This window comes from Paenibacillus sp. 01T442, assembly GCF_056398345.1.
In genome coordinates, this window is record NZ_JBFTPF010000001.1 from 1 (window position 1) to 57,671 (window position 57,671).

Below are 57,671 nucleotides of genomic sequence, written 5' to 3' on the forward strand. Positions count from 1 at the left end.
AGTTTTTCGATGTTTCCTGGCAGAAGCATCAACGTTTGGTGATGATGGCGGAAGGGATCCACGCGTTCCCATCTCGAACACGACCGTTAAGCCTTCCAGCGTCGATGGTACTTGAACCGCAGGGTTCTGGGAGAGTAGAACGTTGCCAAGCATTGTTCCCTGATAGCTCAGTTGGTAGAGCACTCGACTGTTAATCGAGTTGTCACAGGTTCGAGTCCTGTTCGGGGAGCCATTTATTTTTAAATACCAGGCCTTTTTTATGGAGAGGTGTCCGAGCTGGCCGAAGGAGCACGATTGGAAATCGTGTAGGCGTCACAAGCGTCTCGAGGGTTCGAATCCCTCTCTCTCCGCCATAAGAGCTTTCAAATTAGAAAAGCCTGTATACGAGGCCCGTTGGTCAAGTGGTTAAGACACCTCCCTTTCACGGAGGTAACAGGGGTTCGAGTCCCCTACGGGTCACCACCAAAAATTCCCCACAAAGTGACGTATTGCTGACAAGCATATTCCGAATACTTTGCGTGGGCCCCAATGAACAATCCCATGGAGGCTTAGCTCAGCTGGGAGAGCATCTGCCTTACAAGCAGAGGGTCGGCGGTTCGATCCCGTCAGCCTCCACCATTTTATCTTCTCAGAAGAAAGTTAGGATGTCTTGAATTTTCTCCGGGAATAATAAAATATCATGCTAGTATTGTCGCGGGGTGGAGCAGCCCGGTAGCTCGTCGGGCTCATAACCCGAAGGCCGCAGGTTCAAATCCTGCCCCCGCAACCAACCTCTTACTAAGAGGAGATTTACTTAGTGTGGAGCTGTGGTGTAGTGGCCCAACATGCCTGCCTGTCACGCAGGAGACCGCGGGTTCGAATCCCGTCAGCTCCGCCATTTTTTATGTATACAATATGAGTCATTAGCTCAGTTGGTAGAGCACCTGACTTTTAATCAGGGTGTCGTAGGTTCGAATCCTACATGACTCACCATTTCATTCATAGGGATCTTTAGGCGAAGACTAAAGTCTCTCAGATTTACTAGCATGCGCGTATGGCGGAATTGGCAGACGCACTAGACTTAGGATCTAGCGGGCGACCGTGGGGGTTCAAGTCCCTCTACGCGCATCCAAACAAAAAGAGCTTTCTTTCATCCTTTAACCGGGATAGAAGAAAGCTTTTTTTTTGCGTACATGCTTATCTAAAATATGGTTGACATTGATTATTATTATCACTAATATCAAGAGTAGTGAGTGACGCGAAATGGCGGGAGGAGATCGCATCTTGAAAACGATTAAATACTGCTGCAGAAATGAGAAATTCGGATCGAAACAAATATATAAGTCGTTGAAGCACGAGTACCCAGACTTGAAACAAAAGAAGAAGGAATGCTTAGGCAATTGCCGGCATTGCAAGAAAGAATGTATCGCCATGATCGGGAAGAAGAAGCTGCTTTGCGCGGAGTCACCGGACCATTTATATGCTCAGATTAAAGAAATCATATCGGCGTCGAAGGCCAAAAGTGTGACGGCTTGAACCTAAATCTGCTAAAATTATTACTTCCGTTTGTATTTGCATGCACAATTCTGTTAATCTTGTATGTATGGGGAATACGCAAGAGATAACCTAGAAAGGTGTGTGCACAGATGCTAAACGATACACTAACACAAGCGCTCAATGAGCAGATGAATTATGAGTTTTATTCCGCGCACGTCTACTTAGCTATTGCTGGTTATTGCGCTGCGGAAAGCTTGGATGGATTTTCGAACTTTTTTAAAGTACAAGCAGAAGAAGAGAAGTTCCATGCCATGAAGATTTTTAAATTTATTAATGACCGTGGGAAAAAGGTCAGCTTTGATGGCATGAACACGCCTGTGAATCAGTACGAATCAATTTTGGACGCATTTGAACATGCTTACCTGCATGAGCAAGAAGTAACGAAACGGATTTATCACCTATCCGATTTGGCATTGAATGATAGAGAGCATGCGACTATGYAGTTCTTGAAATGGTTCATTGACGAGCAGGTTGAAGAAGAAGCTATGTTCGATAGCATTATCAACAAGCTGAAACGTATCGATAAAGATAGCAATGCGTTCTACATGTTGGATGCGGAATTTGCACAACGTTCTTTCACGCCGCCAGCTGCGGAATAATTACATATCCTTTTCATGAGACAAAAACTTACTTGTTCGCAATTATGCGAAGGGTAAGTTTTTTCTGTTTGTTGACATAAGGTTGTCAGGGTTTATTTTGTATAGTAATAGAAAAAGAAAGGAAGTGCACCATGGAGAAATTAGATCTAGCCAAGGCCTATAAAGCTTATTACACAGCTTCAACGAAGCCAGAACTCGTTGTTTTTGAACCTATCTCCTATGTAAGTATTGTTGGCAAAGGAGATCCCAACGGTACCATCTTCGCTAACGCTACAGAAGCGCTGTATACGGTCGCCTACGGCGTTAAAGGGCATTACAAGAAGCTGGAGAATGATTTCACAGTAGCGAAGCTGGAAGGGCAATGGTGGGTAGATGGGGATCCCCGAACGGCCTTGGAAGTACCGAGGGAAGAATGGCATTGGAAGTTATTGATTCGCATGCCAACGTATGTGGCGGGTGAGGTTGTGGAAGAAGCACGAACAGCTGCAATGGTAAAGAAAAAGGAACTGAAGCTAATAGCTAATGTAGGCTATGAATCCTTGAACGAGGGAACCTGTGTCCAGATGCTGCACGTTGGACCATATGCGACTGAACCGGAAACACTTTCTCAAATGTATCCATATATAGAGCAGAACCAGCTAAGGATCTGTGGTCTTCATCATGAGATCTACTTATCGGATCCGAGGAAGATAGAGCCTGCCAAAATGAGAACGATTTTGAGATATCCTGTTGAAGCGGTAAAAGTGGTGATGGGGTGAATTTTGCTGTAAAATAGAACATAATGTCGAGCAGCCAACCATGGGGAGGGATAGCGGGTGCGAATACGTAGCATATCTAGGTTTGGACGAGCTATTGGCGTACTTATCATCATCGTCGGGTTCATGTATCGAACACCCGCTGCCCACGCTTCTTGGTTGGATCGGGTAAAAGAAATCTATCAATTGCCAAGCAATGTAGAACAAATCCAGAAGGATTATGAGGCTACGAAGCAGCAATTAGAAGAGCAGAAGGACAAGTTGTCGGAAGCCGTCAGGCAGTCTCAAGAAATCGAGGATCGTCTCCTCAGTCAGAATGAGGCACTTAAGAAGGACAACGAGCAGTTACAAGAACGGCTGAAGGCGATGGAACAAGTTGCGCTAGATAAGGATAAACGAAATCGCAAAATAACCTACATGGTGATTACGGCTGCCGCGTTGGTTGTAGGCTATTTCTTGCTTGGACGTGTGTTTCGCTTCTTCGTTTGGCAGAGAAGGAAGCGTGGAATGCGCTAACAGCATTGGTGAGGAGGTTGTGTGGTTTGGAGATCATCTATGAAAATGCAAGCTCACAAGCTAGGATGGCTACACTGCAGCTTCTAAAGGGAGAGGCTGTGCATGTACTGCATCCCAACCAAATTGTTGCATTTCAGGGAAGGCCTGAGCAGCGTGAAGATGCACTGATGAAGCTTCCTAGCATGTATAGGAAGAAGCGGTTGATCCAATCACGCATACTCGGTCCTGGGCGTGTGTTAATGGGATTGCCAGAAGCGTATAGTTTGGCTGTCGTGCCTTTGGAAGCCGAAGATGATCTATTGTTTGAATTTCGACATGTGCTGTTCTATACGGAAGGTGTGACCTTTACAACGCATCTACAGAGTGTGAAGAACACGTTGATCACGCAAGATTTAGTTAAAATGCAGTTTCACGGTCCCGGCAGTCTAGGTTTGCTAACAGCTGGCCCTATACATCACATGGCCCTGGATGCTGTGGAGCCTTTGTATGTTGATGTGAGTTGCCTTGTTGCCTATCCGCGGCAAGCTAAGCTGCGCCTCTGTGTATACGGCAACACTCTGGCAAGTCAGCATATGAATTATCACTGGGAGATTACGGGGCATGGGCATGTGCTTATGCAGCCTTGTAAGCCAGATCCCAAGTTGGACGAGCATATGAAATCGGATAGCTTACTGCGCCGCATAGCACGGGAAGTGCTGCCATTTGGGGGCGTTTTCATAAAATAATAAAAAATAGTTGCATTTGTTTTGAATACCTGATATATTATTCCTTGTCGCCTCAGAGAATCACTTGATGAGCGAAAGAGAAATTACACCGTGCGGAAGTGGCTCAGCGGTAGAGCATCGCCTTGCCAAGGCGAGGGTCGCGGGTTCGATCCCCGTCTTCCGCTCCAATATTTGCGCCCTTAGCTCAGCTGGATAGAGTATTTGACTACGAATCAAAAGGTCGGGAGTTCGAATCTCTCAGGGCGCGCCATTTACACTTTATATTCACTACGGGACGTAGCTCAGCTTGGTAGAGCACCTGCTTTGGGAGCAGGGGGTCGCATGTTCAAATCGTGTCGTCCCGACCATTTTAGATTTTTTATATGCGGGCGTAGTTTAATGGTAGAACTTCAGCCTTCCAAGCTGATCGCGCGGGTTCGATTCCCGCCGCCCGCTTACAGAAGAAAGAGACCACCTTCGGGTGGTCTTTTTCTTCATTATTAGGGAATTGAACCCTTTAGGGCTCGATGAGTAATAAACCTACTTCCCGCAATTTAACTGGATTTTCTCCATCTATTTGAAGCGTATTTCTCGAATTCGAAAGTTTAACTGTATTCCTGTAGTTAAATTCCTTCGATTTGGTCGATTCTTCAAATTTCATATAAATTAAATGTACTTTCTCCATGTAATCACGAAAATACGTCAGATTCGAGTAAATTAGCTGTAGTTTATACATCTAAACACGAATCGGGAGTCTTCTTGCGTTCGCAGAAGAACCGACAGATTCATCGACATAGAGCATCGATGTTCCGTTTCATATTCATATTTTCCAATAGTCATACACGTGTATCTAGGTTAAAATGGGAAAAACATGCAAAGGGGACTTACCGAAATGAACGCTATTGAAAATCGTATTCAGGGGTTACACCAGTATCAATCGCAGTTAACGGCGCCTGCTGATCTGGCTGCATTCTGGGAGCGTGCATATACGGAAGCTACGCAAGATGCATCCTATACAAGAGAGCCGGTAGCATCACCTTTTATACAAGCGGAAGTGAATAAGATCGTCTTGCAGGGTGCTGCGGAAACACCGATTCATGCTTGGTTGTTACTGCCTAATGCTGAGAGCAAGTCTAAGAAGGTACCTTGTATTGTTACATTCCCAGGCTATACGGGCTCCAAGGGAAGACCCGAGGATCATGCTGCTTGGTTGCTTATGGGGTATGCGGTACTTGCGGTTGATGTACGCGGGCAAGGCGGCGAAAGCGGTAACCTGCTGCCACAGGAGACTGGCATGACGAGGGGCTGGATTACACAGGGGATTCTCGACGCGGAGACGAGCTACTATCGTGCAGTTGCGATCGATTCCTTGCGTGCTGTACACTGCGCGTTAGAGCAACCAGAAATCGACAGTGAGCGGGTATTCGTATACGGCGGAAGCCAGGGCGGAGGGCTTGCCCTACTCGTAACCGCGCTTGAGAAGCGTATTCGGTCAACCGTTGCCCATGTACCGAATCTATGCCACATGGATTTGGGCTTGTTGCAATCGGTCAGCTCACTTAGTGAGGCAGCGGAATTCGTTACCCGGTTCCCAGAATATCTGCCAGATGTACTGCGAACAGTTTCCTATTTCGATATCGTGAATTTGGGCGATCGAATTGAGCAGCCTGTTCACGTTACGGTAGGATTGAAGGATACGTGCTGCTTGCCAGAAGCGATTTTCGCTGCGTATAACCGAATCGAATCAGCACACAAATCGATTGAAGTGTACCCCTTCATGGGGCACGCGACACCTCCTGGCTCTCATGCAGCGGCACATGCCTTTTTCTCAAAATGGTAAGGTCTGAAGTAAGAGGCTTCACACTTGGATAACCTATTACTAACTTGAAGGGAGGTGCTGACAAATGGAAAAAGTGGATTCATTTGAAGAGGTATTCGAGCTGATGGAAGCCGCTTTTCCTGTAACGGAAATAAGGACGTATGAAGGTCAGCGAGCACTGTTATCTCATCCTAATTACAGCATCGATGTCGAGAGAGATGCTCAAGGGCAACTACTTGGCTTCTTGGCCAGTTGGAACTTTAGTACGTTTCGATTTGTGGAACATATCGCCGTCAACGCTGCCATAAGAGGCGGTGGGATTGGCAAGCAAATGCTGACGACGTATATGAGCCGTGCAAGTACCCCTATCGTACTTGAAGTCGAGCCTCCGACTGCCTCAGATGCTACGCGGAGAATTGAATTCTATAAGCGCTGCGGCTTCCATTTGAACCTATTTCCTTATGCACAGCCACCACTCAGAGAAGGTCAACTGAAATTGCCTCTCAACATCATGAGTTATCCTAGTCCGATGACAGAAAATGAATTTAATCCCTGTAAGCATATTCTATTTACCGAGGTGTATAAGCAGCTGCTCTGAAAAGAGTGGCTGTTTTTTTGTACTTTACATAGCAAAGGAAACACTTACCATCTCGCAAAAGTTGTCATCCTAAAACGAACTATGCTAGTCTAATATAGACAAAAAATGCCGAATCTCGGAGCATCGAAAGCTCTGGTACGGGGGACTTCTTTACTTGGGGTGAATGAATGCTCAGTTAGCCATAGGCTAATGGGGTGCGCTAGGGAAAACCTCTTCCCGAACCCGTCAACTAACCTCGGAGGCTTCAAGGAGGCACAACGTTTTGAAACTTTTTACCAAAAGCTTTATTTGTTCATGCGCTCTTGTAGGCGCAGCCTTTTTCCTGTTCGCCGCTCCATCCACGCATGCTGCTGCCCCAGACACCTCTTCGGTGAAGGTTCAAGTCAATGATGACTTGGTGCAGTTCCCGGAAGTACAGCCGTTTATTGATACGGAAGGTACACTTCAGGTGCCACTACGTGTGTTGTCGGAGAAATTAGGTTATCAAGTGGGATGGGCGAAGCAAGGCGATGAAGTCGTCGTCACGCTTAAGAACAAAGAACAGGCGATTCAACTCACAACGGACGAAGAGCAAGCGATCGTGAACAGTAAGTTAGTTGAATTAGAGAGCAGTCCAACTTTGGTTAAAGGGAGTACCTATGTCCCTCTACGCTTTGTTACAGAGACGTTTGGATCTGCGATTGCGTGGAACGATGCGAATAAAATTGCCATCGTGGAAGAGGACGGCAAGACTCATAAGCCAGCCTGGATTGCACCGCCACCAGTAGCTCTAGCAGCCCCAGTGGCCAAGGTCGTTCAGTCATCCATTGCAGCTCAAATTATTCAAGCTGCAACGACGTTCAAAGGGACACCGTACCGATGGGGAGGAACTACACCTAAGGGCTTCGATTGCTCTGGATTCGTTCGTTATGTATACGAGGCCAAAGGTATCGAGCTGCCACGCACCTCCGTGCAAATGTACGATAATGCGGGGGCAAGAGTGACGGATTTGAAAGCGGGAGACCTCGTCTTCTTTGCTTCTGGTATCGTCAACCATGTAGGCATTTACATCGGAAATAATCAATTCATTTCCTCGACAACATCCGTTGGTGTAACGGTTGATAGTCTCGCTAGCTCCTATTGGGGCTCCAGATATGTAGGTGCCAAACGCGTGTTATAAAATAGCTGCAAAATCAAGTATAAGTACTGGTATAAGAGCGTATGTTCGCTATGACTTTCTATATGGAAAGCAAAGCGGCAGATGCTCTTTTTTTTGCGCGAATTTGTGCGATTTTTATCGAATTTTTGAGAATTATAGCCTATAATGAAACAATGGTTGGAAGAAAGTAGGTGGCGCGTGCGGCATGCAAGTCAGTGTCTGGAAAAGCTTGTTTCATAAAATTAAATTGTCGGGTCGAACAGATCGCATGTATAACGTGGAAACAGGTCCTGCCATACCAGAAGACATTCGGGTCGTGATTAAGCAATTTTTTCATTCGTATAACCATTTCAAAGGGGCTAGGCAATTCCAAACAGATACGTTCATTAAAGAAGTATTTTACGCAACAAAACAAGATCCGAGGGATCAGCGCTCCATAGATGAGATGGAAACTTATATTCAGAGCAAGAATGTGAACCGGTTACGACTGAAATCTTATGTGATTGATGAATATTTACGTGTTGGTGAGAAGGTATGTATGATCGGTGTGACGCGGGAGTTTAGCAATGCGCATCGCAATCGTGTGCTTTATTTTATCATTCAGGAAGATGGCATTTGGCGGTTCCATCATATCGTGAGATCACATCATGGCAAAATTCTTGAGAAATTTCAGGTGAAGGAACAGGTTGGATTTGTGGTTGGGGATGATAAGGTAGCGCTGCTCTTTCTTACACATGCCGATTCGGCGGATGCTTCCACGTTCATGCTAGGGGATTATGTTCACTCAGAAGGTTATCTGGAAGTGGAGCAAKAGGTCAGCGATCAGCTCTATTATCGCATCGTTCGAATGAATCGCGTACATTAAGAAGGTTATCTAGTCAGATTTATAAGTGCGTGTTCAAAAAGTCCGGTTTTAAGCACCGAGGAGATTGAAAGAAGATAGGAAATGAGGAGCGGAGCGTAGTGTAAGCTACGTGAGCACCGGAAGTTCCGGCTGAGTTCAATATTCGATGTCGAATACGCTTCATGAACTACTTCGTGATCAAAAGTGGAGTTTTTGAACAACCTCTATAAGCGGCATGAATAGGCTTTGCTCGGTCGTCGAGTAACGCTTATTTGGTGTATGCGAATATGAAAGTATGCAAGTGGACACAGCCCGCCTCCATGTGAAAGAATGGAACTATTATGCATCAGGTGAAAGGTTAGGTGTACATGCCTGAAAGGGAGGCAAAGATGGAGAAAGAACCGATGGGGCTGCAGGAGCAGTTTTGGAAAAAAGTAGATGGCGAGCAGTTAGGGCAGCTTCTGCAAATGATTGCTTTGAGCAAGGGGCTGGAGCCTAGTCGGATTGCTTTTGTATGTATAGGGACAGATCGCTCAACTGGCGATGCACTAGGTCCACTTGTGGGGAGTAGGCTTGCAGAGCTGGGCTATCCGTACGTCATTGGCACGCTTGCAGCACCGTGTGATGCTACTAATTTGGCCATGCGCTTGCAGGAAATCCCACCGAATGTTGTCGTTATTGCGATAGATGCTTGTTTGGGACGGAAATTAAGTGTGGGTTTGTACCAATTGTCGAACCAGCCACTGGCTCCAGGGAAATCAGTAGGTAAAGATTTACCTCCAATTGGTGATTACACTATTGCAGCGATCGTGAATGTGGATGGACCTAGACAGTATAACGTCCTGCAAACGACTTCGTTATTTCGTGTTATGCAGATGGCAGAAGAAGTAATCCGGGCAATTGTTTATGCCATTCCTTTGTAGCTGAGGGGCAGCAAAGAGGAGAAAGATCGGAGTGATGGGTGAGTGATCGGACCAGGTGGAGCAGGTGGGCCAGGGGGAATGGGGCGGCTTTCCGACCGGAATCGTCCAAAGGCCAAGTTAAAGGATGTATCGATACGCAGGATTTTGTTATTGTTCAAAAGATATTGGGGACAGCTCTTGGTTATTATCGGCTTGGCACTGCTTGCGGCAGTGATGGGGTTGATCCCGCCTCTAGTCATGAAGGAAATTATTGATACCGCAATTCCGCAGGGACGTGTTCAGCTATTGTCCGTAATGGCGCTGCTGTTAATCGTGCTGCCTGTGTTGAGCGGAGTAGTGGGCGTATGGCAAAACCATCTCAATACCAAAGTAACCCAAGGGGTTATTAGGGATTTGGGACAGTCGTTGTTTCATAATTTACAGCGGCAATCGATGTCGTTTTTCACGGACGCGCGCTCTGGCGAAATTGTTCAGCGGATCACAGGGGACGTGCAGTCGGTACAGAGTGTGGTTACGTCCATTGTCGTCTCTTCGATCACGCAAATCGTCGTCGTTTTCACGACAATTGGTATCTTGTTTGCGTTAGATTGGAAGCTGGCGATTATATCAGTGCTTATCCTGCCACTTTTCGTCTTGCCTGTGAAAAAGGTATCCAAGCTGCGGAAAGAGCTACGGATCGAAACCCAGAAGGTGCGCTCAGACATCACTTCGCAGCTGAATGAAAATTTCGGCATTTCGGGTGCGTTGTTGACGCGGATTTTTGGCAGAGAGAAGCAGCAAGAACAAGAATTCACAACGATGAATCAAAAGGTGATGGATCTCGAGCTGCGGCTCAATCTGGTCGGCCGCTGGTTCGGAATGGCAACGAGCACGTTAGGACCGTTAGGCACGGCTATTATTTATATCTATGGCGGCTACTCCGTCATTCAGGGTGATATGACTTTAGGCTCGATCGTCGCGTTTACGGCGTATTTGGGACGGTTGTATATGCCAGTAGGGACCTTGCTGAATCTACATGTCGAGGTAGCGACAGCGCTGGGGGTATTCCAGCGGATTTTCGAGTATCAGGACATGGTGCCTGATGTGATGGATGCAGAAGGCGCGCGCCAGTTAGGGCCTGTGGCGGGGCATGTGAGGTATAAGCAGGTGTCTTTTGCTTATAAGGTTGGGGAGCAAAGCAGAGCGAGGGAGAAAGGGAAGCTTGCGGAAGCAGGGCAAAAGGCTACACCGGGGGAACAAAGGGCACGGGAGAAGGTGCAGTATGCGCTGCGCGACATCACCTTCGAGGCGCAGCCTGGTGAGATGGTCGCGCTTGTTGGACCTAGCGGCGCAGGGAAGTCGACGCTGATCGGGATGATCGCGCGGCTGTACGACCCAACAGCCGGTGCTGTTGAGGTCGACGGCGTGAACGTCCGCGACGTGGAGTTAGCGTCGCTGCGCGCGCAGATCGCGTACGTGACGCAGGAGTCCTTTCTGTTCCACGCGACGATTGGCGACAACCTGCGCTTCGCGCGGGAGGACGCTACGCGTGAGGAGATGGAGGCCGCTTGTCGGCAGGCCTACATCCACGATTTCATCGTGTCGCTTCCCGAAGGGTACGACACGATGGTCGGAGAGCGCGGCCACCGGCTCTCCGGTGGCGAGCGCCAGCGGATCGCGATTGCTCGCGCGATCCTGAAGCGCCCGCGCATCCTCATCCTCGATGAGGCGACGTCGCACCTGGACTCGGAATCCGAGTCCTATGTGCAGGCGGCGCTCGAGGAGCTGATGCAAGGGCGCACGACGCTCGTGATCGCGCACCGGCTCTCCACGGTGCTGGCCGCCGATCACATTCTGGTGATCGAAGCGGGCAGCGTCGTGGAGCGGGGCACGCACAGCGAGCTGCTGGCGCTTGAAGGGCTGTACGCACGGCTGTACAGCACGCAGTTCGCGAAGGCTGCCGAGGAGGCAGCGAAGGGCGGATTAGGCTAGCCGCGTCTCCGCGGCGTAGCAAATAACGCCCCCAAAGGGCGTTATTTGTGAGCATTGCCACTGAATGTGCGGCGACAGACAGGTTACTCCACCAACGGGTGATTAAAAGGGATATTCCCCTAGGTCAATTGACCTAGGGGAATATCCCTTTCTTGTAACTACCTAATTTGTTTAAATGATATAGTGTGTGCGTAAGCGTACCAATTAACGTAGGAGTAGAGGGAGAGAAGTTACTATACACCACCAAAAGAGGAAAGTAATTACATACTCATCCCACCACCATTCTGCCCATTGGATAAATCCAATGTAGTGCTCTTACAAGTAGCCAATTGTTTAATTTGATTGGACAAATCCACTCAAATCACAGAAAAGGGTCATTTATTGGCTCGAAAGGAGTTAGTAGACTGGATTAATCCAATGATAAGCCTAATTTCAGCCCCGATCAGGAAGTTACAGTGGATATATCCAATGGATATAGACAGCAGCAGTCGAGTGTCGGAGCAAAACGGAACGTAGATCCGCTATCTCCGAATTTTCAGCCACAAATCGGCATATCACGCTGAAATAGCGTCCTCACGTTCCTCAACTTCACTGGATTTGGTGGAATCCTCCAATTAACGCCTTCACGTTCCGTTACTCCACCCGAACATTCGCCTGCGGGCTAGAAACCCCTGTTCCGGGAGCACCATGGTTCCCGATCACGCCATCATCGCTATCCGCCATTCCTGCCGGATCCAGTTTGGTTCCTTCGCGCAGTAAGTAGCCAAAAAACAAAATGTAGTACGACACGATGATGAAGAAAACGCCAGCGGTGATGGGATCCTTTGTAAATTGTGAGAATTCAGCAGGGTTGAAGGAAGTTGTTGCCCCCGTGGAAATAGCCACGCTAGCGTAGCGATACGCGATGCGACCTAGGAAGAGAACAAGGACGGTGATCTCAATCCAGAGATGTGTTCGATAGTACCAGCCATCACTTCGATGCTCGAAGCGGGTATGGCGAATTGCCGTTCGCCCGAGCAAGGCGCCGCCAGCCAGTCCGATCAAGTAGCCGATGAAATGGATGGGATGAACGAAGCCCAAGAGGAAGATGACCACTCCCAAGAGGCTGAACAGCGACAGACGAAAGGTGAGCCTGCCACGGGAAAGCTTTTGAAAGCCAATGGTGCGCCTCACCCGTCGATAAATAAAAAAGCCAAAGATAAGAAACGGAATTACATAATGCAAAGAGTCCTGCATGGGGAAGTACCTCCAAACCTGTTAGTGTATTTCCTAATTGTAGCAAATTTGGACGGCTCATCGTGAGAAATGTTATTCCGTTTACAAAATTGTGTCATACACTTAATAGTAGTTCGATAAACTTACTATTACACACTCAAAGTGCCGCAAGGAGTTGACGGTAAATGGCTATGATCACTCATATTAATGTATGTAATACAGTTAATGAAATTTACTGTTGTCTTCGTAATAAAGTTGTGAAGCTCGACGCGCAGCAAAAGGAGCAATACTGCAATGGCTGTAAAATGTTCGCAGGTGGTGCAACGGGTTATGACCACGGTGTTTCTTGTACGTGGGAGGATTTGCGAACCGTAAGTAATCCGCATGTGGTCCTAGACCCAGCCCAAGAGTTTAAACATAACCAAATTCGCCAAGTGCCGCCCGAGGGTCCGGCCTTATTTGTATATACACCCAGATGGTAAAACACATCCTATTTGATTTTGACGGGACACTTGTCGATTCCAGGGCGCTCCTGGTAAAGCTTTATAATGAAATGGCCATTCAACATCGTTTCCGTCCCATCAGCGAACAGGATTTGGGTCCGTTGCGCTCGATGTCGATATCTGAACGCGTAGATCGCTTAGGGGTTCCCGTGCTCCAAATTCCTAAGCTGATGGTGGCAGGACGGCAGCTCTACCACGAGAATATCCGATCACTGCAAATCGTGCCTGGTATGAAAGAGGTTATTGCGAAGCTTTCCACACAAGGGGTTAAGAGCTCGATTCTTTCTTCCAATTCAGAAGCAAATATTCGGCTTTTTTTACGAAAAAATAAGTTGGAAGGTGCATTTAAGGAGATCATTTCTGCGAAACATATTTTCGGCAAACATCATTCGATTCGCAAAGTGATGAAGCAATGGGGAACCACGCCTACACGGATGATTTATGTCGGTGATGAATTGCGAGATATTGAATCCTGTAAGAAGTTAGGTGTGCCAATCGTAGCTGTGACGTGGGGATATGATTCACCTCAGCTACTCCATAGTGGAAGTCCTGACTACATGGCAAACACGCCTGGTGAGCTATATCGAACACTAATTAGCCTAAGTTGAGGACTACAGCAGGAATAGTCAAGAGCCGCCACAGGGAGGGACTGAGGGGGCTTTTTATCATGCAAGAAAACCGAGAATCGCAGAATTAACAGGTAACCATCCGTTTCAAGTAAAATAAGAGTGAGGTTAAAGTTTGAGAGTCGATGGGAGTGATAGCATGCTATTTTATTCAATCATTGTTGTGATTACAGCTGTCGATCAGCTGACTAAGTATTGGATACGTTCGGTGATGACGGTTGGCGAATCCATGCCCTTTTATAAAGATTTCATTTCCTTCACGTATTATCAAAATAGTGGGGCAGCTGGCAGTTCGTTGCAAGGCTGGGCTCCTATACTTGGAGTTCTCGCGGTTCTCATTGTCGCAGGGATTTGGTGGTATCGTAAAAAAGGGGGCTTCCCAGGGACGTTAAAACAAAGTGCAGCTGCATTCCTTGTGGGTGGGGCGATTGGCAACGGAATTGAACGGCTTCTTTTCGGGAAGGTCACCGATTTCATCGTCATTAACTCCGGGAATGGGATTATGAATCTAGCGGATATTGCGATTAATTTGGGTGTTGTGCTGTATGTAGTGGACATGCTTCTATCGCAGAGAGGCAGATGGAAAGGAAATGGGAAGAATCCACAAATTTCCTAGGTATTTAAGCCCTCAAATGAAGAGTTGGTATAGATCTAAAGAACTATTTATGGTATCCTTCAAGTAGGAATACGTCATTGGAGGGATGGTCACATGAAAGCGGATCGACAAGATCTTGTTGATGAGTTTTTTGCGATGATTCGAAAGCTGAACCGCACGGGATCGGATATTATGCATGTGAGGGAGTTTTTCTGGCGATCGTCTGAAATTCGCGGATTTATCCCGCCAAATGTTGAGTTTATGACGGTTCTCAAAGCTTATAATGCGGTGCTTTTTCATGAGTTTCGGAAATCACTAGTGCCTCATACAAGTATGCATATCTTAGCCAATGTTCACATGGAGGCAGGAGATGCGCTGGTTAGCTTGGGGATCACAACGCTAGAAGATCTCGAATTAGCAGTTAAAGGCAGGATATTAACCAAAGCATAAAGAGTCGTCATGAATAGTAACAAGCAAGCAGATGCCGGTATAGAAGTTGTTCTCATAGTGTAAAATCAAGCCCAAGCGAAGAAGCAAGTCGCTTGGGCTTTATTCTTGGTATTAGTCTTCTTTTTTCTGCTGAAGGGCTGCAAGCAGCTTGTCTGCGAGTGAGTTCCCTACTCCGGCAGAATCGGAGAATTGCTCGATCAGCTGGCGGTTGACTTTGGCTGTAGCCTTGCGACCGCCACCTTTAGACTCACCGTCGATTTTCTCAACGACATTGCAGGGACGGCATTGAAAATATTTGCCTGCTTTTCCCGTGTGTATTTCCATCTTCTTATGGCACTGTGGGCATCTATGGTTCGTTAATTGCCCGTCAGCTTCACGTTTATACGAGCATTCCCGACTGGAACAAACCAGATAACGTCCTCGTTTGCCCTTGACTTCCTGAAGGAACTCGCCGCAATCGGGGCATTTACTGCCGGTTAAATTGTGCGGTTTATACGCTGCGGAGCTGCGTTTGACTTCATCGACGAGCTCGGCTGCTTTCTTGCGGATTCCACTGAGGAAAGCTTCCATGCTTCCTTTGCCTTTGGAGATGCGTTCAAGCTCCTGCTCCCAGCGTGCTGTAAGCTCGGGTGAACGAAGCTCCTCAGAAGCAAGCTCGATGAGCTGTGTGCCCTTGCCAGTAGGGATGAGCAAGGAGCCTTGACGCTCAATCGTGTCGGAGGACACAAGCTTCTCGATGATATCTGCACGAGTTGCAGGTGTGCCAAGACCGAATTTCTCCATCTGCGACAGTAAGGAAGCTTCATTATGGCGAGAAGGCGGTTTCGTTTGGCGGCTAACTTGCCGAACATTGCGAGCGGTAACTGCGTCCTTCTCAGACGCTTGGGGCAGCAGCTGTCCTGTATCTTCCTCGGATTCATTGTCTTCCCGATCGKGATCGGTGAAATCGGTGGCGCCGTAGACGTCTTTCCAGCCTGCTTGCTTCACGACTTTGCCTGAGGCATAGAGCTTCTCTCCAGCAATTTCAATGGTTAACTTCGTTTCATCATAGCGGCAAGGACCGCTGAATAAAGCTAAGAAACGGCGAAGAATCAGGTCATAGAGTCGACGTTCATCTGCGCTTAGCGTAGCGAGTGAGATGGCTTCACCAGTCGGGATGATGGCATGGTGATCGCTGACTTTGGAATCGTCGACGATTCGCTTCGTAATCGTCAGAGGCTTACGAATAAATGGTGCTGCAAGCGGCGCATAAGGGCCGATAGCAGCTCCTTTCAAACGACCGAGCAAGGTCGGTACCATATCGGAGGTCAAATACCGCGAATCGGTTCGCGGGTAAGTGACCAACTTGTATTGCTCATACAGTCGTTGCAGGACATTCGACGTTTGCTTGGCAGAGAAGCCGAATTTGCGGTTCGCGTCGCGTTGCAGCTCCGTCAAATCATAAGCCAGCGGATGCGGGATTTGCTTCTCGGTCTTATTCACCTGCACGATGCGGCCGCTCTGGCCTTGCAGCTTTGCTTTCAAGCTATCGGCGCGCTCGCGGTCAAATATGCGCGAGTCGCCGGTCTTCGGGTCCCGCCACTGGGCGCGGAAGGACCCGAGCTCGGCTTCGATCAACCAGTAGTCGGCGGACCGGAAATCACGGATTTCCGCCTCACGGTTGATCATCATCGCCAGCGTGGGCGTCTGCACGCGCCCAGCGGATAATGACGCGCCGAACTTGCTGGTCAGCGCGCGGGTTACGTTGAGGCCGATGAGCCAATCGGCCTCGGAACGACAGACGGCTGCTTGATACAGCCGGTTGTAGTCGGTGCCGGGCTTCAGCTGCGCGAAGCCCTCGCGAATGGCCTGATCCGTCTGCGACGAGATCCAAAGCCGTTTGAACGGCTTCTTCCAGCGGATCAGCTCCATAATCCAGCGCGCGACGAGCTCGCCTTCGCGCCCCGCATCAGTTGCGATGACCAGCTCCGACAGGTCGCCACGGCGGCTGAGATGCTCGATCGCACGAAACTGCTGCGAGGTTTCTTTCATGACTTTGAGCTTCATTTTGCCAGGGATAATGGGCAGATCTTCAAGGTTCCAAGTCTTGAACTTGGGATCGTAATCATCGGGCTCAGCGAGCGTGACGAGGTGGCCTAGTGCCCAGGTAACGACGTATTTGGCACCTTCGAAGTGGTGTTTTTGCTTCTGACTACAGCCCAGTACACGAGCAATTTCTTTGGCTACACTTGGTTTTTCAGTCAGTACGAGAATTTTCATGGGGGCAATTACCTCTTTTCTACATACCAATTAGCATAAGCGAAAGGGTCCTACTTTTCAAACGGGTAATATTTCGAAATATTTGTACGTTTATGCCGAAAATCAGCGGAATTTGTCTATTTTCACCCTAATATAAAGTATAATGGTGATATATAGAATAAAAGGGGGGAAACCTCGATGGGGCACATGTTTTCTCTTTTTTCCGATCATACCATTAAAACAAGACTTCAACTCTGGATAAGCGCAATTATAGTGGTACTGGCTTTTTCGATCATCGTTCCTTTTTACTTTATAGAGAAGAGTAATCGGTTAGAAGAGGCTAGAGTTCAACTCAAACAAGTGATTTCGTTACAGAGCTTATATATCGAACGTTGGAATCAGGAAAAGTTGGATGCGATTAAACGTTTTGCACTTTCAGATAATGCCAAGTTCCACCGCATAGGTGATTTGAAACGGGAGTTTCAGGATTATGCCAAGGTGAATTCGGAATTTTTATCGATTACTTTCGTTGAGCCGGATGGTAACATTCGCACAGATACGACTTCGATTTATGTGGGTGATCGTCAGTACTACAGGCTCGGGAAGGAAAAGAAAAGTTTTGTTTCGGGTGTTGTGATGTCCAAAGATAATGGAGCACCTGTTATTACATTTTCTTCTCCCGTACTTGGCGATCACGGTGAATTCAAGGGGATTGTGCTGGGGATTATTACACTTGAAATGTTGAATAAACTGATGGCTCAGCTTAGCTTCGGAGATACGGGTGAAGTCTATGTGCTGGATGCAGAAGGCAATATTGTAACGGCCTCTAACTGCTCCGAGAATGGTGCAATTACCCAAAGTGTGGCATCGGAAATCTATCATCGTGCCGTATCGAGCAGTACGGATCATAGTGCGTATACTGGCTTCCGAGGGGAGAGCGTGTATGGTCAATACCAATGGTCCCAAGGGAAAAACTGGCTTGTTGTTGKGGAAATTACCCAGAAAGAAGTTTTTCGAAAGTTAAATGAATTAAGTATAACGATTATTATCATTTCCTTGATTGCACTGCTTCTCAGTATCGCGGCTGCGGTGATGATTGCCTCCAAGATTGAGCGGCCGATTCGCTATTTGCTGCGAGCCACGAAGATCATTCAGAAGGGGAATTACGATTATCAGATCAATGTGGATAAAATTAGAAAAGCTCCTGTGGAGCTGCGACAATTAGTGGCCACATTCAATCTCATGTCGGATCGTTTGAAGTCCAACATTTCGTTATTGGAGCATTCAGCATGGATGGATCAATTGACAGATGTTCATAATCGACGCTATATGATGCTAGAAGGCAATAAGCAATTGCAGTCGTGTATTTACTCCGGACAGACCTGCTCTGTCTTGATGATGGATATTGATCATTTTAAGAAAATTAATGACACGTATGGTCACTTGGTTGGTGATGGTGTTCTCCATCATGTCGCGAGTATCCTAAGACGGTATGCGGGAGAGGATGCGATTGTGGCGAGGTATKGCGGTGAAGAGTTCATTCTGTTATTACTGCGGAAGGATGCGCAAGAGAGCGCTGCAGTAGCTGAGGAAATACGAAATATTTTAATAGATGAACCTTACAGCAAAGAGTCGTTAACGGTCAAAATAACCGCAAGCATCGGAGTTGCCGAATACTCACCGACGTTGGAATACGGAACGATGGTGCTGGAAGATATGGTTTCTAGGGCAGACCATGCGCTGTATCGCGCGAAATCAGGTGGAAGAAATCGTGTCGAAGTTGACACCAAAAGGTTGTATGATGAAGATGATCATGTATAAATATGACGCGGAGGTGTGCTATGAAAGGGAGAACGGCGATTGTTGCGGGAGGATCGGGCTTAGTCGGCAAGGAACTGATCAAACAGCTAGTGAACGATCCGGATTATGATAAGATCATTGCCTTAGTTCGTAAGAAAATGGATCTCGATCAGCCGAATGGACAGGGGAAACTAGAGCAGCGCGTGATTGATTTCGCTAAGTTGGGCGAGAGTCTGAAGTCCTCGGAATTCGCGCATGCTCATGTCTACTGTACCTTAGGAACAACGATCAAAAAAGCAGGCTCGAAACAGCAATTCCGCAGAGTAGACCGAGACTATCCCCTCATGCTAGCTGAAGTGGCGAGCAAGGGACAAGCAGATAGCTTTGCCATTGTAACAGCCATGGGAGCAGACCGTACATCCTCCTTTTTCTACAATCAGGTAAAGGGTGAAGTGGAAGATAAGCTGCGAGGGATGCGACTTCGCTCACTTCACTTGCTTCGGCCTTCTCTCATTCTGGGTAACCGTGGGGAATTCCGATTAGGTGAGAAACTGGGAGGCATCGTTTCACGGGCCATTGCTCCGCTGATGACGGGTCGTCTTCGCAAGTATCGTCCCATTCATGCACGAACGATTGCTACAGGCTTAATAAGAGCAGCCAAGTCGGGGAAAACGGGCGTTCAGGTGCTAAGCTCCGATCGGATTGCCTCTATTGCTGGTAGATGATCAGCTTGTACAGCCGCGTGTCTGCCTCTTTTCCTCGAAAATGAGAGTGGTACTCGGCTTGCGTTTTTGTTAAGATTAGTGTCGTTCAATATTAATGTCCTAAATGAGTATAGAAAGAAGGTTCACATCATGATTGATCATATCGTCCTTGTTAAATTTGCTGAAACAACTACGCAAGAGCAGCTGCAAGAGGTAGTTGACCGTTTCAAAGCGCTGCGCTCCCATCTGACAGGTATCGTTGATATCCAAGCGGGAATTAACTTCTCCGAGAAAAATCAAGGCTTCCAAGTTGTACTTTCCGTTCGTTTTGAAGATAAAGCGGCATTGGCAGCTTACGGTCCGAACCCGGAGCATCAAGCGGTAGCCGCGTATATTCGTGAAGTTGGCCGTGTAGACAGCTTAATCGTGGATATCGAGATTTAGAGGCATGGGGTTAACGAGGTAAAGGAACGTAGATCCGCTATTTTGGCGAAAATGGAAGGAATCTGGAGGAAAGGGAACCTGGTTCCGCTATTTCACCATTTTGGGCCTCACAGCAGCGAATTTGGAGAGAATAGCGTACTCACGTTCCGCAACTTTGGATATTTGCCCGAAATTCGGGGAATAAGGGATCTACGTTCCCTTCCGAGATGGATAAGCATGAAATCAAGCAGAAGCAGTCCGTCCTCGTCAGAGGGCGGGCTGCTTTTGCTCTTATTCAGTCTAATGGTGGTCAGGTGCCAATACCACGTCCCCCTACATCTTCTTTCGAGCCGTCCTGCCATTTCCTCCATACTGATTCGCTCGCCCAGATGCAGCAGCTCCGCCTTGAAATTCGAAACAAAGTGCTGCATCACGATATATTTGAGTTCCAGCTCCATCACGAGATTAACCATCCAGAATGTTAGGATTTGCTTTTTCAGTGACGGCAGATCGTTACAGAGCTCCCCGATATAAAGGGAAATATCGATACGCATGTATTGATGGAAGGCTTGCTGCGCCTGGCGGAGCGCGGTACGGATTTCCTCGTGCACGTTTCTTTTTAACGTTCTGGGGAAGGGGAACAGCAGGATCGCATGCCGTTCATCCAGAGACAGATTAACGCAGCCCTCGGTAGATATGGACTCATTCAAGGTGTTATCAAGCACGAACTGCACCAAATGAGCTCCACCAAAGCGTGATTCCACATCGACGATTCGCTCGGGTAAGGCTAGGACAGGGAAATAGCAGCTGCCTTCGCCAAGATGAATGCCGAAGGAAGCGGCTTTCTCTGCCCATTCGGACTCATTAAGTACGGGCTGCTGGTGCAGGGACCTTTCATTCCTTCTTGGAAAAAGGCAAACCTGGAACAAGTCGTTGATCAGATTGTCTCCAAAACGAAAACACCTGCCATGGTAGATAAAGAATCCTTACTCTATGTGTTGAAAAACACGGTGGCTGCCAAAGCAGCTACACCGCTGACGTATCAAGCTGAAGTCGATAAAGTGATGCAAGAGGAATTCGATAAAATGATGCTGAAAAATCAGGATATCGATACGACGATCAAAACGGCGCAAGATAAGATTCAGAAGCTGGTGGATTCGAAGAAGTAGAGGAAGTGGGAAGAGCCTTCGCCAGGGTGGCGGAGGCTCTTCCGCGTGAGTGCCTATTAGGGAAGCTGTCTAAGCTCTTTCCGATACACAGACGGCGCAGAACCGCTCCACTTGTGAAACTGCTTCGAAAAGTAGAGCGCATCATTGAAGCCGACGGAGGAGGCGACTTGATCGATGGTCATGGCGGTTGTCATTAGTAGCTGCTTGGCCCGTTCCATCCGGATATTGAAAAGATACTGCATCKGGGATAATCCGGTGTATTGTTTGAACATTTTGCACAAATAGGTGCGGTGATACCCCAAATTGCGAGCGAGATGCTCGATGGAGACCGCTTGTGTGTACTGCAGCTCTAAATAGCGGATGGCTTGTCCGATTTGGCGCTGGATATCGGTTTCAGCTGCTGGCTTGGCAGAAATATGGTGCGTGTTCACACGTCCAAGCTCCCGAAAAAGCAGGCGCAGCCAGCCCTCAGCTTCCAGTTCCTCTAACTGGGGGAAAGAGGTCTGGTTGAAGCATGCGCGCAGATGACGGTAAAAGTGACGAATGGTTCGAGGATTATTCCCCGATACCACAGCTTGCTGTGGGGAGACCCCGATTTGTGAAAGAAGCGAATCGACGGAGCGCCCAGTGGAAGCAACCCAGACATAATGCCAAGGCGTAATGCTATCTGCTGTATACGAAAATAACTCACCTGGATAAATGATAAAAGTATCTCCAGTGGAGCAAGCATAGGTTCGCTGCCCCATTTCGAAGGTGCCTTTCCCCGAGAGAACCGTATGCATCAAGTAATAATCGTGAACGGCAGGCCCCATTTTGTGCTGGGGGTGGGGCTTGCCTTCGCCACTGAAAAGGACAGATAAGTCTGGATTGCTATGTAAAGGATTAATGCTGATGTCGAAGTAAGTATGATCTTGATTCATAGGGGCCTCGCTTTGTTTTTATTCTGAGCGTAATCTAAAAAACTACAAATGTCCATATTGGAGTTGTTTCAATCCATATTTTTCAAAGCGAGCTTGCGCTATAGTAAGGATATAATAATAGATTGTTTATTGGAGGAGATTATCACATGTCCAAAATTACTTTTTTAGGTGCAGGAAGCACGGTTTTTGCAAAAAACGTACTTGGTGATTGTTTGCTTACCCCCGCATTACAAGGCTATGAAATCGCTCTCTTTGATATTGATCACGAACGATTACAAGATTCTGCTAACATGCTGAATAACATCAAGAAAACGAGTGGAAGTACGTCGATTATTAAATCGTACACGAACCGTAAAGAAGCTTTGAGCGGTGCCAAATTTGTGGTCAATGCGATCCAAGTAGGTGGCTATGATCCATGTACGATTACGGATTTTGAAATTCCGAAAAAGTACGGTTTGCGTCAAACGATTGCTGATACGGTTGGAATTGGCGGTATTTTCAGAAACTTGAGAACGATTCCAGTTATGCTGGATTTCGCTGCGGATATACGTGAAGTGTGTCCAGATGCGCTTTTCCTTAACTACACAAATCCGATGGCTGTTTTGACAAATGTCATGAACACGTATGGCGGTGTGAACACTGTTGGTTTGTGTCATAGCGTGCAAACTTGTGTACCGGAGCTATTTAAACACTTGGAAATTGATCAAACTGGTGTGAAAGCGAAAATCGCTGGGATCAATCATATGGCATGGCTGCTTGAAGTGTCCAAGGATGGTGTCGATCTCTACCCGGAGATTAAGAAACGCGCGGCTGAGAAGCAAAAAGAGAAACACAAAGACATGGTTCGCTACGAAATGATGCTGAAATTCGGCCATTATATTACGGAATCCTCTGAGCATAACGCCGAGTACCATCCGTATTTCATCAAGCGGAATTACCCAGAACTCGTGGATCGCTTCAACATTCCATTGGATGAGTATCCGCGTCGTTGTATTGATCAAATCAGCCGCTGGAAGAAAATGCGCGAGGATCTCGTGAACGATGCGAATTTGACGCATGTGCGTTCACATGAGTATGCTTCGTATATCTTCGAAGCGATTGAGACGGATGTACCGTTCAAAATCGGCGGGAACGTCATGAATACCGGCTTGATCACGAACTTACCACGTGAAGCTGTTGTTGAAGTGCCGTGTTTGGTTGATCGTAACGGTGTAACACCTACTTACGTAGGGGATCTGCCACCACAGCTGGCGGCGCTGAACCGCACGAATATCAACACGCAGTTGTTGACGATTGAAGCGGCAATTACAGGCAAGCGTGAGCATATTTATCACGCGGCGATGCTGGATCCGCATACATCAGCTGAGTTGTCAATGGACGATATCGTCGCGATGTGCGATGAGTTGATTGAGGCTCATGGCAAGTGGTTGCCAGAGTATAAGTAAGAAATTTGGTCGTGGGGATGATGGTCCCCGCGGCCTTTTTTATTTTGATTTAGCTACCGCTTTGATAGAAGAGCTAAATGAACTCACCGGGGCGGGCGCATTGTTTAACTGGAAAATCTACAGCTAATTTCACGCTTCGTTGGTGAAAACCACGATTAGATGGAAAAACGGTAGTTATTTTTGACGTATCCGCCAGTTTAGCTGAAAATGGGTGAAATTAACTACATATTTTCCATTTATTTCAAAATATCGGAGGGGAAATGCGAATTTAACTGTATTTTTTCCATTTATTAGCTGGTTGGGTAGAACTTGGCCCTCGTCATAGCGGTATGGAGGCGGCAGAAAAGGGGAGCGGTGTGAGATAGGAGTAAAGTGGAGAGTGGGAGGAGTGTGTGTGAAGAGAGTGATTGGAGTAGAGTGGGATAGGTTTGGGTTGGAGTGAGTGGATAGGAGTGAACTGAAGTGGATAGTAGCAGGAAGTCAGCAGGAGCAGCATGGGATAGGAGAGGACTGAAGTGGATAGTAGCAGGAAGTGAGCAGTAGCGGCATGGGGTAGGAGAGGACTGAAGTGGATAGTAGCAGGAAGTGAGCAGTAGCGGCATGGGGCAGGAGAGGACAGACGTGGATAGGAGAAGGAAGTCAGCAGTAGCAGCATGGGGTAGGAGAGGACAGACGTGGATAGTAGCAGGAAGTGAGCAGGAGCGGCATGGGATTGGAGAGGACTGGGGAGGACAGAAGCAGGAAGTGAGCAGGAGCAGAGTGGGAAAGTAGCAAGAAGTGAGCTGGTAGGAACGGGAACCAAGCTTCAGCAACGCAAATAAGAGCGGGTTACCGCTCTTATCACGCATGCTCGAACTAGTTCAATTTGCTCAGCTGAATCGCGCTACCCACCAAACGCATCGCGAAATGCTTCTTTTAAAGTTTCCAACTCGACGTTCCATATAGGAGCGATCTCGGGGCCAACGTGTTCGCCGAACCAATCAGCAAGCAATCGACGATTGCTGCCATTCTCGACGATGAAGGGGAGATTCAGCATCACTTTTTTCACGTAGATCGTTTCAGCGGACTTGAGTTGCTCTGGGGTGAGCCAAATCTTGAGCCGCTTCACTGTTCGATATAGCTCCTTGTTGCATGCTCTCCGAATGGCACGAGCGTTGGGAAGCTGCTGTTTATGTCGTTCACTTTGTTTCTGATACACCATACAGGGATCGACGCTCCTCTCTCTGTTATGTGTATGCACAGAGAGGGCGGAGAGCGACTCGAGACAAGGACCTATTGCGCCCAAGTTCGTGGAGCATGTGTCGTCTTAGTCTCACGCGGCCCCATATGGGTCATCAGCGCAGGAAGCAGCATGCCTCGAACGAGGAAGGTGTCGATGAGAATACCTGCCGCCATGGCGAAACCAAACAGCAGCAGCTCCTGCAACGGCTGCGTCATTAAGACACAGAAGGTCGCCGCCAGCACGATGCCAGCGGAGGAGATGACGCCGCCCGTTAACGCCGCGCCACGTTGCACAGCCTCTCGCCAAGGATGGCGCCGCGCTTCCTCTTGCACCCTAGACACCAAAATGATGTTATAGTCTACGCCTAACGAGATGAGAAAGATAAACGTGTACACGGGCAGACGGTAGCTGAAGGCATCGTGTCCAAATCCGAAATGAAACACACTCCAGACAACCCCCATCGTAGCCGCGTAGGACAGCAGCATGGTAGCCATCATGGTAAGCGCCAATCGCAGGGAGCGGGCCTGCCAGATCAGCATAACGGTAATCAATAAGGTAATGAGTGAGAAAATAACCCATGTATCCCGTTGATTCATCGAACGGACATCAAGCTGCTCCGCCGTTTGGCCTGCGTAATGCAGGGTGAACTGGCCGGCCTCGAAGCCACTCTGCCCAAGCAAGGCATCGCTATTCTTACGTAAGCTAGAGATCACTTCTAGCGCAGCTTGATCATAGGGATTCATTGTCAGAATCAGCTGGAACTTCATCGTATGCTTAGGTAAATTGGCATTCCCAGGAGTTAACTCAGCTTGATTGACCCCCGGTGTTAGCGAACTAATCCCCTCAGATCCACGGATCAGTCCAGTTAGCTTATCCATTTTGCTAATAAAAGCCTCATCCCAAACGATTTCTTTCTTCGCGTCCAAAAGAACAGTAACTGGCGCTAATTGCCCAGGAGGGAACTGCGCCTCCAACGTGTCAAAACCTTGTCTAGAAGAAATATCGCTAGGGAAGGATTTCATAAGATTAAACGAGTAGCGCATGCCTAGTGTAGATATCGCAGGTGCCACCAGAACGATAATGAGAACAAGAGCGGTTATCCGCGGCTTTGAGGTAACGCGAGTACTTACCCAAGCCCAGAAGCCGCGAGGCTCGTCATTCACAAGAACTGCATCATCCGTACGTGGAATAAACGGCCAGAAAGCTTTTCGCCCAATCAAGGCAAACATTGCAGGAATCAGCGTCAGTCCACCGAGCAGAATAACCACCATCGCGATGGAGAAGACAGGCGCAAAGTTATGATAGGGCTTGAATACAGCAGCGAATAACGTGAGCATGGCAATGAGCACGGTGCCGCCGCTGAAGAAAATCGGTTCAGCCACGTTGGAGAAAGCTTTCGACATCGCATCGTACTTAGAATCCGTTGTCCGCAGAGCGGAACGATAGCGCGCAATAATAAATAAGCAGTAATCGGTCAGCACAGCGAAAAGTAAGATCATCATGATGGAGAGGGATTGCTTCTCGACGAAAATCCAGCCCATTTTGCCTGCTAAGCCTATGACCCTATCGACAACTGCATACACCATGCCTGCGATAACCAAGGGTAACAAAGCCAACAGCGGTGATCGGTATATGATGATTAAAATGATAAGAATGATCCCCAGTGTGGCGAGCATTAGCACAAAATCGGCCTTTTTGAAGAGCATAATGGTATCGGATGAAATGCCAGCAGGACCTGTGATGTCAAGCTTCATAGCCCCCAAACCTTGCTGCTCGGACTTATGACGAATCTGTTCAAGTGTATCGTAAACAGGACCAGATGCCAGATCCTTTTGGAGAGAGACGGTTAACAAGAGCGTTGTACGATCTGCGGAAAATAAGAGCTCTTGTTGCGCCGCGGGCATTTGATGAAAAGGAAGAGAACGTGTGACGTATGCCGGTTTCTGATCAGAAGCCAGCCACGAACTGATGCCAGTTATAGCGCCTCGTTCAGCAGTCGTGATAGGGTGCTCGGAATGGAACACGAGGATGGCAGTTAAGCCGTCCGTGGAAGGATAGGCCTCTTGTAATAACTGTTTAGCTTCTTCAGATAATGTATGGCCAGCTAAGCTGCCTTCACCGCCGCTTTGGGCGACTTCTTTGGAAGATGGTGCAAATGCGCTTAATAAAAGGATGGCAGCTAGCCAGCTAATGAGTACAATTTTGACGCCTTTGGCACTGCTAACGAACTGGGCAAGACGTGTTAATGCATGTTTCATGGCAGGTTCATTCCCCTCTCCTAAATCTACTTCAAATAGTAGGAGAGGAATATGAACGGATGATGAATGCAAGATTACATTCGGGGCAGGCGGGCAGTGAACGTCGTCCCTTTGCCGAGCTCACTTTGCACATGAATGCTGCCACCGTGCAGCTCAATGATTTTCTGAACAATGGATAAACCAAGGCCAGTGCCAGCACTGGCGCGGTTCCGTGCGCGATCCGCTTTGTAGAAGCGGGTGAAAATATGAGGCAGCTCCGTCTCTGACATACCAATCCCTGTATCTCGCACCACGACAGTGACCTCCGTCTCTGATGACCGAATCGCAATGTGTAACGCGTCATGAGGACGAGCATATTTGATACCATTCGTAATGAGGTTCAGCCAAACTTGATGCAGCAATTGGTGGTCGGCCGAGACGTCGGTTTCCGGTAGATCCAGTTCGATGTCGAGCTCCTTTTCCGACCATTGCCACTCCGTATGAATCAGAATTTGACGGATTTGTTCATCCAGCCGGTACATCGTGCGCTTAACTACATGACTCTCTTTATCTAATGAGGCTAGCGTTAGCAGCTGTTTACTGAGGGAGGACAATCGTTTGCTTTCGTCTAAAATGATATGAAGATAGCGCTCCTTCTCCTCCTCGGAGGTCGTCTGATCCAGTATGGATTGGGCGAAGCCCTGAATCGAAGTTAACGGAGACTGGATTTCATGGGAGACATTGCCCACGAATTCCTGCCGCATAGCTTCTACCTGTTTGAGCGATTGCGCCATGAAGGTAAAATCTCGCGCAAGCTCCCCGATTTCATCCTGACGGGAAACGTCCATCTTCATTTCGTAGTTGCCGCCAACAATCCGTTTCGTAGCTTCTCGCAATTTTTTGACAGGCCTGACGATGAATTGGGAAAAAATAATGATGAGAACGATGCTGAATAGGAAGGTAAGTCCGAGCAGGAAAGCCATCAGGATGCGCACGCCGCCGATCTGCTGTTCCAGATTAGGCCGTACAAACAAGGCATACGTTTTCCCTTGTACCTGAACGGGAACACCGATACTGTTGCGCAGGCTATTTTCAAAATAGCCGATAACCATCAGAAGATGACGCTCCTGCAGCATCCCACGGTACGTTTCTCCCGCTAAAACACGCTGAATTTGCTCTGGATCCAACTGCGTATGTTTATACGGCGTTCCATAGAATGTCCCCGCCATCTGCTCATTCACGACATAAAGCTGGAATCCCATATTGGCAATATGTGTGAAGAATGTCGCAGGCTCGACCTGAGGCACTTCTTCATAAAGTGTGCGAATCTCCGTCGTTATTTTCCAAATTTGTTCCTCGTTCTGATCCCTTAATTTGGCTAGATAATACCAATTCGAAAGAAAGAGAGCGAGCACAGAACTGACCATCGCGATGAGAATAAACGTAACAACGATGCGAAAATATAATGTTTTCATCCTTCCGTCACCTCAAGCTTGTAACCAAGTCCTCTCACCGTCGTAATCATAAAGTCACTTGTTTTCTCATAAAAACGCTCCCGCAGTCGCTTGATATGAACATCGATGGTTCGGCTGTCACCCTCATAATCCGTGCCCCATAGCATTTGAATCAGTTGCTCACGCGTGAAAATGCGACCTGGATGACTCGCTAATTGGGCGAGCAGCTGGAATTCTTTGAGCGGCAGCAGCAGTGTTTCACCTGCGATCGTGACTTCATAGCTTTTGCGGTTGATGACCGTTTGACCAAGTGTAATCATCTCCGAGGAAACCAGCTGATATCGGCGCAATAACGCACGCGTACGGAAGAGGAGCTCCTTGGGCTCGAACGGCTTGACCACGTAATCATCGGTGCCTGAAGCAAAGCCTCGTTCTTTATCTTCAATCTCACCTTTGGCTGTCACAAGAAGAATCGGAATATCGTAATGCTCGCGGATTTCCGCGCATAGCTCCAGGCCGTCCCGCAGCGGCATCATGACATCGACAACGGCGAGATGAATTTGTTCGGTTTCCAGCAGCCTCGAAGCTTGCTCACCGTCACTTGCTTCAAAGACCGCATACCCTTCTTTGGAAAAAAGGAAGCGCATGAGTTCGCGAATATGGGCATCGTCATCGGCGACGAGTATATGTGTTTTCATTGGGGAAGCACCTTCTTCATAAGGAATCAATTGAGCTTGGCATCAGTGTAAACGAAAAAAAACCTTAATGCCACTTCTGATATCGAGACGTCTGTCGAGGACGTTTCGAGGAGCAGAAGAAGCTTAAGGTAAAGCTCGAATAACATCAGAACCAGTGAGGCCATTTAATAGACCTCGATATAGCCGATCATCGGACCATTATGCGCCATATCCGTATGCGTCATGCAGATGAGGCGATACGTCCCCGCTTGGTTGGCGGTAAAATGAACGATGGTTTCTTTGCCTTTTTTGATCTCACCGGAGATATTGAGTCCTTCGATGAAAAAGGGGTGGCTCTCGCCATTGATGCCAAGGATGCTAAGCTTGATATGCTCGCCTTTCTTAACGGCAATGGTGCCAGGGTCCCAGCGGTAAGCCTCGATGGTTTTGCCATCAGCTGTGGTGGATTTGAACTCCCCAACAACCATGTGAATGGTGCGTTCTGCCGTGGGTTCGGCGAAGGTGGGCAAAATGCTTGCTCGATTCACATACAGCCATCCAATAAGAAGGATTAGAAGTGCGGCTGCTAGCTGATAGAAATGCTTGCGTTTGACAATCCATACTCGGGACATAGGGTCCGCCTCCTGTACAAGGGTCTTGTACATCTTATGCGGGGGCTTGTCAGCGCATGAATTGGAATTATGCTCCTACCACCAGGCGGTAGGATAGGAGGTGCGTGTTGCCCGGTGGTACCCGCAGGCAACGAGCACGATCAGCGCTGCGCCGAGCAGCACCGGCGTGAGCAGGAAGCTCCAGCCGGCGCCCGTGAGCATCACGAGCAGCGGGTCGGCGCCTGCGGGCGGATGCAGCGTGCGCGTCAGCTGCATGAGCGTAATGGCGGCGCCGACCGCGAGGGCGAGGCTCCACGCGTGCACTCCGACCGCGGTGAGGGCGCAGAGCCCGACGAGCGTGCTCAGCACGTGGCCGCCGATGAGGCTGCGGGGCTGCGCGAGCGGGCTCTGCGGGAGCGCGAAGGCGATGACGCAGGAGGCGCCGAAGGGCGCCATCAGCAGCGAGGTGCGGGCGAAGTCGCCGAGCAAGCTGCACAGCAGGATGGCGATGAAGCCGCCGATGCCGGGGATGAGTTTGATGAACAGGGGAGAGAGTCGTAGTCGAAGACGAGTGAACATGTGGGGTGTGCCTCTTTTCATCGTGATATCCCTGATGGTATCATGAGTTTATGTATTTGAATAACGAATGATTATGATATCTAGTATTTGATAATCCGATGGGTGGTATGTTGGTTATGCTGGAACAACTGGATGGACGAAGTATGAAAACCTTCGTTACGGTCATGGAGGAGAAGAGCTTCAGTAAAGCCGCTCAGAAGCTCGGTTACGTTCAATCCACGGTGACGATGCACATTCTTCAGTTGGAGCAGACCTTAGGACAGGCGCTTTTTACACGGTTGCCGCGCGGGGTTGAATTGACAGCAGCGGGCCGAGAGGTGGCGCCTTTTGCCTATCGATTCTTACAGTTGGGAGAATCCTTACAGGAGAAACTAACGGGCTTGCAAGAGCCCAAAGGTGTGGTGCGCCTGCGCGCGCTGGAATCGTTCTGCGTGCCGCATCTCCCGATGATGCTGCCGACGTTGTTCGAGCAGTTTCCGCACATCCAGCTGCAGCTGGAAACGGGCTTTCAACGCGACATTGTTCAGGAGGTATCGGCGTACCGTGTAGATTTAGGCATTGTGCCGCGTGATCCCAAGGTGCGAAATCTCACTTTTATCCCGTTGCTCGTGGATGAATTGGTGTGGGTGGGGGCTCCGGCGCTAGTGAAGCGCATCGAGCTGGAAGGCTGGGAAGCGCTGGCACAGACACAGGTCATCGGCTTTGGCAGCCGCTGCATTTATCAATCATTGGCCTCTCAGGTACTGATGACGGACAAAGGGCTTGCTACTTTTACCGAAATGGCCTTCGACAGCACGGAAATGCTCAAACAGACGATGATGTGCGGCATGGGCCTCTCCTTGCTGCCTGTCACTTCCGTTCAGAAAGAGCTGGAAGCGGGTCAGTTGCTTCGCGTTGAGTCGGAGACAGCGATTCCGTTGGAACATGGGCTGATTCACCGTGCCGGCAAAGAGCTCAGCGCACCTGTGGAAGCTTGCAAATCGCATATCTTGGCTTATTTCAGCAATGAGTTGCATACAAGTAGAGGATAGCGGCATGTCTATGATAGAATGTGGATGGGATTAGATTAGATTAGATTAGGCAATGGGTACAAGTTAGACCTCATAGGGGAAGTATTAGGCATTTAATAGGAAAAACTACAGCTAAATATGAGGATTTCAACGGCAGAATTAGAATACATGGAAAATATMCAGCTAATTTGCGGATTATAGGTAATTTCGAGTGGAATAGGCGAATTTAGATGGATAAAATCCAGCTATTCTCTTTCTTTTGACCCTATGGGCCCAATTAGATGTACTTTTTCCAGCTAAGTAAGTTGCCAATGTATGGGAAAGTGAAACGAAGAGAGGGTTACGTATGCATGAGTTGATTCAAAGTGTTTTGGTGTATTTGGAAGGTTTGGGGTACTGGGGAATATTCCTTGGACTTATGCTGGAGGTCATTCCGAACGAATTGCTTTTAGCCTACGCAGGGTATCTCGTATCCAAAGGTCAAATTAACTTCGTAGGTGGTATGGTTTGCGCGGTCGTCGGGGGAACTTTGGCCCAAATCGTGCTATATTGGATCGGACGTTATGGCGGCAGGCCATTTCTGGAGAGATATGGCAAATACCTGCTGATCAGCAAGCATCATATCGATGTGGCGGAAAGCTGGTTTAACCGGTACGGCACGGGTATGATTTTTACAGCGAGATTTATTCCGATTGTGCGTCATGCGATCTCATTGCCAGGCGGTATGGCGAAGATGCCTTTGGGGAAATTCTCCCTTTACACGGCATTAGCTTTGGTTCCTTACTCCTTTCTGTATATTTATTTGGGCATGAAATTGAAGGACAACTGGGAGACGATTGGCGAGTACGCAGGGCCTTATATTAAACCTTTGATTATCGCTGCGATCGTGCTGACAATCCTGTATGCGGGCTATCAATTTTATCTCAAAAGAAAAAAGAAAATCTAGTAAGGTTGATTTGGCGGTTTCGCCTGCTTTTGATACAATGAATGAGAAATAGGATGATCCTGGGAGGATGACAACGATGGGTGCAAATCTTGCTAGTAAGCTGGGTACTGGCCTCAAGCCGAAACAGTTTATCGAAAGTATGGAAAAAAATAAAGAGCAATTTTTAGCTTATTATGATGGCTTTGCTTGGGACAATGAAGAGGATAAGGAATATTTCGAATCTCTTAACAATCGCGATGATCTTCGCTGCTTGATTATTGCTGCTGACTGGTGTGGCGACGTTGTTCGCAACGTGCCTGTTGTATTCAAGGCTTTGGAAGATAGCGGCGTTCCAACCGAGGTTCTCATTATTGAGCAAAATTATGATGTAATTGATCAGTTCTTAACAGGCGGCGGACGTGGGATTCCGATCGTCGTATTCACAGATACAGGCGGATTCTCGCTTGGGCACTGGGGGCCTCGTCCGAAAAACGTGCAAGCGGTTATGACGCAGTTCAAGAAAGAAAATCCAGATCGCGATGCGGCAGATTATAACGAAAAAATTCAAGTAGCCAGAGCCGAAATGGGCCGTCAATATGGCGAAGGTAACGGATATCATGCTGTTATTGTGAAGGAACTTCGTTCATTGATCGAGTCGTTCTAAAAGGTGAGGGTGGCATCACGATGATCAACATTCAATCCTTCGTCCTGGGTACGGTTCAGACGAACGCGTACTTACTGTCGAATCCAGAGACGAATCAAGGTATTATTATCGATCCCGGTATGAATCCGAAGTCGCTGATTAAGAAAATTGCCGACATGGATATCGTGGCGATTCTACTGACGCATGCGCATTTCGATCACATTGGGGGCGTTGACGAGATTCGTAAGCTCAAGGGCTGTCCGGTGTATATTCACGACCTAGAAGCCGATTGGCTGACGAATCCGAAGAAGAATGGCTCCGCTCGCTGGCCAGAACTTGGGACTTTAGTTGAGACGGACCCGGCAGAGTTCGCGCTGGATGAGGGGCAAGTGCTGGAGTTCCTGGGCATTAAGCTCAAGGTGTTCCACACCCCAGGCCACTCGCCAGGAAGCGTGAGCTTCTTGTATGACAAACACCTGTTCAGTGGTGATGTGTTGTTTAAACTATCGGTCGGTCGTACCGACCTGCTTGGTGGAGACAACAATACCCTGCTGGATTCCATCCAGGATAAGTTGTTCCTGCTGGATGACGACGTCATCGTCTACTCAGGGCACGGCGCCAAGACGACGATTGGCTTCGAACGTGAGAATAACCCATACGTGTAAGGCGATTAGGACTGCTCCCTCTGATGAGGGGGCGGTCCTTTTTGTGTATACGGATGGGGAAGAGGAGTAAGTCGAAATAATCGAGTTACAGGAAACAAGTGGAGAAGTAGCCGCTGTAAGTCGAAATAATCGAGTTACAGGATGAGCAAGTGGAGAAGTAGCCGCTGCAAGTCGAAATAATCGAGTTACGGGATGAGCAAGTGGAGAAGTAGCCGCTGCAAGTCGAAATAATCGAGTTACAGGATGAGCAAGTGGAGAAGTAGCCGCTGCAAGTCGAAATAATCGACTATCTCCAAATTATGCTCGTTCGCCCATGACACCCACCCAATTTATTTATAAACTGGGTATTTACCGTGTGCAACGTAGGTGCTTCCCCATAGACTGATGTTGTAAGCTATTCACCCAACTTCAACAATAACCTCTGAGTTAAACAGTAAGCCTGTGTAAGTCCCTTTTGGGAAAATATGAAGGAGGTGCTCTTCCATGGAATATGTTAAAGTTCCGAATTACCCAATGCAACCAATGCCAATGCCAATGCCAACCCCGATGCCAATGCCAATGCCTACACCGCTTCCAGCGCCAGCGCCAATTATGCAACAACCGATGCACAATAATATCCACCTGCACGCGTCCTACCAACAAACTGAATTTGTGTTCCCGAAACCGGTTCACACGCAAGCAGTTGCTTGCCCTCCGAAAAACAATTCGGCCGCTAGTATCTTAGTACTTTTCATTTTACTAGTTATTATTACGCGCAGCATTTGTAAATATTGATTTACGGATTGCTCGGGTAAAAAGAGAGGTAATCCCACGAGGCCTAGGGGTCTTGGTGGGGTTGCCTTTTTTTGTTTGTGAAAAAAAGGATTGTCTATTACGATGAAGTCATGTAAAATTCGTCATGATTACAAACAATTTCATAAACTAGCTTAATAGGTGCTTTCTGCTGAATCTAGCGGAAGCTTAAAAGGGAAGTTCGGTTCAATTCCGATGCGGTCCCGCCACTGTAACGCTGAGCTAACAATCATAGCCACTCTCGATAACAAGAGGGGAAGGAGATTGTACAAGCGATGAAGCGAAGCCAGGAGACCTGCCTGATAAGTAATGTATTTTTTTTCTCACGAGGATGGGAGGAAGATGTTTCTTTGCATTTGCCAAAAAGAGTGGTTAGTCGTTAGATTAACACGATTCTTACAAAGACATCTTTCCTCTGGAACTCGGGGAAGGGTGTTTTTCGTTTATCCACTATTTTAAGGAAGATGAAGGTGATTAGTTTGTTCAGTTTGATGATGAAAAAAGGGATTTCTGCTCTTCTAAGTTTGGCACTAATAACTTTATTGCTCGTCCCACAAGTTGCGAGAGCAGTCGATGCAAATCCAAGTACGAAATTAAATACAATGATTGCGGATACGGTCTCATTTTATGAGCAAAATCGGTCTAATCTCAACTCATGGTGGCAAATGGTTGCGCTATGGGGAGCAGGGGAAGATTTGCATAATGGTAAGTGGACGCTGCCTTCTTGGGAACAAAGTGATCCTGGTGATTTATTAGCAACCGATCATAGTACTTACCACATCAATTTAATCTTCGGATTGTTGGCCATGAATCTTGATCCTTCCCATGCATGGGAAACGAATCGTAATTTGTACGCAGAGTTAGCAGCTCAGCAAAATCCATCAACAGGTTCCTTCGGAGAATCTAATCGACAGATATGGACGATGCTTGCTCTGGATACAGGTAAGAAAAGGGGATACAACGTCGGGAGCTGGAACGATGCAGCCAAGGAGAAAGCGTTAAGTTACTTACTTAGCTTACAATTGTCTGATGGCGGGTTTGCTTTCTTTGGAAGTGAATCAGATACAGATATTACAGGGATGGCACTGCTAGCTTTAGGGAATTATCAATCGAATAGTGCTGCAGTAACTGCGGCTAACCGTGCTAAGGCTTTATTGAAGCAAAGACAATTAACTAATGCTGGCTTTGATTCCCCAGGTCAATGGGGCAATGGGGACAACTCCAACAGCTGGGCAACGTCTGTATCAGGTCTGGTGGCTATTAGAGAAGATGTATTGTCCCCAAACTGGGTCGTCAACAATCAAACAGTTGTAGATGCCGTTTATAACTTCGTGCTTCCAGATGGCACTTTTTCCTGGCAAGTGACAGATCTAAAACAGAACTTAATGGCAACAGAACAAGTATTGATCGCACTAACAGATATTCAGCAGAGTAAATCAGTTTGGCAGCGTTTAGCAGATAAGCCAAATTTAACTACCGTACAAATAAATGTTAATGGCATTAATAGTCCGATACTGCCACAACAGTCGATAACTGCAGCAGTCTATGGCAGTCAGCCGACAGCCATGGATGCTTTGAAACAAGTGCTCGAGAAGTCTAACATCAACTTTGTCATTCAAAACAGTAGTTATGGTCCCTATCTCTCCTCAATTGCAGGTCAAACTGCAGGAACTCTTGGCGGATACGACGGTTGGATGTACAAAGTTAACGGGGTATCACCGCAAGTCGGTGCAGCAGATTATATTTTAAACGACGATGATATCGTTACGTTTTATTATGGCCGTTGGCCTTCCATTGCGATCGCTTCGAATACGAACATCGGAATACTCAACCCTAGTTTGCAGATTAAACTAGTCGGCGACACGTTCACTTCTGGTGCTAATACCGCAGCGAATTGGAGTTTCGATCCTGGCACTACAGGTTTGACGATTGATCATATTACGCAAGAAAGCAATCAACAAGATCTTGTTATAACTTTTGCAGGTCAAGGTCAAACAGGAGCTCTTAAGCTCCAAGCATTGCCAGCAGCCTTGGTTAGTAACTCGGCAAGTAATAAGTTGACCATTCATAATGTGAGCACGACGAGTGATCAGATCGTCAATGTTGGTGCGAATGAGTCCAATGTATCCTTCTCGACGGATGATAATGATCCAGCGACGAACAAGATTACTCTTTCATTCACGACACCATTTTTGCCAGAGGTTATTGCTAAACGAGGCAGTACGGAGTTGGATATACCGGCTTATACAGAAGTTACATCAGTTGCGTGGAATAATAAGATTCAATTGCCAAGCATTCTGAGTACAACCGATAACTCTGTGACGAATAAAGTAAGTGGAGTACTTACCGGCAGTGGTAGTAGACTAGACAGTATCGATTCACGCATTAAAGTGGGTGGTGATAGCCGCATCCAGTTTAATCAACACGTTACACTGAAATTGAAGGGGATGGGTGATCGTAACGCCGGTTTCATAGATGAAAACGGTAATTTCACTGCAATACATAAATATGACAACAGCAACTATCGAAACGATGATGTGTATGCTTACAGTGAGAATGGCGACTTAATTATTAAAACGAAGCATTTCACGGAGTTCTTAGCCTTTAAATCGACGTTAGTAACAGCGCCTGGTCCTGGTGGTGGATCTGGACCTAGTACTACACAAAAGGTTACACTTTCTGTTGAGAAACGCTCTCTGGGTGAAGGAGATATCATTGCTCCAATAACGGTTACCTTGCAATCTGGCGATACAGCGTTTACGTTGCTACAACGGGTACTTGGTACCCAAAGTACTGCTCTGTCTTATACAGGTTCAGGTGCAAGCATCTATGTACAATCGATTGATCACTTAGGGGAGTTTGATAAAGGACAGCTAAGTGGCTGGATGTACTCCGTGAACGGGGTCTTTCCAAAATACAGCGCGGGTATCTACACATTACAGAATAACGACGTTCTTCGTTGGCAGTACACGAAAGATCTTGGGAAAGACATTGGTGAGGCATATACCCCGCCAGTAGGAGGGGGTAGTGGTAACGTTGTTAACCCTAATAACCCTGGTAAGCCTGCGGAACCTACGGAACCAACCGAAGAAACCAAAAACACACTGGCTACAAAATATGAAGATGCTGTTGCTATTTCCAGTTGGGCACTGGAAGCAGTAGCTAAAGTCACTACGTTGGGATTTATGGAAGGTAACGGAACTAATTTTGAGCCGAAACGCGAATTAACAAGAGCAGAGTTTGCGGCACTCATCGTCCGTTATACAGGAAGTGAGTTAGTAACTGGTGAGTTAGATTTTGACGATGTTAGCACAGAAGATTGGTATTTCAAGTATATCGTAACCGCGAAATCGAAGGGATTGATCACAGGGATTTCAGATCATGCCTTTGCACCGAATCAAACGATTTCCAGACAGGAAATGGCTGTAATTCTGGGTCGTTTACAAGGTGTTGCGATGGAGGGACAGCTAGCGGTTGACCTTAAAGACCAATCATTTGTTGCTGACTGGGCATTACCTTACGTTAATCAAGCTATTAAATCCGGATTATTGACAGAGGATAACGGATATTTCAACCCGTTGCTTCCTGTAACCAGAGAGATGGTCGCAGTGGTTATTATGAGACTGCACCAGCAGAAAAAGTAGAACGAGCTTTAACGAAGAAGGGGAGAAATCCTCTTCTTTCCCGGTCGGATGCAATTGCGCATTTGGACATAACAAACAGCACCCCAAAGGTTAGATACTAACCAATGAGGTGCTGTTTTTCTTTCACGAAACCAACCCATACTTCTCTTTAACTCGATCTAATTTTTCAAGCATAGGCCTTGCTAGGAAATACAGGAATATGACAGTTGCTATGGCATGAATCAAATCGAAGGGAACTCCTCGGATACACGCAAGTATAACTGCGCCAATTGTGGGTTTGGATCCTGTCATCACGACGGATGAGAAATTCATGATGATTCCATATATGAGAAATGTCGCTGATCCTCCAAATAGACAAAGAGCAATTCTATTTCTGCGTAAAATGCCTTTTTTGAACAGTGCTCCAGCAAGAAATCCAATGATCCCGAAAGCGAACATCTGCCAGGGTGTCCAAGGCCCTTGACCAAAAAAGTAATTCGATACAAAACCTGTGACTGCACCGACTAGAAAGCCGGTTTCAGCCCCTAATGCGATGCCGGAAAGAATAACAATCGCAACAACGGGTTTAAATTGAGGCACCATGAAGAAAGCCATTCTGCCAGTTACGCCAATCGCACATAGCACGGATATGACCACAAGCTCTCTTGCCAGCGGCTTTCGTCCCTCGAAAATCATCATAAACGGCAGCAGGGTTTCCAAAATGATAAGCATGCTAATAAAGTAGTATTTTCGATCGTCGAGATAATAAATACCAAACCAAATGGTTAACGGAATTAATAAAAGAATCATGAGCACGGCAGTCAATGTGCGTTTGGAGAGACTTCTGAGTTCGACTGGTGTTTGCTCATTAGGGACGGATACGGTTGAACTATGGCTATGTTTACGAAACGATGGAGGTATGTTCACCTTTGGTTTCGTATCAACATTCTGCATTTCTTCATTGCCATTAAAGGCTTTAATGATGTCATTGGTCGTTGTGGCCTTTGGAATCAAATCCCTGGCCATTCGGCTTGCAGATGTCGTATAAAAGCTATTTCCAGCAAAGAATTCCTGGGGATTGCCCTCGGATACGATCGCCCCGTCAAAGAACATTGCACACCTGTCAGCAAAGCTAGCGCAAAACTCGATATCATGACTGACCATAACAATGGTCGTTCCTTGTTGTTTTAAATTGGTTAAAATTTCGGCAAATATCAATTTATAATGTGCGTCTAGACCTTTCGTCGGCTCGTCCAACAGAAGAATGGAAGGCTGAAGAAGTAAGATCTTAGCAAGAGCGGCACGTTGTTGCTCCCCTCCAGACAAATCATAAGGATGTCGGTCGAGAAGTTGTTGTAACATACATAACTCCGAAACTTCATCCACACATTGTTGCCTATACGCCATATCCAGCTTGCTGCCGGATAGCATCTCCAAAAGATCAGCTTTAACTGTTTTTTGTACAAAAAGCGCTTGTGGATTTTGAGGAAGAACGCCAAGGAGTCCATTGAATTTCTCACTGTCCGAATACTTGTCAATGGGTTTCCCATTCATCAGGACAGTTCCACGATAAGGTTTGCGAAGTCCAGATATGAGAGAAAGGGTGGTTGTTTTACCCGTACCATTTCCGCCTACAATCGCATAAATCTCACCTGAAAATGCACGTAAGCTCAGGCCTTTCACCACATCTGGTGAAATTTTTTCATATTTAAACCATACACCGTTTAGCTCAATCGCCGGTTCTGCCCTTCGCACTGGAATGTCAGCAGTTTGTATGTCTTTCGTGAATGGTTGATTCTGAGCAAGTACATGCAAGAATTCTCTTCCCTCACGGACTGTAATGGGGCAAGGGAGCTGGTTCTCAATTCTTGCATAGACACGCATGGGCGTTGGCATCGCATAAAACATGTCGTGCTGCATATCCCAAAGTTGTTCACCGACTTCCTTCGGTGTTCCAGAAACGAGGATTTCACCATTATCCATCACAATAGCGCGATCTGACAGCGGCAGGACTTCCTCAAGTCGATGCTCGGATATGAGAATTGTGACTCCAAGTTCGCGGTTGATTTTCCCAATGGCGGCTAGAAATTCCGCTGCAGCAATAGGATCAAGCTGGCTGGTAGGTTCATCCAATATCAATATTTTCGGCTGCATGGTCATAATGGAAGCAAGATTCAGAAGCTGTTTCTGACCGCCTGATAGTTCGGTAACCGATTTATGAAACCATTCCTGTATGCCGAAAAAGCTTGCCATTTCCGCAACTCGTCGACGAATTTCTAGTGTACTGTATCCAAGACTTTCAAGTCCAAAGGCAAGCTCATGCCAGACCTTGTCTGTCACAATTTGATTGTCTGGAGATTGCAGCACATAGCCGATTTGAGCGACTTGTATACGTCGATCTAGATGTTCAAGGGGCATCCCATCATATAAAATCTCGCCACTTCGTGCTCCGTGCGGTGTAAGATCTGTTTTCAAATGACGTAAGAGGGTTGATTTGCCGCAACCTGACTTACCACAGATGGTAATAAATTCGCCTTGTTTTATAGTCAAAGTGACGTCACGTAACGCATTCCCAGGGGATCCAGGATAGGAGAATGTTAGTTGTCGGATTGTAAAGACTTCCATTTGATATCCTCCGAAATATTAATAATAAGCGGTATTGCGCATAGGAATGCATAAGTCGTAAAGACACTGATACTGTAAATGGAAAGCCCTACACCTCGCATGGAAGGGAAGTATCGGAAATACATAGCCTTTGTAACAGCTCCTATCAGGAGATAACCTCCGCTTACAACTAGAGCGATTAGTGCAGTTTTGTCGCGGCTATCCCATGTAAATATTGAAAATGCGGTTCTTCCCTGTAATCCGTACCCTCGGCTTTTCATCGAATCAGCGGTTTCAATGGCATTCTCAAGCATCCAGGTCACCATGATAGATAGAATCCGAATACCATGCTTGATTCTACGAATGAGACTACCCGTGGATATATCCCGACCGATACATTTTTGTGCATTGGAAACGATGGTAATCTGAGCTTTAAAGCGGGGTACAAAACGCAGCACCATCGAAAAAATGAGCGACAATGCTGGAATTATTTTTCCAAACAAATAAATAAATTTATCCGATGTCATAACAGCGTTATAACAAGAAAACCAACAGATAACGGAAATGAACATAGTTGCTGCTGCAAGACCATAGGTAATAGATTCCAGGGTTAGCGGATTGCCGTTATGCAAGTACGTTAATATCGTAACCCCTTCGTGATTAAAGGCAGGATTAATAAGCGCAGTTAGGATAAGAAAAGGAAGCATATAGACGAAGTTGAACTTGATTGCTTTCTTTCCGTTCAGATAGATGGAATAGGCAAAGGCCAAGCTAAGGGAAATAACTAGGCTTACTGGATGCATGAAAATCATTGAGAACAAGATGACGAATGTAAAATACAAAAAGTTAATCAGGGGGTGGTAGCTTGAAAAGGAATCCCTCATTGCTTGCCACCGCCAGTTGAATTATACGTATCCCCAACGTCACGGCCTAAATCACACGTGTATACCCACTCAATGACATCGCCTTGTTTCAGTGGATACCGACTTGCTCCATAGTTAGGGAACCAACCGTTCACTTTATACATCCAACCGGATAGCTCCCCACAATCAAATTCATACAGATTATGGATACCTTCAATATAGGCTGAATTGTAAATAGGGGTATTCACAAATTCCATATGAATTTTATTCTTCTTCATCTCTCTTTGTAAGACATTAAATACGGATTCTCCCTCATAAAAAGTAACCTGTTGTGATTTGAAAATAATGCCATCTTTCGGCACAAGCTCAACCTTTTCAGGATCAAGCAATTTCATATTGCCCAGAATCGTTAGGCAGCTAACCGAAAGCGTCACTGTCATTTGCTTGTCAGAAATTTTGGTGTTCTGTGGTTCGATAGGGAGTGGTTTCCCCTCAGGAACAGGATCGGTAAGGTATTGGTCTTTACCTGTCTTGGGGTCAAGCTCCATCGCTTTGGTTGGCGTAGGTTTGGTTCCATCAGGTGTAGCTGGCTTGGGCGTTTCCTTGTTCAACGGTGTAGCATCTTGAGTCGCAATAGGCATGGGTTCTTCCGTAGGTTGAGCAGGTACAGGGGTGTTGCTTGGCGTCGTCACGGCGGGATCAGAAGACTTAGTATCTTTCAGTTCTTCAGGAGGTGTCGTTAGCTCCATAGGTTTGGATACTGAAGGTGAGGTCGTCGTTGTGGGACTACTCATTCTAAGTCCAGAAGTAGAAGTAGGATCTGCCTGCTGCCGCGGCATCCCGCTACTGAAGAAAGCTGCCACCAAGACGATCACTATGATCGTCGCAGCAATTATTTTATTTTTCGTTAATCGCATTAGTTCGCCTCTTTAATAAGTTTAGCAGCAGAGAGTAAGCGGTAGAGCATCTCGGCTATTTCAGCTCGAGTGACAGCTGTAGTGGGCTCAATATTCAGCATATCTTGCGATAGAATACCTTCTCGATAGCTAAAAGCTAGCGCATCCCTCGACCACTCAGCTGTTTGGATGTAATCTCCAAATTGAGCTAACATATCTCTCGTTTCAACTGTGTTCAAATTTGTATCCATGCCAGTGAGCTTAGCTGCATTGGCGATCATGACAGCAGCTTCCTGCCTTGTAATCGTATTGTTCGGTGTAAAAGTGGTCTCTGACGTTCCGCTTACGATGCCATAAGAATAAGCTGTGCCTACATAGTCCGCATACCAGGCTGTAGAAGCGACATCATGGAAGTTAGATTGCTTTTGCATAGGTAGACCTAGACTTTTGGTGACTATGGTCGCAAATTCGGCACGCGTCATTGTTTGATTTGGTGAGAATTCAGTGTCAGTCATACCGTTAATAATTCCTCTAGATGAAAGGAATTCAATGGCTGCTTTGTTGGTATGGTTAGCGATATCAGAGAAAGTCTTATTCGCATCGGTAACAGGCATAACTTGTATATCCTTGTGTTTGTTCATTAAGCCGTTAGTGTTGTCAGGCGTTGCTGAGGTAGCTTGTTTGACATCGTTCATTCGATATAAGCTGCTCTTGTTCGCGAGGATTCTTTGAACATTCACTAGCCCATAAAATGACTGCTCTGTCGACATCCCCGTTACACCGCTGCCATCAGAAGTGTGCTTAAATCCCTGTCCTTTTGAATAAAAGGATAGTAAATCATCAACAATGGTATGACCATTCTTAATAAAACGACTATCTTCAATAGTAATACCAAGCTCACATAGCGCCATCAGCACCTGCACGGTGCTCTCCGAAGTTTTTGCACCCCAACTTGCGTAGCCGCCATCGTTGTCCTGTATTTTGGAAAGACGGTTAATGGCCTTTTCCGTAGCTGTTTTTACTTTCGTGTAATTTTGATATTTGGCTAGAGCCTGTAAGGCCATACCCGTAATATCAGGATCTGCAGACACGCCTGAAAGTGCAAATCCGCCATCCGGAAGCTGATTCGATAAGATTTCATCAATATACATGTCTCGAGTAGCCTGCGTTTTGGCGGTTGGATTTATCGGGATATTGTAATTGYCACTGTCAAGGGAAATTAATGCAAATATAGGACCGTTGATACCTTGCCAGATGGTTTTATCGAAGTCCCCGAGCGGCGTAAGTAGATTATAGCCTGCAACATGAGTGGGATCTGCGCCAATTGCGGTTAAGGCTAAAATCAATCGCGAGTATTCGGTGTACTTTTTATCGTGAAGATTGCCTTTTAATTCTTTGACGTAGGTTTCAACGCCTTTGTAATAATTGTCGTAGTAGCTCTGAGGTACGTCATAGCTGGAACGGGCAAGTCCGATAACGGCCCATTCGCCGCCTATCGAACCGACTTCTGGTTCCTTTACAGTTTCAAGCAGATACTCAGCGGTATCCTTTATAGCAACGTCCACAGCCAGATTCGACATCGCAGATACGTGAACGATGCTTACGCTGCTTGCAAAAAGGAACAAAGCAATGAGTAAGGTGAAGATTCTACGATACAGTTTCATTTTGTCCTCCTAAGTTAATAAAATGATAGGGAGCAGTCCATTGGACTGCTCCTTGAAATGGTCTGATGAGCATTAGAAAAAGCCCTTGATTTGAAAGAATCAAGGGCTGTGATGTCAGTATTGGTAGTAGACAACAAGAAAAGCACCCCCTCCATCTTCCGTAGAGTTTGTGAATACACATTAAGGCTGGTCTCCTGACTCATGCGTCAACGCTTCTCTAACCTTCCCGGTATAGTCATACCAGTGGCAATTCATAGAGTCGCTCTTCATTTACAGTGGCGGGACCGTGCTGGATTTGCACCAGACTTCCCAATTAAGCATTACTTATTCCTAATAAGCATGCACCTTAACTATCAATTATTTAATTAGTCTAATCATATAGTCAGTTTAATTGTTTGTCTATGGAAGATTAGTTCTTATTTAGTGTGTTACAATATTCAAAATCAAGTAAGATGCTGGTTCGGATTATAGTCGGAGGAGGGATATCCATGACGTTACAACAATTAAAATACGTAATCGAGGTTGCAAATCGCGGATCTATTAATGAGGCTGCCAAAAGGCTGTTCATTTCTCAACCAAGCCTTTCAAATGCGATCCGGGAGTTGGAAGAAGAAATTCAAATCGCCATCTTTGAAAGATCCAATAAAGGGATATCACTTTCCAAGGAAGGTGTTGAATTTCTGAGTTATGCGCGGCAGGTCGTCGAGCAGGCAGAGTTATTGGAAAGTCGATACTTGAATGCGAAGCCTTCATCGCAGCATTTTTCTGTATCGACTCAGCATTATGCTTTTGCGGTAAATGCCTTCGTAAGTCTGGTTTCGGAATATGGTCAGGATGAATATGAGCTAGCACTGCGTGAAACCAAAACGTATGAAATTATTGAAGATGTAAAGAACTTGCGCAGTGAGATTGGCATCTTATACTTGAACGAATTTAATGGAAAGGTTATAAACAAGCTGCTTAAAAGCGGGAATCTGCAATTCAACAGTTTATTTATCGCCAAACCGCATATTTTTATCAGCATTAAAAATCCCCTCGCGAAGCAATCCATCGTGACCATTGACCAACTTCAAAACTATCCCTATTTGTCATTTGATCAAGGGGAGTACAATTCGTTTCATTTTGCCGAAGAAATTCTCAGTACGATGTCACATCAGAAAAGTATCCGTGTGAATGACCGGGCTACACTATTCAATTTATTAATCGGTTTGAATGGTTACACCATATCAACCGGGGTATTGAGCTCAGATTTGAATGGAAATGAGATAATTCCCGTACCTTTGGATTGTGACGAAATGATTAATGTCGGGTGGATTTCCCATAGCCATATTCCGCTATCTAAGCTTGGTGCAGCTTACGTAGCAGCACTCCACCAGGCAATTGTCCCCATGGCATTCTAACCACATAAGAATTTATAATTTTCCGGTACTCGGAAGAACAAATTATTATTGGCGATAAAAACTACCTTTAAAACGCGGTCGCTCATCCTCGAAGTACTTCGATAGAAGTGTTTCTCATATAGCTTTAAGCTATATCTAGATATAGATAATTCCAGTTACGTTATAACTAATCCTCTGTGATATCTTTGGTGTAACAAATGATTGCAGAGGAGTTTTGTTAAATGGTAAGAAGTAGTAGTTTGGGATATCCGCGTATTGGTGCTGACAGAGAATGGAAGAAAGCACTTGAAGCCTTCTGGGCCGGCAAGCTGGAAGAATCAGAGTTTGAGTTACAACTGCAGGAGATTCGTCTAAATCACTTGCGCAAGCAGAAGGAAAAAGGCATCGATCTTATTCCGGTCAACGATTTCAGCTATTATGATCATATTCTTGATACAGCTGCTATGTTTGGCATTATTCCAGAACGTTTTGCTTTCAAKGGTGGCGCAGTGCCCTTGTCAGTTTATTACGGAGTTGCACGGGGAACGAAAGATGCTACAGCAAGTGAAATGACGAAGTGGTTCAACACCAATTATCACTATATCGTGCCTGAACTGAACGGAGCTTCACCTGTCATTACGGAGAACAAGCCATTAACAGCTTACCGGGAAGCGAAGGCAAAGCTCGGAATCGAAGGAAAGCCAGTCATCGTTGGTCCTTTAACTTTCTTGAAGCTATCCAAAGGGTACAGTCAGTCAGAAACGGACGCTTGGTTGAGCCGATTGATCCCGCTTTATGTACAGATTCTTCAAGAGCTTGCAGCAGAAGGCGTTCAATGGGTACAAATCGATGAGCCGATTCTCGTAACGAAGTTAAGCGATGCAGACATTGAGAGACTTAAAAACATATATGAAACTTTCGCAGCAGCTGTACCAAACCTAAACATTATGCTTCAAACGTATTTTGAATCCGTAGATCGCTATGCTGATATCATCTCATTGCCGGTCAAGGGATTTGGTCTGGATTTCGTTCATGGTCTGGGCGCTAACGTACAGAACATTAAATCACTAGGATTCCCAGCAGATAAAGTGTTKGGTGCGGGCGTAATTGATGGCCGCGGTATCTGGAAAGCATCGATTCGGGAGAAGCTCGAACTGGTGGAAGAGCTCACTAAGCACGTTGCAACGGAGAATCTTGTTATTCAATCGTCAAGCAGCTTACTCCATGTTCCAGTAACGACTGAAAGAGAGACGAAACTTTCTTCTGAACTGAAGAATGCACTAGCCTATGCAGATGAAAAGCTGGATGAACTTGTTCTTATCACGAAAGCAATCGCTTCGGGCAAAGCTGGAGTACTTGAAGAAATCGAACAAAGTGATCGCGCCATCCAAGCACTTCAACAATCGGATGAGCGTAAACGCAGCGATATTCAGCAGTCCGTAGCTGCACTAAGTGTTCAGCAGCCTGAACGTTCCCGTCCTTTTGCCCAGCGTCATGTTGCACAACAAGCGAAATGGCAATTGCCTCTTTTCCCTACAACGACTATCGGTAGCTTCCCACAGTCTGCAGAAGTTCGTAAAGCGCGTCAATTATGGCGTAAAGGCGAGTGGAATAATGAGCAATATGCTGCATTTATCCGCGAGCAAATTGATATCTGGATCAAGCTTCAAGAGGAAATCGAATTGGACGTTCTGGTGCATGGTGAATTTGAGCGTACCGATATGGTCGAGTTCTTCGGTGAAAAACTTGCAGGCTTTGCATTTACGCAAAACGGGTGGGTGCAATCGTACGGTTCCCGTTGTGTGAAACCGCCGGTTATTTTCGGAGATGTAGCGTTCACTGGGGAAATGACTGTTGAAGAAACCAAGTATGCACAGTCACGCACAAGCCGTCCTGTTAAAGGCATGCTGACGGGTCCGATCACGATTATGAACTGGTCGTTTGTCCGTGATGATATTCCTCGTGAACATATTGCCTACCAACTGGCGTATGCGCTTAGACAAGAAGTAGAGGCACTTGAGAGTGCTGGTATTGGCATGATTCAAGTTGACGAGCCTGCCGTTCGTGAAGGTTTGCCGCTGAAGGAAGAGGAACAAGCCGGTTACCTGGCATGGGCAGTGAAAGCGTTCCGCATCGCGACATGCACCGTGCAAGACACAACACAAATTCATACGCATATGTGCTATTGCGAATTTCATGACATGATTGATTCGATTGAGGCGATGGATGCCGATGTCATTTCAATCGAAACATCACGTAGCCATGGTGAATTAATTCATAGCTTCGAATTGAATACCTACAAGCTGGGTATTGGATTAGGCGTATACGATATTCACAGTCCACGTGTGCCAAGTGTAGAGGAAATGACGGCCATGATCGAACGCGCCCTGCGTGTATTGGATCCTAAGCTATTCTGGATTAATCCGGATTGCGGTTTGAAAACGCGTGGACTTGAAGAGACGGTTGCTTCCTTGCGCAACATGGTAGATGCGACGAAAATTGCTCGTGACAAGCATGCTGCTCTCATCTAAATCGTTTGAAACGTTTTGGAACGAAAGACCAACAAATCGATTCTAAGGAGTTAGCTAAAGTGGAGCAATTACGTAAACAAGACCCTAAAATTGTTGAAGCGATGAATCTGGAGCTTGGCCGTCAACGCGACAAAATCGAGCTGATCGCTTCTGAGAATTTCGTAAGTGAAGCTGTGTTGCAAGCGATGGGGACGGTTTTGACGAATAAATATGCGGAAGGCTACCCAGGTAAACGTTACTACGGTGGTTGTGAGCATGTCGATATCGTTGAGGACATTGCGCGTGATCGTGCCAAAGAATTATTTGGCGCTGAGCACGTTAACGTACAGCCGCATTCCGGCGCACAAGCGAATATGGCAGTTTACTTGGCTGCGCTTCAGCCTGGGGACACAGTTCTTGGTATGAACCTTGCGCATGGCGGTCACTTGACGCATGGCAGCCCTGTTAATGCATCCGGTATCTTATATAACTTTATTCCTTATGGCGTTAGCGAAAGCGATTCGCATATTGATTACAACGAGGTTCGTAAACTGGCATTCAAGCATAAGCCTCGCATGCTCGTGGCTGGTGCCAGCGCATATCCGCGCACGATCGATTTTGAAGCTTTGGCATCTATCGCGAATGATGTGGGCGCATTGTTCTTCGTGGACATGGCGCATATCGCCGGACTTGTTGCGGCAGGCTTACATCCGAGCCCAGTTCCACATGCACATTTTGTTACGACTACTACGCACAAAACACTTCGCGGTCCCCGCGGCGGCATGATCCTGTGCCGCAAGCCTTGGGCGGCAGCTATTGATAAAGCGGTATTCCCTGGTACGCAAGGCGGACCATTGATGCATATTATTGCTGCGAAAGCCGTTGCATTCGGCGAAGCACTCGAGCCAGCTTTTAAAACGTATGCTCAAAATGTGGTTACAAATGCCAAAACGTTGTCCGAAGAGCTTCTGGCAGAAGGTGTTGATCTTGTTTCCGGAGGTACGGATAACCATCTGATGCTTATCGACCTTCGCAGCCTGAATATCAGCGGTAAGGAAGGCGAACACTTGTTGGATGAAGTAGGTGTAACGGTTAACAAAAACGCGATTCCTTTTGATCCTGCTAAACCGATGATTACAAGTGGTGTTCGTATTGGTACACCTTCTGTTACTGCCCGTGGCATGGATCAAGCAGCGATGAAAACTATTGCTAAAATCGTTGCTTTGACTTTGAAAAATCCAACGGATGCAGCTGTGCATGAACAAGTACGTGGTATGGTAAAGGATTTAACTGCGCAATTCCCGCTTTATCCGGGCTTGGGCTACTAAATTCAATGACTTTCGTTGGGAAAAGTATTTGATCTTTGGATCAAATACTTTTTTTATATATAGATAAACGCATATTTAATAAAACAAGAAAGCAGAGTGTAACATGACCTTGCCCAAGTCAGAGAAGAAACGAGTTGGTGATTATTGTGAATCATGAGTTTCCGGGTGCTTTGCCAAATCAAAAAATAATATTATCAAAGGACTGCTTAATTGAAGAAGCTAACTGTGTCCTGATTTTCGCCTTCTATCAAGGTAAGTTAGTTCTTGTTAGACATCACTCTCGCGGCTGGGAATTACCTGGAGGAACTAGGGAGAATGGCGAGTCTATTATACAAACTGCGTTAAGGGAGATGTATGAAGAAACAGGAGGAGAAATCGCTTCAATTGAACCGATTGGTCAATATTTGATTTTTGAAAAGGACCATCTCGTATATGTAAAAAATATATATATTTCAAAAGCAAGTATTCTGAGGGAGTTGCCGGTTGGATTTGAAACGAATGGTGTCATGCTGTTAGATACAATTCCGGAGCAGTTTGAGATCATGAATGACCCCACATTCAGTTCTTTGATGAAAGACAATGTGTATTTAATTGTTTCCGAATGGATAAAGGATCATCGCTTATATAAAACACGGATTGACACAAAATATTGATAATCTTTATCAATAAATGTTGAATAGATGGATTTTCTGTTGTTAAATCTTTGAATTTTCCGATCAAATGCAGAATAGATGGAGAACCTGTAGTTAATTTTGACCATTTTACCCACTCTCAACAAAAAAGGCAGTTTTAACTACATGTTTTCCAGTTAAATTGAGTTATCGAGGAAATTCCCCGGAAATAGCTGTACATTTTCCAGTTAATCAAATTTGTGGTGTACGAACCCCTCCAACCTCCCAAACTACTCGAAACTAGGGCTTTAGATCACATGATCCAGCACCACCAACCGCAAAGTAACGGTATTTTTGCACAAGATAGCGTCACAATTGTAACCGCATTCTTGATATGCTAGGAGCAACAAATGTCAGGGAGATGATATAGATGCTGAAGGTAGCAATTATCGGTGCTGGCGCGATCTCGAAGGCGCATATTGAAGCGTATTTGCAATTTCCGGAGCGGTGTACAATTGTCGCGATTAGCGATATTTATGAGGATAAAGCGCAGGAGCGCATTGATCAATTTGGGCTGAATGAAGCGAAAGCGGTAAAAGACTACAAAGAGCTGCTGCAAGAGGACATTGATCTCGTCTCCATCTGTACACCGCCGTACACGCATGCGTCCTTGACGGTTGAGTTTCTAGAAGCAGGCTCACATGTGATGGTGGAAAAGCCAATGGCATCCTCGCTCGAGGAATGCGACTTGATGAATGCGGCTGCCAAGCGCACGGGTAAGCTTCTATCCGTTGTGGCACAGAACCGCTTCAAGACGCCAATGATGAAAATGAAATCCGTCCTGGAAAGCGGCCTTATGGGCAAAGTCGTCCACGTCCAAGTGGATTCCTTCTGGTGGCGCGGTCATTGCTATTATGATCTCTGGTGGCGTGGCACGTGGGAGAAAGAAGGCGGCGGCCCGACGCTGAACCACGCGGTGCATCATATCGATGCCCTGCTTTGGATGATGGGTAGTCCGACGGAAGTACAAGCATTCATGAGCAACGTATCGCATGATAACGCCGAGGTTGAGGATCTCTCGATCGGCATGCTTCGCTTCGCGAACGGATCTTTAGGGCAAATCACGAGCTCAGTCGTTCATCATGGCGAGGAGCAGCAGTTGATTTTCCAAGGTGCGAAAGCACGTGTATCTGCGCCATGGAAAGTGAAGGCGTCGAACTCGACGTCGAATGGCTTCCCAGAGCCGAACACGGAGCTGGAGGAGGAGCTGCAAGCTTTATACGATGCGCTGCCAGAAGTGGTCTATGAAGGACATGTCGGCCAAATCGACAATGTATTAACTTCGATTGAAACGGGTGCCCCTGTGCTGATTGATGGGATTAGCGGTCGTCAAACGTTGGAGCTTATTACGGGGATTTACAAATCAGCGAGCACAGGCGAGCTAGTGAAATTCCCGCTTGATGCGCAAGACGCGTTCTATACGAGAAGCGGTGTAATGGCGAAGGCGACTCATTTTTACGAGAAGAACACGTCGATCGAAAATTTCGCGCCACAGACGATTACAACGGGAAGTACGTTTAAATAACCTTAGAGGAGATTGAGGATAATGCAAAAAAGCGACGGCATGAATTACGCACCACAAGGAAGTTTTAACACGGTTTGTCAGCCAGGGGAGTTTATTTTTGCGGCTGCGGCGCTTGATCATGGGCATATTTATGGGATGTGCAATGGTTTGCGGGAAGCAGGTGGGGAATTGAAATGGGTGTACGATCCGGATCCGGCCAAAGTGGATAAATTCCTGAGCACCTACCCCGGTGTGCGTGCGGCAAGCTCGTTGGAGGAAATTCTAGGCGATGCTGAGGTAAAGCTTGTGGCAGCTGCGGCAATTCCTTGTGATCGTGGGCCGCTCGGACTGCGCGTAATGGATAGCGGGAAGGATTATTTCACAGACAAGGCTCCATTCACAACGCTTGAGCAGCTCGAAGCAGCTCGTGCGAAAGTGGCAGAAACGGGACAGAAATATGCCGTCTATTACAGCGAACGTCTGCACGTAGAAAGTGCCATTTATGCTGGCCAATTAATCGAACAAGGCGCGATTGGTCGCGTTCATCAAGTCATTGGTTTAGGGCCGCATCGCATTAGTTTGTCGAGCAGACCGGATTGGTTTTTTGAGAAGGAGAAATTCGGTGGTATTCTGTGCGATATCGGGAGTCATCAGATCGAGCAGTTTCTGTATTTTACGGGAGCTAAAGATGCCAAGGTTGTGCACAGTAAAGTCGCGAACTATAATTACCCGCAGTATCCAAACTTTGAGGATTTTGGTGATGCTACTTTGGTCGGAGACAATGGGGCGACGGGTTATTTTCGAGTAGATTGGATGACGCCGGACGGTTTAAGTACATGGGGCGATGGCCGCATGACGATTCTGGGCAGTGATGGGTACATTGAGCTTCGCAAATATGTGGATATCGCCAGAGAACAGTCGAGTAATCATGTGTACCTCGTGAACAAGGATGGGGAGCAGCATTTTGCCGTCAGTGGCCAAGTCGGTTACCCTTACTTTGGTCAGTTGATCTTGGATTGCTTGAACCGTACGGAAGTCGCGATGACGCAGGAGCATGCCTTCAAAGCAGCAGAGCTGTGCCTTATCGCACAGCGCGATGCGATGATCATTACGACTGCCGAGTAAGGGCTGTCTCGTGATGCTTCTGTAGTTGTTTGCGATATTGGTGAGGCGTAATGCCGATATGACTTTTGAACATTTTGCAAAAATAAGAGCAATTCGTCACGCCAATCGCCTCGCCAATCCGAGAGACCGCCTGATCTGTTGACGTAAGCAGCTTCACAGCTTGCTGCAACCGCCGAGCGGTCACGTAGTCGGAAATGCTGGTACCCGTGCATTCGGTAAACAGATGGGACAAGTGGAAGGGGGACAGGTGCAGATCAGCTGACATCATCTCCAATCGAAGCGGCTCAGTGTAATGTTCCTCCAGCCAACTGAGGATGCGCTCGGCTTGATGGGATTTGCGTGTAGGGCCGGAATGGATCTGGCCATCGTGCTGCTCCCACAGCGGCATGAAGCTGCGGAAAAAAGCGACGAGAAAGAGGGAGTACTCCTCTAGCTCATCTTGCTTGCTCAGTTTCGGCAGTTTCTCCGCAAGGCTTTGAAAAAGCAGATGAAACTGGTTCTCCTCACCTAGGTCGTAAAGACAAGGAACGTGCAGCGTGCTGGTATGCATATGTTTGAAAAAAGCCAACAATCGCGGCCAAGGCTCGAAGTAGGGCTCGTATAGGGAAGGTTCAAAATGCACAATAGACCGCACGAATGGCGTCTCCGGATCCATTTGAATATGGTGCAGCTGATAAGGTTGAAACACACATACCATATTAGGTATGATTTCATAACTCTTCTGATCAACAATGAGTGTCCCACGACCCTCGTGAATGATTAAGACTTCAATACCTTGGTGGGCGTGAAACGTACCCTGATATTGTTCGGTTCCTATGGTACTTCTCTGATAGGCAAAATAAAGCTGGATTTCATGCAATCGGATATTTTGATCATAGGACATCAGGGTCACTCCCTCTCCACAGGTAGGATTGCAGGCGCTTGATACAGCCAAAGTATACAGGAATGACGCCGTAATCGGCAAGGTTCATCTTATGTGAATTCTATGAAAAACTCAAGACACCCGTCTTGGGTTTATTTTGTTTTGAAGTGTATCAACGCGCGAAATAAATGTATTTTCTACAGGTAATCTTGCACGTTTTTCCCATTTAAAAGAAATAACTGTATTTCCTGCTGCTAATTGAGCTCAGTTTGAAGGGCGTAGTGGAATTTGGCTATATTAGCTGTACTTTTGCATCTAATTGAAAATTTTAGAAAAATTCCAATAAATTAGATGTACTTTATACAGTTATTGTCGGCGAGAGGCAAATTGGGGATGCAGCGTGCAAGGAATGGGGGACCACCTTCTAATCCATTTCTAATTTTCAGATGAGAGAATGTGAACTGAGGGAAGGAGGAACGCTTTTGTATGAGATGGTTACGGGGCAACGAGGGTCTTACAGCACTTCTATTTCTAGGGCCAAGTCTGGCCGGATTTGCCGTGTTTTTCTTGATACCCTTTGGGATGGGGTTTACTTATTCGCTCATGGACAGCCCTGTGGATGGCTCATTTGTGGGGATAGCGAATTATCGCGAGCTGCTGGGGAATCCCATTTTTCGCCGGGCAGCCGTGAATACAAGTTTGTTTATGGCGATCTGTGTACCGCTTAACATGTTGATTGCACTAGGCTTGGCTATGCTGCTCAATAGAAAGCTGCCGATGCGCCAAACGTTCCGGATTTCGTTCTTGAGTCCGCTTGTTGTGCCGGTGGCCTCGGTGGTGCTGGTATGGAATGCGCTGTTCGACCTTCATGGGACGATCAACGCCTGGCTCGCGGGATGGGGGATTCGTCCACATGACCGGATGGAGAGCAAAGCTTCCTTGTATGTGTTGATTATCGTCTACCTGTGGAAAAACATCGGCTACAATATGATCCTCTTTCTAGCAGGTCTGCAGAACATTCCAAGTGATTATTACGAGGCAGCGTCGATGGATGGAGCGGGCAAATTCCGGCAATGGCGATCGATTACCTTGGTGTATGTGACGCCAACCGCTTTCTTCGTTTTCATCATGTCCATTATTAACTCTTTCAAAATGTTCCGAGAAACCTACTTAATTGCCGGAAATTACCCGGATGAAAACATTTATATGCTGCAGCATTATATGAACAACATGTTCAAATCGCTGGATTATCAGAAGCTTACTTCTGCTGCTTTTCTAATGGCAGTGGTGATTGTCTTACTCGTCTTGACGCTATTCGTGGTGGAGAGACGCATCAGCAAATCACTCGGATAATGGGGGATTGGTGCTTGGAAAGGAGATCCTGCATGCTAGAAAGCCGCTTAAAGCCGCTTACCGTCCGCATAGGGCGGAAGTCCGCACGAATCGTGCTCATCACTGTGCTCATCGTCCTGATGGCGGGATTTCTGTTCCCAATGGCGCTGACCATTGCGAACTCGTTCATGGCAGAAACAGAGATTACGAGCAACTATGCTGCCCTTTCGGGCGATACGGATGATAGACAACCAACAAGCCAACAAACCGACAACCCAACAGACCAGCACCCAACCCCCCAGCACCCCAGCACCCCAACACGTCTAACGCATTTGCGCTCCAACCCCCTCAAAACAAATTAGCGCACTCAGGTTTTCTGTATCCGGTTGAATTCCCAGTTATTACACTAGTTTCACAGAGATATTGAGTGAACAACGACGCATCTATTGTGTTGGAGGTGTGATATTCGCTTGCGTGCAGAAGAGAGTGAGCTGCTGGTGTGAGTTTATAATGGTGTTAAATAGCCAAAGTAGGAACGAGGATCCGCTATTTCGGGATTTTAGTGCATTTTGGGTTCGAAGGGGAACGATGGTGCGCTATTCTGCTACTTTGGGAGGAAATACCGCGTGTAGAGCGGGAATAGTGCACTGACGTTCCTCTCCGCGCTCCCAACCCTTTGTTTAGACAAATTAGCGCACTCAGGTTCCCTCTAACCAGTTGAATGCCCAGTTAAGTTACGCTACACAACGCTCCTCCTCTACCTCAGTCAACCGGACCAACGTATAATTATACAAACACTCCAAGTATAATTGGTACTAGAGGGAGGGATTACCATGTACGAATATAAGTATGTCGAGACGTCACTAGGTGGATTTTTCAGTTCGGCGAAGCATCGCGAAACCATTGATGAGCACGCCCAAGAGGGATGGCGATTGGTGCAGGTACTGCCAACCAATTATAACGGTCATGGGAAGCCCATGGCCTATGAGATTATTTTTGAGCGGAAACTTGGATAATGCTCATTTATCCGCAATAACCCCCTTCTCAAGACAAGGGGTTTTATGCTACACTCAACTTGTCTGACAACCTGATAAGTTAACGAAAGAAAGTGGGGCTTCTCCTTATGAAGGTTTCCTTATTTATTACGTGTCTAAGTGATGCACTATATCCGAAGGTTGGCGAGGCAATCGCACGTCTGCTCGGGCATTATGGCGTCCTGTTAGAATTGCCGACAGTGCAAACGTGCTGCGGCCAGCCTGCCTATAACAGCGGCTACTGGGATGAGGCGCGAGCAACAGCGAAGACGATACTTACCGCATTTGATGATAGTGACTTTGTGATTTCACCATCGGGCTCATGTACGTATATGATTCATCACTATCCGAATTTATTTAAGGATGAACCGGAGTGGTTGGAGAAAGCGACGCAGCTTCAGAACAAAACGTATGAATTTACACAGTTCCTCGTCAATGTCCTAAACATCGAAGACTTGGGCGCTGTGTTTCCACATAAAGTAACGTACCATCCGTCCTGTCACGGAAGCAGGCTGCTCGGCGTGAAGTCAGAGCCGCTTGCACTACTCCAAGGCGTCAAAGATTTGGAGCTCGTGCCGCTTCCTTTTGCAGAAGATTGCTGTGGATTCGGTGGAACTTTTGCAGTGAAGATGGCCGATATCTCTGGTGCGATGGTGCAGGAGAAGGTCGATCATGTGAAGGAAACCGAGGCTGAGGTGCTGGTCGGTCTGGATTTGGCTTGTTTGATGAATATTGCGGGTAATTTGCGCTATCGGAATGAGCCGGTGAGGGTGATGCATCTGGCTGAGCTGCTATATGAAGGGGTGAAGCGAGCATGAGTCACACGACGAGTAAGTCAACAGTTAAGGAGCGGGCAGACCTCGCGCTGAACGACGAGTTTCTGCGCAAAGCGGTCAAGTTTACGACAGAGCGGCTTCGCGGCGGCAAACTGAAAGCAGCGGCAGATCACGGCAATTGGGACGATTGGCGCGAACGCGGCAGACAAATTCGGCTGCATACGATCGCACATTTGGATTATTACTTAACGACGTTTGCGAACAATGCGAGAGCGAATGGGGTTCATGTGCATTTTGCCGATACGGATGTCGAGGCTGTTCAAATTTCCTTGGAAATCGCGGCTGCCAAACAAGCCAAAACTGTCGTTAAATCCAAGTCGATGGTGACCGAGGAGCTGCATTTGAACAAGGCGCTGGCCTCCATTGGGGTTGAGGCGATTGAGACGGATCTAGGCGAGTACATCATTCAGCTGGCGGATGAAACACCATCCCATATCATTATTCCAGCGATTCATAAAAATAGATATCAAATCGCCGACCTGCTCTCCAAAGATGCTGGGGAGACGTTGGCTCCCGACACGACGATTCTGGCTGGCTACGTTCGCAAGAAATTACGAGAGAAATTCCTAGAAGCGGATATTGGGATGACGGGCTGTAATTTTGCCATTGCAGAGAGCGGATCGATGGTCTTGTTCGAAAATGAAGGCAACGCCCGCATGGTCACAACGGTGCCCAAGACGCAAATCACGCTCATGGGGATGGAGCGTATAATCCCGACGTGGGCGGATCTTGAGGTCATGGCGACCTTGCTCCCACGTTCAGCAACAGGGCAAAAGCTGACCGTGTACATGTCCGGCATCACAGGTCCAAGAAGAGACGCAGATGCGGATGGACCGGAAGAGATGCACATCATCATCGTTGACAATGGGCGCTCGCAGCAACTCGGCGATCCCGAGTTCCAAGAGCTGCTCAACTGCATCCGCTGCGGTGCATGTTTGAATGCGTGCCCAGTGTACCGCCATATCGGCGGTCATGCCTACGGCGGCACGTACAGTGGCCCGATCGGCGCGGTGCTTACGCCAGCGCTCAAGAAAAACGTGGCGGAATGGGACGACATCGCCAATGCTTCAAGTCTCTGCGGTGCCTGCTATGAGGCATGCCCAGTGAAGATCCCGCTGCACGACATGCTCGTGT

The 57,671-nt window shown here is 47.0% G+C and carries 52 protein-coding genes, 12 tRNA genes, 1 rRNA gene and 3 riboswitches (1 of these 68 running past the window's edge); of the genes, 50 read left to right on the top strand and 15 right to left on the bottom strand.

The window, feature by feature from the left end; genetic code table 11:
• The first annotated feature begins 34 nt into the window (after window positions 1-34).
• The 24 genes from rrf to AC1DLM_RS00120 all read left to right on the top strand — a co-directional run bounded on the left by rrf (window position 35) and on the right by AC1DLM_RS00120 (window position 11,403).
• A 5S ribosomal RNA gene (rrf, locus tag AC1DLM_RS00005) occupies window positions 35-151 on the top strand.
• A gap of 5 nt (window positions 152-156) precedes the next feature.
• Window positions 157-232, top strand: a tRNA-Asn gene (locus tag AC1DLM_RS00010).
• Window positions 233-261: 29 nt separating this feature from the next.
• Window positions 262-353, top strand: a tRNA-Ser gene (locus AC1DLM_RS00015).
• A 34-nt stretch (window positions 354-387) separates the two neighbouring features.
• A tRNA-Glu gene (locus AC1DLM_RS00020) sits at window positions 388-462 on the top strand.
• An 80-nt stretch (window positions 463-542) separates the two neighbouring features.
• Window positions 543-618, top strand: a tRNA-Val gene (locus AC1DLM_RS00025).
• Between the two features lie 74 nt (window positions 619-692).
• Window positions 693-769, top strand: a tRNA-Met gene (locus AC1DLM_RS00030).
• A gap of 31 nt (window positions 770-800) precedes the next feature.
• Window positions 801-877, top strand: a tRNA-Asp gene (locus AC1DLM_RS00035).
• A gap of 19 nt (window positions 878-896) precedes the next feature.
• Window positions 897-972, top strand: a tRNA-Lys gene (locus AC1DLM_RS00040).
• A 55-nt stretch (window positions 973-1,027) separates the two neighbouring features.
• Window positions 1,028-1,107, top strand: a tRNA-Leu gene (locus tag AC1DLM_RS00045).
• A 156-nt stretch (window positions 1,108-1,263) separates the two neighbouring features.
• Window positions 1,264-1,515, top strand: coding sequence for a DUF1450 domain-containing protein (locus tag AC1DLM_RS00050; protein ID WP_171634521.1), 252 nt, complete (start codon window positions 1,264-1,266; stop codon window positions 1,513-1,515).
• Between the two features lie 110 nt (window positions 1,516-1,625).
• Window positions 1,626-2,135, top strand: a complete 510-nt coding sequence (locus AC1DLM_RS00055) for a ferritin (RefSeq protein WP_477568686.1) — start codon at window positions 1,626-1,628, stop codon at window positions 2,133-2,135.
• A gap of 131 nt (window positions 2,136-2,266) precedes the next feature.
• Window positions 2,267-2,893 carry a GyrI-like domain-containing protein gene (locus AC1DLM_RS00060; protein ID WP_477568687.1) on the top strand — a complete coding sequence of 209 codons (627 nt, stop codon included), beginning with the start codon at window positions 2,267-2,269 and terminating at the stop codon, window positions 2,891-2,893.
• Window positions 2,894-2,950: 57 nt separating this feature from the next.
• A complete protein-coding gene (locus tag AC1DLM_RS00065; protein ID WP_477568688.1) occupies window positions 2,951-3,406 on the top strand; it encodes an SH3 domain-containing protein in 456 nt (151 codons plus the stop codon).
• Between the two features lie 26 nt (window positions 3,407-3,432).
• On the top strand, window positions 3,433-4,131 hold the full coding sequence (locus AC1DLM_RS00070) for an AIM24 family protein (protein WP_441987485.1): 699 nt from the start codon (window positions 3,433-3,435) through the stop codon (window positions 4,129-4,131).
• Between the two features lie 92 nt (window positions 4,132-4,223).
• Window positions 4,224-4,298: transfer RNA gene (locus tag AC1DLM_RS00075), tRNA-Gly, on the top strand.
• Between the two features lie 6 nt (window positions 4,299-4,304).
• A tRNA-Arg gene (locus tag AC1DLM_RS00080) sits at window positions 4,305-4,381 on the top strand.
• Between the two features lie 20 nt (window positions 4,382-4,401).
• A tRNA-Pro gene (locus AC1DLM_RS00085) sits at window positions 4,402-4,478 on the top strand.
• 17 nt (window positions 4,479-4,495) lie between these two features.
• Window positions 4,496-4,566: transfer RNA gene (locus AC1DLM_RS00090), tRNA-Gly, on the top strand.
• A gap of 436 nt (window positions 4,567-5,002) precedes the next feature.
• Window positions 5,003-5,950 carry an acetylxylan esterase gene (locus AC1DLM_RS00095; RefSeq protein WP_477568689.1) on the top strand — a complete coding sequence of 316 codons (948 nt, stop codon included), beginning with the start codon at window positions 5,003-5,005 and terminating at the stop codon, window positions 5,948-5,950.
• Between the two features lie 64 nt (window positions 5,951-6,014).
• On the top strand, window positions 6,015-6,527 hold the full coding sequence (locus AC1DLM_RS00100; RefSeq protein WP_477568690.1) for a GNAT family N-acetyltransferase: 513 nt from the start codon (window positions 6,015-6,017) through the stop codon (window positions 6,525-6,527).
• Window positions 6,528-6,623: 96 nt separating this feature from the next.
• A riboswitch (cyclic di-AMP (ydaO/yuaA leader) is annotated at window positions 6,624-6,786 on the top strand.
• 3 nt (window positions 6,787-6,789) lie between these two features.
• Window positions 6,790-7,686 carry a C40 family peptidase gene (locus AC1DLM_RS00105; RefSeq protein ID WP_477568691.1) on the top strand — a complete coding sequence of 299 codons (897 nt, stop codon included), beginning with the start codon at window positions 6,790-6,792 and terminating at the stop codon, window positions 7,684-7,686.
• A gap of 184 nt (window positions 7,687-7,870) precedes the next feature.
• Window positions 7,871-8,530, top strand: coding sequence for a hypothetical protein (locus tag AC1DLM_RS00110; RefSeq protein ID WP_477568692.1), 660 nt, complete (start codon window positions 7,871-7,873; stop codon window positions 8,528-8,530).
• Window positions 8,531-8,898: 368 nt separating this feature from the next.
• Window positions 8,899-9,432, top strand: coding sequence for a spore protease YyaC (gene yyaC, locus AC1DLM_RS00115; protein WP_477568693.1), 534 nt, complete (start codon window positions 8,899-8,901; stop codon window positions 9,430-9,432).
• A gap of 78 nt (window positions 9,433-9,510) precedes the next feature.
• Complete coding sequence (locus tag AC1DLM_RS00120) at window positions 9,511-11,403, top strand: ABC transporter ATP-binding protein (RefSeq protein ID WP_477568694.1); 1,893 nt, start codon at window positions 9,511-9,513, stop codon at window positions 11,401-11,403.
• Window positions 11,404-12,036: 633 nt separating this feature from the next.
• Here the strand turns inward: AC1DLM_RS00120 and AC1DLM_RS00125 are convergent.
• On the bottom strand, window positions 12,037-12,639 hold the full coding sequence (locus tag AC1DLM_RS00125; protein WP_477568695.1) for a CcdC protein domain-containing protein: 603 nt from the start codon (window positions 12,637-12,639) through the stop codon (window positions 12,037-12,039).
• A gap of 164 nt (window positions 12,640-12,803) precedes the next feature.
• Between AC1DLM_RS00125 and AC1DLM_RS00130 the strand changes: the two genes are divergently transcribed.
• The 4 genes from AC1DLM_RS00130 to AC1DLM_RS00145 all read left to right on the top strand — a co-directional run bounded on the left by AC1DLM_RS00130 (window position 12,804) and on the right by AC1DLM_RS00145 (window position 14,792).
• Window positions 12,804-13,100 (top strand): hypothetical protein, encoded by a 297-nt coding sequence (locus AC1DLM_RS00130; RefSeq protein WP_441987493.1) that lies wholly within the window; start codon window positions 12,804-12,806, stop codon window positions 13,098-13,100.
• Window positions 13,094-13,729 carry an HAD-IA family hydrolase gene (locus AC1DLM_RS00135; protein ID WP_441987494.1) on the top strand — a complete coding sequence of 212 codons (636 nt, stop codon included), beginning with the start codon at window positions 13,094-13,096 and terminating at the stop codon, window positions 13,727-13,729. The genes AC1DLM_RS00130 and AC1DLM_RS00135 overlap by 7 nt, the downstream gene beginning before the upstream one ends.
• A gap of 157 nt (window positions 13,730-13,886) precedes the next feature.
• Entirely contained in the window at window positions 13,887-14,363 is a 477-nt protein-coding gene (lspA, locus tag AC1DLM_RS00140; protein ID WP_441987495.1) for a signal peptidase II, read from the top strand.
• A 93-nt stretch (window positions 14,364-14,456) separates the two neighbouring features.
• Window positions 14,457-14,792 (top strand): hypothetical protein, encoded by a 336-nt coding sequence (locus tag AC1DLM_RS00145; protein ID WP_441987496.1) that lies wholly within the window; start codon window positions 14,457-14,459, stop codon window positions 14,790-14,792.
• 111 nt (window positions 14,793-14,903) lie between these two features.
• Here the strand turns inward: AC1DLM_RS00145 and AC1DLM_RS00150 are convergent, their stop codons facing one another.
• On the bottom strand, window positions 14,904-17,051 hold the full coding sequence (locus AC1DLM_RS00150; protein ID WP_477568696.1) for a DNA topoisomerase III: 2,148 nt from the start codon (window positions 17,049-17,051) through the stop codon (window positions 14,904-14,906).
• Between the two features lie 177 nt (window positions 17,052-17,228).
• On the opposite strand from AC1DLM_RS00150, the gene AC1DLM_RS00155 reads away from it, so the two are divergent.
• The 3 genes from AC1DLM_RS00155 (at window position 17,229) to AC1DLM_RS00165 (ending at window position 19,978) form a co-directional block, all read left to right on the top strand.
• Complete coding sequence (locus tag AC1DLM_RS00155) at window positions 17,229-18,851, top strand: sensor domain-containing diguanylate cyclase (RefSeq protein WP_477568697.1); 1,623 nt, start codon at window positions 17,229-17,231, stop codon at window positions 18,849-18,851.
• A gap of 20 nt (window positions 18,852-18,871) precedes the next feature.
• Window positions 18,872-19,555, top strand: coding sequence for an NAD(P)H-binding protein (locus tag AC1DLM_RS00160; protein ID WP_477568698.1), 684 nt, complete (start codon window positions 18,872-18,874; stop codon window positions 19,553-19,555).
• 129 nt (window positions 19,556-19,684) lie between these two features.
• Window positions 19,685-19,978, top strand: coding sequence for a Dabb family protein (locus tag AC1DLM_RS00165; protein WP_441987499.1), 294 nt, complete (start codon window positions 19,685-19,687; stop codon window positions 19,976-19,978).
• A gap of 107 nt (window positions 19,979-20,085) precedes the next feature.
• Here the strand turns inward: AC1DLM_RS00165 and AC1DLM_RS00170 are convergent, their stop codons facing one another.
• Window positions 20,086-20,691, bottom strand: coding sequence for a hypothetical protein (locus tag AC1DLM_RS00170; RefSeq protein ID WP_477568699.1), 606 nt, complete (start codon window positions 20,689-20,691; stop codon window positions 20,086-20,088).
• An 87-nt stretch (window positions 20,692-20,778) separates the two neighbouring features.
• On the opposite strand from AC1DLM_RS00170, the gene AC1DLM_RS00175 reads away from it, so the two are divergent.
• The gene (locus tag AC1DLM_RS00175; RefSeq protein WP_477568700.1) at window positions 20,779-21,126 is read left to right on the top strand and encodes a hypothetical protein; all 348 of its coding nucleotides are present in this window, start codon (window positions 20,779-20,781) and stop codon (window positions 21,124-21,126) included.
• A 56-nt stretch (window positions 21,127-21,182) separates the two neighbouring features.
• On the opposite strand, the gene AC1DLM_RS00180 is transcribed toward AC1DLM_RS00175, so the two are convergent.
• On the bottom strand, window positions 21,183-22,046 hold the full coding sequence (locus AC1DLM_RS00180) for an AraC family transcriptional regulator (RefSeq protein ID WP_477568701.1): 864 nt from the start codon (window positions 22,044-22,046) through the stop codon (window positions 21,183-21,185).
• A 146-nt stretch (window positions 22,047-22,192) separates the two neighbouring features.
• On the opposite strand from AC1DLM_RS00180, the gene melA reads away from it, so the two are divergent.
• Window positions 22,193-23,491, top strand: a complete 1,299-nt coding sequence (gene melA, locus AC1DLM_RS00185) for an alpha-galactosidase (protein WP_477568702.1) — start codon at window positions 22,193-22,195, stop codon at window positions 23,489-23,491.
• Window positions 23,492-24,374: 883 nt separating this feature from the next.
• Here the strand turns inward: melA and AC1DLM_RS00190 are convergent.
• From AC1DLM_RS00190 to AC1DLM_RS00215, 6 genes are all read right to left on the bottom strand, one after another.
• Window positions 24,375-24,692 (bottom strand): dehydrogenase, encoded by a 318-nt coding sequence (locus AC1DLM_RS00190; RefSeq protein ID WP_171634486.1) that lies wholly within the window; start codon window positions 24,690-24,692, stop codon window positions 24,375-24,377.
• Between the two features lie 71 nt (window positions 24,693-24,763).
• On the bottom strand, window positions 24,764-26,971 hold the full coding sequence (locus AC1DLM_RS00195; protein WP_441987504.1) for an MMPL family transporter: 2,208 nt from the start codon (window positions 26,969-26,971) through the stop codon (window positions 24,764-24,766).
• A 74-nt stretch (window positions 26,972-27,045) separates the two neighbouring features.
• A complete protein-coding gene (locus AC1DLM_RS00200; protein ID WP_477568703.1) occupies window positions 27,046-28,425 on the bottom strand; it encodes a sensor histidine kinase in 1,380 nt (459 codons plus the stop codon).
• Window positions 28,422-29,102 (bottom strand): response regulator transcription factor, encoded by a 681-nt coding sequence (locus AC1DLM_RS00205; RefSeq protein ID WP_312886350.1) that lies wholly within the window; start codon window positions 29,100-29,102, stop codon window positions 28,422-28,424. Before AC1DLM_RS00205 ends, AC1DLM_RS00200 begins: the two co-directional genes overlap by 4 nt.
• Before the next feature lie 164 nt (window positions 29,103-29,266).
• Window positions 29,267-29,713, bottom strand: a complete 447-nt coding sequence (locus AC1DLM_RS00210; protein WP_171634480.1) for a cupredoxin domain-containing protein — start codon at window positions 29,711-29,713, stop codon at window positions 29,267-29,269.
• Window positions 29,714-29,788: 75 nt separating this feature from the next.
• On the bottom strand, window positions 29,789-30,271 hold the full coding sequence (locus AC1DLM_RS00215; RefSeq protein ID WP_477568704.1) for an HPP family protein: 483 nt from the start codon (window positions 30,269-30,271) through the stop codon (window positions 29,789-29,791).
• A gap of 116 nt (window positions 30,272-30,387) precedes the next feature.
• On the opposite strand from AC1DLM_RS00215, the gene AC1DLM_RS00220 reads away from it, so the two are divergent.
• The 6 genes from AC1DLM_RS00220 (at window position 30,388) to AC1DLM_RS00245 (ending at window position 37,950) form a co-directional block, all read left to right on the top strand.
• On the top strand, window positions 30,388-31,302 hold the full coding sequence (locus tag AC1DLM_RS00220) for a LysR family transcriptional regulator (protein ID WP_441987508.1): 915 nt from the start codon (window positions 30,388-30,390) through the stop codon (window positions 31,300-31,302).
• Between the two features lie 325 nt (window positions 31,303-31,627).
• The gene (gene uptA / locus AC1DLM_RS00225; protein WP_441987509.1) at window positions 31,628-32,227 is read left to right on the top strand and encodes an undecaprenyl phosphate transporter UptA; all 600 of its coding nucleotides are present in this window, start codon (window positions 31,628-31,630) and stop codon (window positions 32,225-32,227) included.
• A 76-nt stretch (window positions 32,228-32,303) separates the two neighbouring features.
• Window positions 32,304-32,870, top strand: coding sequence for a thioredoxin family protein (locus tag AC1DLM_RS00230; protein ID WP_171634474.1), 567 nt, complete (start codon window positions 32,304-32,306; stop codon window positions 32,868-32,870).
• A gap of 20 nt (window positions 32,871-32,890) precedes the next feature.
• Window positions 32,891-33,514 (top strand): MBL fold metallo-hydrolase, encoded by a 624-nt coding sequence (locus AC1DLM_RS00235; RefSeq protein WP_477568705.1) that lies wholly within the window; start codon window positions 32,891-32,893, stop codon window positions 33,512-33,514.
• A gap of 483 nt (window positions 33,515-33,997) precedes the next feature.
• A complete protein-coding gene (locus AC1DLM_RS00240; protein ID WP_441987511.1) occupies window positions 33,998-34,288 on the top strand; it encodes a hypothetical protein in 291 nt (96 codons plus the stop codon).
• A 140-nt stretch (window positions 34,289-34,428) separates the two neighbouring features.
• A riboswitch (cobalamin riboswitch) is annotated at window positions 34,429-34,623 on the top strand.
• Between the two features lie 153 nt (window positions 34,624-34,776).
• A complete protein-coding gene (locus AC1DLM_RS00245) occupies window positions 34,777-37,950 on the top strand; it encodes a DUF4430 domain-containing protein (protein ID WP_477568706.1) in 3,174 nt (1,057 codons plus the stop codon).
• Window positions 37,951-38,073: 123 nt separating this feature from the next.
• Here the strand turns inward: AC1DLM_RS00245 and AC1DLM_RS00250 are convergent, their stop codons facing one another.
• The 4 genes from AC1DLM_RS00250 to AC1DLM_RS00265 are packed head-to-tail and all read right to left on the bottom strand — an operon-like array spanning window position 38,074 to window position 43,956.
• Window positions 38,074-40,554, bottom strand: a complete 2,481-nt coding sequence (locus tag AC1DLM_RS00250) for an ATP-binding cassette domain-containing protein (protein ID WP_441987513.1) — start codon at window positions 40,552-40,554, stop codon at window positions 38,074-38,076.
• Window positions 40,527-41,417 carry an energy-coupling factor transporter transmembrane component T gene (locus AC1DLM_RS00255; RefSeq protein WP_441987514.1) on the bottom strand — a complete coding sequence of 297 codons (891 nt, stop codon included), beginning with the start codon at window positions 41,415-41,417 and terminating at the stop codon, window positions 40,527-40,529. The genes AC1DLM_RS00250 and AC1DLM_RS00255 overlap by 28 nt, the downstream gene beginning before the upstream one ends.
• Window positions 41,414-42,313 (bottom strand): DUF4430 domain-containing protein, encoded by a 900-nt coding sequence (locus AC1DLM_RS00260; protein ID WP_441987515.1) that lies wholly within the window; start codon window positions 42,311-42,313, stop codon window positions 41,414-41,416. Before AC1DLM_RS00260 ends, AC1DLM_RS00255 begins: the two co-directional genes overlap by 4 nt.
• A complete protein-coding gene (locus AC1DLM_RS00265; RefSeq protein ID WP_477568707.1) occupies window positions 42,313-43,956 on the bottom strand; it encodes an S-layer homology domain-containing protein in 1,644 nt (547 codons plus the stop codon). The genes AC1DLM_RS00260 and AC1DLM_RS00265 overlap by 1 nt, the downstream gene beginning before the upstream one ends.
• A gap of 167 nt (window positions 43,957-44,123) precedes the next feature.
• Window positions 44,124-44,320: riboswitch (cobalamin riboswitch) on the bottom strand.
• Between the two features lie 124 nt (window positions 44,321-44,444).
• On the opposite strand from AC1DLM_RS00265, the gene AC1DLM_RS00270 reads away from it, so the two are divergent.
• From AC1DLM_RS00270 to AC1DLM_RS00295, 6 genes are all read left to right on the top strand, one after another.
• Window positions 44,445-45,356, top strand: coding sequence for a LysR family transcriptional regulator (locus tag AC1DLM_RS00270; RefSeq protein ID WP_441987517.1), 912 nt, complete (start codon window positions 44,445-44,447; stop codon window positions 45,354-45,356).
• 221 nt (window positions 45,357-45,577) lie between these two features.
• Window positions 45,578-47,866, top strand: coding sequence for a 5-methyltetrahydropteroyltriglutamate--homocysteine S-methyltransferase (gene metE, locus AC1DLM_RS00275; protein WP_477568708.1), 2,289 nt, complete (start codon window positions 45,578-45,580; stop codon window positions 47,864-47,866).
• A gap of 59 nt (window positions 47,867-47,925) precedes the next feature.
• On the top strand, window positions 47,926-49,173 hold the full coding sequence (gene glyA / locus AC1DLM_RS00280; RefSeq protein WP_477568709.1) for a serine hydroxymethyltransferase: 1,248 nt from the start codon (window positions 47,926-47,928) through the stop codon (window positions 49,171-49,173).
• A 137-nt stretch (window positions 49,174-49,310) separates the two neighbouring features.
• Window positions 49,311-49,826, top strand: a complete 516-nt coding sequence (locus tag AC1DLM_RS00285; RefSeq protein ID WP_477568710.1) for an NUDIX domain-containing protein — start codon at window positions 49,311-49,313, stop codon at window positions 49,824-49,826.
• Window positions 49,827-50,214: 388 nt separating this feature from the next.
• The gene (locus AC1DLM_RS00290; RefSeq protein WP_477568711.1) at window positions 50,215-51,369 is read left to right on the top strand and encodes a Gfo/Idh/MocA family protein; all 1,155 of its coding nucleotides are present in this window, start codon (window positions 50,215-50,217) and stop codon (window positions 51,367-51,369) included.
• Between the two features lie 21 nt (window positions 51,370-51,390).
• Complete coding sequence (locus AC1DLM_RS00295) at window positions 51,391-52,473, top strand: Gfo/Idh/MocA family protein (RefSeq protein WP_477568712.1); 1,083 nt, start codon at window positions 51,391-51,393, stop codon at window positions 52,471-52,473.
• Here the strand turns inward: AC1DLM_RS00295 and AC1DLM_RS00300 are convergent.
• Window positions 52,457-53,356, bottom strand: a complete 900-nt coding sequence (locus tag AC1DLM_RS00300; RefSeq protein ID WP_441987523.1) for a helix-turn-helix domain-containing protein — start codon at window positions 53,354-53,356, stop codon at window positions 52,457-52,459. The genes AC1DLM_RS00295 and AC1DLM_RS00300 overlap by 17 nt on opposite strands.
• A 465-nt stretch (window positions 53,357-53,821) precedes the next feature.
• On the opposite strand from AC1DLM_RS00300, the gene AC1DLM_RS00305 reads away from it, so the two are divergent.
• The 5 genes from AC1DLM_RS00305 to AC1DLM_RS00325 form a co-directional block, all read left to right on the top strand.
• The gene (locus tag AC1DLM_RS00305; protein ID WP_477568713.1) at window positions 53,822-54,688 is read left to right on the top strand and encodes a carbohydrate ABC transporter permease; all 867 of its coding nucleotides are present in this window, start codon (window positions 53,822-53,824) and stop codon (window positions 54,686-54,688) included.
• 14 nt (window positions 54,689-54,702) lie between these two features.
• Window positions 54,703-55,029, top strand: a complete 327-nt coding sequence (locus tag AC1DLM_RS00310; RefSeq protein ID WP_477568714.1) for a hypothetical protein — start codon at window positions 54,703-54,705, stop codon at window positions 55,027-55,029.
• A gap of 471 nt (window positions 55,030-55,500) precedes the next feature.
• Window positions 55,501-55,683: a DUF4177 domain-containing protein gene (locus tag AC1DLM_RS00315; RefSeq protein ID WP_056618562.1), complete on the top strand. Its 183-nt coding sequence runs from the start codon at window positions 55,501-55,503 to the stop codon at window positions 55,681-55,683.
• A 107-nt stretch (window positions 55,684-55,790) separates the two neighbouring features.
• On the top strand, window positions 55,791-56,519 hold the full coding sequence (locus AC1DLM_RS00320; RefSeq protein ID WP_056618519.1) for a (Fe-S)-binding protein: 729 nt from the start codon (window positions 55,791-55,793) through the stop codon (window positions 56,517-56,519).
• Window positions 56,516-57,671: the 5' portion of a LutB/LldF family L-lactate oxidation iron-sulfur protein gene (locus tag AC1DLM_RS00325; RefSeq protein WP_477568715.1), read on the top strand. 359 nt of this gene lie beyond the right edge of the window; 1,156 of the gene's 1,515 nt are visible here — the first part of the coding sequence; its start codon is at window positions 56,516-56,518; its stop codon lies off the right edge, out of view. The genes AC1DLM_RS00320 and AC1DLM_RS00325 overlap by 4 nt, the downstream gene beginning before the upstream one ends.

Coding starts and splice junctions, on each gene's coding strand:
- AC1DLM_RS00060 (WP_477568687.1), top strand. CDS start 2,267: ATGGAGAAATTAGATCTAGCCAAGGCCTATAAAGCTTATTACACAGCT.
- AC1DLM_RS00095 (WP_477568689.1), top strand. CDS start 5,003: ATGAACGCTATTGAAAATCGTATTCAGGGGTTACACCAGTATCAATCG.
- AC1DLM_RS00100 (WP_477568690.1), top strand. CDS start 6,015: ATGGAAAAAGTGGATTCATTTGAAGAGGTATTCGAGCTGATGGAAGCC.
- yyaC (WP_477568693.1), top strand. CDS start 8,899: ATGGAGAAAGAACCGATGGGGCTGCAGGAGCAGTTTTGGAAAAAAGTA.
- AC1DLM_RS00120 (WP_477568694.1), top strand. CDS start 9,511: ATGGGGCGGCTTTCCGACCGGAATCGTCCAAAGGCCAAGTTAAAGGAT.
- AC1DLM_RS00125 (WP_477568695.1), bottom strand. CDS start 12,639: ATGCAGGACTCTTTGCATTATGTAATTCCGTTTCTTATCTTTGGCTTT.
- AC1DLM_RS00130 (WP_441987493.1), top strand. CDS start 12,804: ATGGCTATGATCACTCATATTAATGTATGTAATACAGTTAATGAAATT.
- AC1DLM_RS00135 (WP_441987494.1), top strand. CDS start 13,094: ATGGTAAAACACATCCTATTTGATTTTGACGGGACACTTGTCGATTCC.
- lspA (WP_441987495.1), top strand. CDS start 13,887: ATGCTATTTTATTCAATCATTGTTGTGATTACAGCTGTCGATCAGCTG.
- AC1DLM_RS00145 (WP_441987496.1), top strand. CDS start 14,457: ATGAAAGCGGATCGACAAGATCTTGTTGATGAGTTTTTTGCGATGATT.
- AC1DLM_RS00160 (WP_477568698.1), top strand. CDS start 18,872: ATGAAAGGGAGAACGGCGATTGTTGCGGGAGGATCGGGCTTAGTCGGC.
- AC1DLM_RS00165 (WP_441987499.1), top strand. CDS start 19,685: ATGATTGATCATATCGTCCTTGTTAAATTTGCTGAAACAACTACGCAA.
- AC1DLM_RS00175 (WP_477568700.1), top strand. CDS start 20,779: ATGAATGCCGAAGGAAGCGGCTTTCTCTGCCCATTCGGACTCATTAAG.
- melA (WP_477568702.1), top strand. CDS start 22,193: ATGTCCAAAATTACTTTTTTAGGTGCAGGAAGCACGGTTTTTGCAAAA.
- AC1DLM_RS00190 (WP_171634486.1), bottom strand. CDS start 24,692: ATGGTGTATCAGAAACAAAGTGAACGACATAAACAGCAGCTTCCCAAC.
- AC1DLM_RS00195 (WP_441987504.1), bottom strand. CDS start 26,971: ATGAAACATGCATTAACACGTCTTGCCCAGTTCGTTAGCAGTGCCAAA.
- AC1DLM_RS00200 (WP_477568703.1), bottom strand. CDS start 28,425: ATGAAAACATTATATTTTCGCATCGTTGTTACGTTTATTCTCATCGCG.
- AC1DLM_RS00205 (WP_312886350.1), bottom strand. CDS start 29,102: ATGAAAACACATATACTCGTCGCCGATGACGATGCCCATATTCGCGAA.
- AC1DLM_RS00210 (WP_171634480.1), bottom strand. CDS start 29,713: ATGTCCCGAGTATGGATTGTCAAACGCAAGCATTTCTATCAGCTAGCA.
- AC1DLM_RS00215 (WP_477568704.1), bottom strand. CDS start 30,271: ATGTTCACTCGTCTTCGACTACGACTCTCTCCCCTGTTCATCAAACTC.
- AC1DLM_RS00220 (WP_441987508.1), top strand. CDS start 30,388: ATGCTGGAACAACTGGATGGACGAAGTATGAAAACCTTCGTTACGGTC.
- uptA (WP_441987509.1), top strand. CDS start 31,628: ATGCATGAGTTGATTCAAAGTGTTTTGGTGTATTTGGAAGGTTTGGGG.
- AC1DLM_RS00230 (WP_171634474.1), top strand. CDS start 32,304: ATGGGTGCAAATCTTGCTAGTAAGCTGGGTACTGGCCTCAAGCCGAAA.
- AC1DLM_RS00235 (WP_477568705.1), top strand. CDS start 32,891: ATGATCAACATTCAATCCTTCGTCCTGGGTACGGTTCAGACGAACGCG.
- AC1DLM_RS00240 (WP_441987511.1), top strand. CDS start 33,998: ATGGAATATGTTAAAGTTCCGAATTACCCAATGCAACCAATGCCAATG.
- AC1DLM_RS00250 (WP_441987513.1), bottom strand. CDS start 40,554: ATGGAAGTCTTTACAATCCGACAACTAACATTCTCCTATCCTGGATCC.
- AC1DLM_RS00255 (WP_441987514.1), bottom strand. CDS start 41,417: ATGAGGGATTCCTTTTCAAGCTACCACCCCCTGATTAACTTTTTGTAT.
- AC1DLM_RS00260 (WP_441987515.1), bottom strand. CDS start 42,313: ATGCGATTAACGAAAAATAAAATAATTGCTGCGACGATCATAGTGATC.
- AC1DLM_RS00270 (WP_441987517.1), top strand. CDS start 44,445: ATGACGTTACAACAATTAAAATACGTAATCGAGGTTGCAAATCGCGGA.
- AC1DLM_RS00290 (WP_477568711.1), top strand. CDS start 50,215: ATGCTGAAGGTAGCAATTATCGGTGCTGGCGCGATCTCGAAGGCGCAT.
- AC1DLM_RS00295 (WP_477568712.1), top strand. CDS start 51,391: ATGCAAAAAAGCGACGGCATGAATTACGCACCACAAGGAAGTTTTAAC.
- AC1DLM_RS00300 (WP_441987523.1), bottom strand. CDS start 53,356: ATGTCCTATGATCAAAATATCCGATTGCATGAAATCCAGCTTTATTTT.
- AC1DLM_RS00305 (WP_477568713.1), top strand. CDS start 53,822: ATGAGATGGTTACGGGGCAACGAGGGTCTTACAGCACTTCTATTTCTA.
- AC1DLM_RS00315 (WP_056618562.1), top strand. CDS start 55,501: ATGTACGAATATAAGTATGTCGAGACGTCACTAGGTGGATTTTTCAGT.
- AC1DLM_RS00320 (WP_056618519.1), top strand. CDS start 55,791: ATGAAGGTTTCCTTATTTATTACGTGTCTAAGTGATGCACTATATCCG.